Raw genomic sequence first — 57143 nt, forward strand, 5'->3', positions numbered from 1 at the left:
TGAACGAAAGGAGCAGTGACGACGACAGCCTCACGTTCAACGAGCCGATCGACGCGGGCAAGGCCTACGCGAACTGAGCGTCGTGCTATTTCCCTCGACAAAAACTGCCGGGGAACACGCATGCGAAGTTTCGACAGCGTAGTGGACGAAGCCAGGCTGGTCGCCACCGTGATTTCAAAGCACCGCTTGTCACGCCTTCCCGGGCGAAGCTCGCTGATGCTCGCCCATCACCCACTCGCCAGGCGGGGTGCCATCAGCTGTATTCTGGTACAGCCAGCTTCCGCAGACCGTGCAATTCCAGTTGCTGCTGATTTTCGTCGTGTGGCCCGACGGCCCGATTGCACTGACACCAGAGGCGGCAAGATCGCCATGTGGGGAAACGCTGGATGGCTTGCCAACTAATTCGCGACAGGCGTTGCAAGGCTGCATAACTGTCTCCAATGATGCCTATGCCGAATTCTCGTCGCACCACTGGATCGCCCAGCGCTGCGCCGCCTCGATAGCGGCTGCGTCGGAGGGATAGTCGCCGAGATCGCCTGACCATTTGACCTCGACGGTGTCGCCGCCCACCGAGGCGCGCCGGTAGATCTTTGCACGGGCGTAGTAATGGCCGCCTTCATCAAGAGGTGACGCGTCGATATGGAAGTCCTTGTAGTCGAACTGCATCGTCACCTCCCAATGAGTGGGGAAATCCTACAGGGCGACACTGCGCACAGCAATCGGTTGGGATACCAATCCGTTGCTGTAGGCTGTGGAATTCAGACGCGTGGAGCCATGCCTGCTTGTTCCAGCATTCTTGATTCTTGATCAGTCGGATCGGAGACGCGATCACCTTGATTCGTGATCGTGTTCGACGAGATGTATACGTCACACACAATAGCGACGAGAGACCGTAGTCGACCTCATCCCGGGCGTTGGATCCTCGGCTATCGAAACGGCGGTTCCTCCCGGTTAAACCGGTCATTGAATGTAAGTAGGCAGATCAAGATCTCCAGAAGCGACAGCACGTACGTTTGCGATGCTTAAGAGAACTTTTTCCCGTTTCTTTTTTGAGTGTCTTCGCAGGCTTCGAATCCTTATTCAGCGGTGCGATCACTGGATTCACTTCCTACATTTGCTTCGACATCCTATGCAAGCTTCGCCTGGAGGAAATGAACCAGCGAGATGGCGCCATCGATGCCTTGGCGCGCAGAGATGCTGCGCGCACAGTGGGCGATGCGTCCCGCGTCCGGCGATTTACACACCGTCGAAGGCGGCACTGCCCCGCGTAACTGCGTCACGATATTAACGTTGTGACTGGCGATACCGGGAATTAGCTGGGGACGAGCTGTGTCGCGAATGTGGCAAGAAGAGGCAAATCATGGACATTTGGCTTGTTGCCACCATATCTGGGCTATAAGCTTTCATTAACGCGGACGAATCCCCGCGTTTTGTGTGTTAAGTAGCCGTGGGCAAGTCCTGCGGCTTCTTTTTATGCGACCGCCGGAAAGAATCCGCAGGGAGCCAGATCAAGAAATGTTCTGGCGCGGCGTTCGATGTTGTCGAGATTCCGGGCGACGCGGACAAGTGCTTCCCGATGGCGTCGGCCGGCCATGGGCCTCAAAGTCGTCCAGTTGAAGCAGCAAACTATCCAGCGCGCAGAGTTGGGCGCGCGTCAGGTGAGTCCGATTCAGAAGCTCGTGGAGCCGTCCGCGCCAGTATTTAGCCGACAGGATTGGTCCGCCGAGGTCTCCTGTCAATGATGGAACCATCACGCGTGCAATATGCGCGATGTCCTGGTCAAAGAACATACCCATGTGCGCCCCCTAATGTGGTTTTGGCCTGCGCCCTATTGTTTTACGTCTGATAAATACTTTAGACCAGTTTTTGCGGCATGCCAAATATTGGGATCGATGGCGGTAAGTCTCAGACGACAGTCTCGCGAGCCGTATTGGTTGTCTGGGAGCGTTGGCCGCCCCTTCAGTGGCCTGGATATTCGCCGTCCATGCTCGTTGCCATGACCTAAGATATAAGTATGATCGCGAGCAAGGAGACGACCATGGTCGAGTCAATTTCGGCAGTGTTTCTTGGGGCGATCGTCCTGATCATGGCTGCTATCCTGATTGCGGAGCACTACAGACGCGAACATCATCGGAATCGGCAACTTCGGTGGCTGGACACGCACCCAATGCGCGACTGGTTACACCGTAGGCCGTGACGCAGGCAGGTACGTAGAGTCCCGCGCGAAGCAGCCAGCGAAAACTGGTTAATGGCAGCGATTTTGCCGGTGGCCGTGTATCTTCACGTTGGAACCGAGGATGGGCATCGTACCAAGGCCGCATAACGCTTCACTGTAGCGACGGTTTCGCAGCTTGCCGCGATCCGTAACGTGAAGTCGTGGTTAGTAGATTGTCGAAGTCACCACCAAGCGCGCGAGCACGTCGCGCGCGAAGTGGTTCGACGTTTGCGCTCGCTGCAAAGGCGTGCGCCGCTGGCATCAATCACGGGACTGCATAGAACACGCCGGACACTCGTGTCCGTTCATTGCGTGCGAATCAGGTCTTGTCCGGTGTTTTCAGCTCGATCAACATCCGCTCACAACCGCCTTGATCCGGCACCATGCAGCCGAGCAAATGTTCACTGCTCGGCATCAGCATTTCGCCACCCGTCTGAATCGCCAACGTCATGCCGGGATTCTTCTGCCATACGATGAGGCCGAAACATGCAAGCGCCAACAGCACGACGAGCGAGAACGCGATCCTCTCCAGCTTCCAATAGATTTTCGGCATACCGACACCTTCAGCATGGCACAGGGTTTGAGATGAGCGCTCGCGCGCGGCCCACAAGTAACGGCTGAGGTAATGTCAACTTAAGCTAATCGGCCTGACCAATATCCCGCTTCAATAGCATTTTTGGCGCACTGACGCCGGCCAGCAATTCCGTTAAGTTGACAGTGCCGGAGTAACTGCAAGCGGAATTCGCCCGATGATGAATCCATGAGGCGACGAAGACTTCGATGTTGTCGATTGCTTGCGGGCTCCTGCTTCGCCCACTACGCCCGTATGTGTCGACTGCCGCACCACCAGAACGGGAATAGCGCTATGGGTCAGTACCTTCTGTGTCTCGCTGCCGATCAACAGGCCACGCACACCGCTGCGTCCGTGGGACGCCATGACAATCAGGTCACAATTTCGCTCGATGGCGGTGCTGATGATCGCTTCATAAGGATGAGCGCGGGTGGTGGCAACCGTTTCGCATATCACGCCCGCTTGGCTTGCGGCCTTCGTGACAGCCACGAGAAAGGCTTCTGCACGCTCCCTGTTGACCTGAACGAATCTCTCCTCGGTATCCGCGAGCATTTCGGTTCCATATGCCAAAACATGGAACTCCGGCATGACATGAAGTCCCGTAACCGAGGCGTCATTTTCGGCGGCGAGCGTCACCGCCATCTGGACTGCGACTTCGGAAAGTGCCGAGCCGTCGGTCGGCACCAGCAGATGCTTGAACATGACATTTCCCCTCGCTCGACGTGCGGGCTGTATCCGACGCGCTCTTAACCGCTCGCGACATCGACATTGACGCCGCTATAAATTACACTTAGCTTTCATTATAGGCACTGGCGTCATTTGCGACGTATTTTCTGCTCGCAGCTCGGTTAGGCGGCAGTGCCGCATCTCGAAGTGGGATTTCAGTCAGGTTGATTTCCTCAATTTGACAGTGTCGTCGTCACACTTAAGCACTTTATGTGGAAAGGTAACAGTCACCACGCGCAAAGATAACAACATTACAATATGCTTTCATATTCTGAAATCATGAGGGCATGCAATGGTTCTATTTCACCGCGGCGCACTGATTCAGGCGTCGACGATAAGGGACGGAAACACGTTCGTAGCCCGCGCCTGCATTTTGAAGGAAGACGGCGAATCCACCTCATTGGGTGATCTTGGTCAGTTCGCAAACCAGACCTGTGCATACGAGTTTGCCGTGCGCTGCGCGAGCGCTTTCGTGGATGGCGTACCGATGCCTCGCTCCCCGTTCCGCAGATCATCAGCCTCGGACGAGGCAGCAAATAGCTAACGACACTCCGCGGCATCCGGCAGACGGCCCTGAGGCAGTGAACGACTGCTTCCTCAGCAAATAGGTCGAATCGGAAGCAGCAAAGCCAAGGAAACATGATGTCCAAACCACTGTTAAGCCGTTTTCAGTACACCCGCAAGCATGGCAAGCAACGCACATACAACGTAACGGTGAACCTAGTGCAAAAGGCTTCCGGTGTTTGCGCTTACGCAGCATGGGTGCATTTCGAAACCGAATTTAAGGGTTCGGGTTTGATGCTCCCACTCGTTGCCAACACACCTGATGCCGCCGTACGGGAGGCACGGATGCGTATCCAGAAGGACATCGACGATCTGGTCGGCATCGTCGAGTAAAGGCGGTAACAAGTGTGATCGTGGTCGGGCTGGAACACCTTTACGACGCTGTACCAAAATCCGCGCTCGCGATGAATGTCTTCTCCTGCCGCTGCAACAGTTGTAGCGGCAGGGCAGCGAACCTCCGCCGCGGCCCGCCCTCGGTACCGATCCCACCGCGAACTTCCGGTTGCGACCCAAGGCGGCCATACAAGCCCATACAGCGGCATGTCCGCTATTCGGTCTTGTGAGAAGTCGGATAAGCCGACCCTCGACCCGCCCTGGAGTGCCGTCATGTTGGCGCGACGAAACCGCCGTCATCAACCAGAAAGGCCGTTGAGCCCGGTCGATCACGGCACCGACTGCAAGGCGTCTAGCTATGCGGCGTCCCCTACGGGTAACGTAAAGTAAAACGTCGCGCCTTGATCCGTATTGTTTTCAGCCCATAGCCGCCCGCCATGCATCTCGATGATGGTACGGCTGATCGACAACCCAAGGCCAAGGCCTTGGGATTTCGAGGTGACAAACGGGTTGAAGATCAGCGCGAGCAGGTCGCCGGGCAGGCCCGCCCCGCGATCGCGCACCGCAACGCGCACTACTTGGGGGCTCTGAAGCGTGATGGACACGGCCACCATACGGTCGCTAGCCGGACGACCGTCCATTGCGTCGAACGCATTGAGCAAGAGATTGAGCATGACCTGCTGCAACTGTACCTTGTCGCCGTGCACTGTGGCCGGAGTGGCATCGTAGTGGACTGACATGCGCATACCGCGCGCGATCGCGTCAAATTGCAACAACTGCACCGCGTCGCGGATTACAGCGACCGGATCGAGCGGCGCGATTTCTCGCTCGCCTTTCTTGAGAAAGGTGCGAATCCGCCGGATTATTTCGCTCGCGCGGTTGGTCTCCTGAACAATGTCTTTCAGTATCTCGAGCACTTCGGCCAGATCGACCGGATCCGTGGCCATAAACCGCTGGGCGGCCTGAGTGTTGCCCAGAATTGAGGTAAGGGGCTGGTTCAGTTCGTGTGCGAGCGACACTGCTAGTTGAGCCATCATCGATACGCGCGTCAGATGGGCCAGTTGCTGCCGGTTTTGGTACAGTTCATATCGCTCTGTTTTGTCGATGATGACCGCGAGCACAGTCTCGTCATCTTCGAATCGAACCGTCTTGAGTCCGGCCTCGACCGGGAACTCCGTTCCGTCCTTGCGCCGTGCGAACAGATCGCAAGGCGCCCCCACTGTCGAAGCGTGTGCAATGCGTAAGGTCTCGGATTGCGGCATAGCCCCGCTATCGCCCAGCAGCTGTGGGACGAGCATAGTCGCAGGCTGTGCAATCAGTTCGTCGCGTTGATACCCGAAGAGCTTTTCGGTCTGCTCGTTGGCCAGCACAATCCGCCCGTGTTGATCAACCATGAGAATTGCAACCGGCAGGAATTCCAGAGCGCTTCGGAATTTTTCTTCAGCCTGCCTGCGGTCGGTGATGTCGACGCATGAACCAACATAGCCGAGAAACGTACCGTCGACGTCCTCCTGCGGCACGCCGGTATCGAGGATCCAGCGATACACGCCATCCCGTCTTCGCAGACGGTATTCCATCGTGAAATCCTTGCGTGCGTCAAACGATGAGACATAAACGTTCAGGCAGCGTTCGAAATCGTCCGGGTGCACGCCCTCTGACCACCCGTTGCCCATTTCCTGCTCCAGCGTGCGCCCCGTAAAATCCAGCCACCGCCTGTTGAAAAACGTACACAGCCGATCCGTATCCGACATCCAGATCATCACAGGAGCCGCGTCCAACATCGTTCGGAAGCGTGTTTCGCTTTCCAGCATCGATTCCTCCACTAGCCTATGCTCAATAATTGTGCAGGGTCCGCAAGCAACAAAGCGGGTCAAAAATTGACTCGGTCGTGGTCGTTTAATAGGCATGGTAAAGGTGGCGCATGCTTACAGCAACGAACCTTGATCAGACGCGGAATAGTGGCCGCCTGGATTCGGCCTATGAGAAGCTTTGCATAAGGCCGAAGAGCGGCCCGTTCACGGCGAGATCGATGACCGTCTCTTCATGGCCAAAGGGCTGCCCAATGCGATGAGCATATGTGTCACGCACATCGCGATGCGACGATCGACGGCAGGCACTTTGTCCGGCGAAACGCTCAAAACGTCCCTCTGGTACCCCTCTCAATCTCGCGTGTCTTGATCGCGTCGGCCAAAGGTCCCATCGACTGGCTGTTTTCTTCGAACGGCCAGTCCCACCAGTTCATCTCAAGCAGTATTTCAATTTCTCCGTCCGAAAACCGCTTTCGAATCGGCTTCGCTGGGTTGCCGCCGATGACCATATAAGGCTCAACATTCTTCGTTACGAGAGCGCGACTTTCGATCACGGCACCATGTGGCCAATGCGGACACCTGGCATGATCATCGCCTCGGAACCGATCCAGACATCGCTTCCGACAATCGTGGCGCCGGCGGGTTCGAATGCATCGCAAGCGTCGGCAAACGCTCTCCAAGCGGCTGGTGCGCCTCGCAGCGCTCAGCAACCCTGGAATGAGAGGCATTGCAACACTGCTCGGCTGTGCAACCCGTTCGAGCGAAGAGGCCATTGTCGCCAAGGCCGAGTGCCTGATTCGCCTTGGCTTGCTCCAGCAGTCAAAAGAAGCCGCGTGAGGCGCCACATCGGGTTTTAGTCGGCTTTGGGCAACTCGTCCCGCTGCTCCGCCCATTTGAGGAGTGCGTCCAAGGCGGGGCAGATTGCCTGTCCCCAGTCGGTCAACCGATATTCCACCTTAGGCGGAACCTGGGGATAGAGCTTCCTCGCCACGATGCCATCGGCCTCCAGCTGGCGTAGCTGCTGCGCCAGCATCTTCTGCGAAATACCGGGGATGAGCTTCTCTAAATCGGAGAAGCGCTGCACCTTGCCATCGAATAGATGGAACAGGATGACCAGCTTCCAGCGCCCCTCCAGCAACTTGAACACTTCTTCGACGCCGGTGGCGGCGGTCGCGGGGGTATAGACCTTTCCCATGGGTACGTAGCTTACTTTTCCGTGCGTTCTTGTTGGGTTGCGAGTTTATGGTGAAAATTACCGTATCGCCCAGCTTGCCACAAAGGCTTCAGACATGAGCATTTCACTACCGGATTCGGTTGCGACCTTTTTTCAGGTGAGCAACGGCGCTGCGCCTTCGGCCCTACGGCGCGCTTTTTCCGAAAAATCGGTCGTCCACGATGAAGGACAGACTTACCAGGGACACGAGGAAATCGAGGCTTGGCTGGCGGAAGCGCAGCGTAAATATGCCTATCGCATCGAACCGTTGACGGCTGTGCAAGACGATGCGGGCGTAACGGTCGTGGCCAGGTATGTCGGTAACTTCCCTGGAACTCCTGCCGATCTCAACCATGTTTTCCGGCTGACCGACAACCAGATAGATTTTCTAAAGATTCACTGATCACCATGAATCTCGAACTCGCCGGCGCGCGCGTGCTCGTCACGGCCGGAACCAAAGGCATTGGCAAGGCCGTCGTCAAACTGCTCGGCGAACTCGGCGCGGACATCCTCACCACGGCCCGAGCCAAGCCGGACTTTATTCCCGAAGCGATGTTCATCGCGGCCGACCTGACCACGCCTGAAGGTTGCGCCACCGTGGCACAGGCTGTCGAGGACAGGCTCGGAGGAGTGGATGCCATCGTCCATGTCCTGGGCGGATCTTCGGGCCCGGCCGGCGGCTTCGCCGCGCTGGATGATACGGAGTGGCAGAGGGAACTGAACCTCAACCTGTTCCCCGCGGTACGACTCGATCGGGCGTTGTTGCCCAAGATGATTGCACAGGGCGCTGGCGTCATCATCCACGTCACGTCCATCCAGCATCGACTGCCGTTGCCCGCATCGACCACAGCTTATGCTGCCGCCAAGGCTGCGCTGTCCACGTACAGCAAGAGCCTGTCGAAGGAGGTAACGCCGAAAGGCGTGCGCATCGTGCGCGTGTCGCCGGGTTGGGTGGAAACCGAAGCGGCCGTCGGCCTGGCGGAACGGCTCGCCAGCCAGGCCGGTACGGATTACGAAGGCGGCAAACAGATCATCATGGATGCACTGGGCGGTATCCCTCTCGGACGTCCGTCGAAACCTGCGGAAGTCGCCAACCTGATCGCCTTTCTGATTTCACCGCGTGCGGCAGCCATCAGCGGAGCGGAATATGTCATCGACGGCGGAACCATTCCCACTGCTTAATGCTTAGACGGCACATCAGCGGGATGCCATAGTCACGCTCGCGAGCTGACGGGAAGCTGACACTTAGTGGAAGTGGATTGTTGGCCGAAACTGGCTGAGAGCCGCAGTGCCCAATTTTCTCCCAATGCGGCCGTCGGGCGAGTCGCGCAGCTCGGTTAACAGCAGCTCTGCGGCGCCATCGCGCACGCGCGGCTGTTGTTAAACGTTGTCCAATGCCTGCCCACACGCGTCGTCGTGCACTCATGGGGCAACGGACAAGGGCAGGCATCGAACAACGCATAACAAACTCAACCGATCGTCTCCAAGCCGAGTACCGCCAGTTTCTGACCTTGGGCAGCAATTGGTCCGTGCCTCGATTGTGTGGCTTCACATTTTTCTGCAGACAAGCATGTTTGAACGACTTGTGGTCAAATCATCCGGTGACTTGTGGCACGTTGTCCAGATCGAGCATATCCGCTACCAGGTTCCCGGGCAGCACTCGGAGTCGACAAGGGATTACAGGGTGACTATCGTATGCCGCCGTGAGACCGGTGGCTGGCGGCAGCGACGGTGGGATTTGAAAGCAGCACAATCTAGTATGGTCATATTCGCATCGGCTCCGACCCACCGGCGCTCGGCAAGTGCGACACGCGGCCTGACCCGGAGGTCCCCATCATGCAGATGATAAAAGTCGTAGTTGGGATAGCAGCCCTCGTCGGCGTAACGGCAGTCCATGCCGACGGCTTCGTCATCACGAGATCAATCGAGAACGGGCGCGAAATGCGCCTCTTCGAACATGCTGCCGAATGTAATGGCGGCCCTGGCGCGGTCATTTACAGGCACGATAAGCGAGTCGATCAGACCTGCAATGTCCGCCTTACTTCGGCAGGCGCGACCGTCGTGATGCCGGCTTTTGAGTCGCGCACGTTCTTCCCGCGCGACACGCTGGACCAAAACTAAAAAGGTTGATTCCGGCAACCGACGAACTCGTGGGCGAAGGTCTTGCCCATCCGCCTCTCGATGCGTCCGTCTGCACGGTGTCCCTCTCGCCTGTTTCTAACCTCGGTTTCGTCGAGACCGGACATTCGCATTTGCTTCGGAACGAAATAAACGGCGATCAAGCTACTGGACGTTTTTTCGCCGCCGCATACCGTCAAACACTGGAATAGCAGCGCTCACCGCAGATTTGGAAGTCCCCCATCGGGCAGCGAGCGGTGAATCCAGCGTACCGGATTATCGGCCCGCGGCCCTTTACAGAGTCCGGCTAAAGTTGCATGCCCGCTAGGTCGTTATACAAGGCGACCTGGTGTTTCAACCATTGATGCAGTCGTGCGAAGGCGAATCGGAAGCAGTCCAGGGAGGTCGGATCAACGCCCACGGGGAATTTGCCATGTTTGCCAGCAGCTACAACAGCCTGCTTGTCCTGTTTTCGCTGCTTGTAGCGATTTTGGCCTCCTATACTGCGCTGGACATGGCCGGTCACATTTCTAGTGCTCAGGGACGCGCAGCCCGTTGGTGGCTGGCTGGCGGTGCATGCGCGATGGGCACAGGGATCTGGTCGATGCATTTTATCGGCATGCTGGCATTCAGCTTGCCGATTCCGCTTGGCTACGATCCCGCGATCACGGTGCTCTCGCTTTTGATCGCCATTGCATCCTCAGCATTCGCGCTGTGGCTTGTGGCTCGAAACGAGTTGCCGTGGTCACGTCTGGTTTGCGGCGCGGTACTAATGGGCGCCGGGGTTTCCGCCATGCACTATACGGGCATGGCGGCAATGCGCATGGCTCCCGAAATCCAGTACGTACCGTCCCTGTTCATTTTGTCCGTCGTCATCGCGATCGTCGCTTCAGGCGCAGCCTTGTGGATCGCATACAACCTGCGCCGCCTTTCACCGCGGGTTCGGCCCTTGCGTGCGGGAGCGGCGATCGTAATGGGCTTTGCCATTGTCGGGATGCATTACACCGGCATGATGGCGGCGCAGTTCCCGCTTGGAAGCGTGTGCCGCGCGGCGCGTGATGGGGGGGACGTCGGGTGGCTGGCGATAGTGATCATCATCGTCACGCTAGCGGTGCTTGCTATCGCGCTGATCATTTCCGTACTCGATCTGCGTCTGGAATCGCGCACCGCCATCCTGGCGATTTCACTCGCCGAGGCCAATCAGGAACTGACCTACCTGGCGCTACACGACAATCTCACCAAACTCCCCAATCGCGTGTTGCTGGAAGACCGGCTCGATCGTGCGATCCAGAGCGCGAATCGGGAAAATAGCCGCTTCGCGCTGATGTTCATGGACCTGGACGGGTTCAAGACGGTCAACGATGCCTACGGCCATCACATCGGCGACCTGTTGCTCGTCGAAGTCGCCCAGCGCATCGGGTTGAACGTCCGGTCACAGGACACGATCGCCCGCGTGGGTGGCGACGAATTCGTGCTACTGGCGGGAGTAGCCGAACCGGCCGACGCGGCGACCCTCGCCGACAAAGTGCTCAGGGTCATTCAGGAGCCCTTTCAGGTGGCCGACCGCCTGCTGCGCATCTCGACCAGCATCGGTATTGCGATCTACCCCGGCGACGGCGCCCGTCAGGACGACCTGCTGACCAATGCCGATGCGGCGATGTATCACGCGAAGGCGTTGGGACGCAACACTTACTGTTTCTTCGAAGCGTCGATGAATGCCAATGTGCATGAGCAGCTACAACTCATGCAGGATCTCCGTTTAGCTCTTGAACGACATGAACTGATTCTCCAATACCAGCCCAAGTTCACCGCGCCCAACGGGCCGGTAGTCGGCGTAGAAGCGCTGGTGCGCTGGTCGCATCCGACTCGCGGGCTCATTGCGCCGGACCAGTTCATCCCCCTGGCGGAGAAAACGGGGTTGATCGTGCCAATCGGTGAATGGGTGCTGGACGAGGCCTGCCGGCAGATCAGCGAGTGGCGCGAAGCGGGCCGGCGTGACTGGACCATGGCGGTCAACCTGTCGGCGCTGCAATTCGGCCATGCAAGTCTGATTCAAACGGTGCGGGACGCCTTGAAGCGTTATGCGCTGGAGCCAGGCTGCCTGACGCTCGAGGTCACCGAGTCGACGGCGATGCGCGATGCCGACGCAAGCTTACGAATCCTGCAGCAGCTTCGCGGCATGGGCGTGAATATTTCAATCGACGATTTTGGTACGGGGTATTCGAGCCTCCTCTATCTCAAGCGGTTACCGGCCAGTGAACTGAAAATCGACCGCGGGTTTATCCGTGATCTCGCCCGCGACACCGAAGACGCAGCGATTGTTTCCGCAATCGTGGCACTGGGCCAGACGCTCAATCTGAACATCGTCGCCGAGGGCGTGGAGACTGCGGCGCAGCAAGAGTTCCTGACCCGGCTTGGTTGCGATTCCCTGCAAGGTTTTCTGCTTGGCCGTCCAATGTCCGCAGAGCAATTGATCGAAACCCTCTCGCATGAGAATGCTCTGAACGACGCGACTTGAGTCAACGCTCTCGAAGTGCGATGCGGAGTGTGTCAAAGTAACAGCTCTTACCGTGAGCGACCCCACATGACCAAGTTACCGATTGCCGACCGATGGTTCGAACTCAAACGCATCAGCGACGACATTACCCTACTTTGGGAACCCCATGTCGTGCCGCTGATGCGCTGCAATATCTGGCATGTGCGCGGCCGCGACCGGGATCTGATGATCGACACGGGAATGGGTATCGTCAGTCTGCAGGAGGCAGCCAGGCACCTGCTGCAGAAGGACGTCACCGCCGTTGCCACGCATACGCACTCGGATCATATCGGTGGACATCATGAGTTCGAGCACACGCTGGTTCACGAGTTGGAGGCAGAGAATCTGCGCTCGCCGCGTGAGCCAGGCACCCTTCTCGCGTCGGTATTGGGCGACGAAGCGATTCGCCGGTATCGCGAAGCAGGTTATCCGTTCGACGGCGATCTGATCACGGCCCTTCCCAGCGCAGATTACTCGATGTCCGACTATCGCGTGCGCGCCGCGACGGTCACGGAAATCGTCAAGGAAGGGAACATCGTCGATCTCGGCAACCGGCATTTTGAGGTCCTGCATCTACCCGGCCACTCGCCGGGTAGCATCGGCCTATGGGAAGCGGCATCCGGCACGCTGTTCTCGGGCGATGCGATCTACGATGGCCCGCTGCTGGACGAGATAGGCGGTGCTGATATTCCGACTTATGTGCGCACGATGAAGCGCTTGCGTGAATTGCCCGTGCAAGTCGTCCATGCTGGACACGACGGGAGCTTCGGGCGGGAACGACTGGTCGAGTTGGTCGATGCCTATCTGGCTAAACGCACCTGATCGTTGGCCGGGTCCGCCGTTCGGTGCGTTGCCGGCCGGACTTCGCGCGCAAAGGAAACCGTTGGCGTATGTCGGCCCAGTTTCGGACAATCGACCGCGGCCTATAGATCGTCGACAATTAACGCTCGCGACATAAGGGATACCGAGAAGGCGATTGACTGCTCAGGGTCTTGAGTGTGCCTTCGAATCAGCCGTGACCCTGACATCCTCACCGGCGGCGTCGCGAGCGACAGGTAAGAGGCGTGCAGCGGCCGCATCACGGTTGACTGTCGAACGGCAGGAAAGGCACCCCATCAGGGACATTCGCGGCAATCCATAGCGGACGCTCAAGTGGTCTTGCTGCGAACTTCGTTGGAAAGCGGCGTCGGGACCACCGCGATTCCAAGAATGGCCGCACTTCAATTTCGAAGCTTGCTGACAGGCACTCCTCCCCCTAGGTGCTCTCGCAGAAATTCAATAAAGCGCTGCGTCTTCGCTGGCAACAACCGTGTCTCGGTGATGGCGTACACGGGAATAGGTGGGGCCTGCCATGCTGGCATCACCCGGCGCAAGAGCCCAGTGGCAACATCATCGGCCGCGATTTCTTCCGACAGCACAACGATGCCCAGATCCAGGGTCGCGAGTCGCCGAACCATGCCGACGCTGTTGAGCAAGAACCGACCACCCACTGTGACCTCTGCCGTTTCACTTTCGCTGTGCAGCGTCCATCCGTTGACCTCTGCCGGACTGAGGCGCACGCACTCATGTCGCAAGAGGTCGGCCGGTTCGGCGGGCTCGCCATACTGTTCGATATAACGCGGCGATGCATAGAGATAACGCGGTAGTCGGGCAAGCTGTCGTGCGATCAGATTCGAACTAGGCGGCTCACCCATGCGGATCGCGACATCGAAGGGCTCAGCTACCAGATCGACGCGGCGCGGCGTCAGATCGAATTCGAAGGTGATGCCGGGATAGCGGCGAGCGAATTCCGCGAGCAGCGGCGCGAGGAAGATATTCGCAAAATCCACCGGCAACGACGCATGTAACACGCCAACTGGCTGGGCTAGCATCTCGCCGAGTTGCTCGTGCGCAAGCCGCGCTTCGTCCACGATGCGCCTCGCGCGCTCGAAATAGAGCTGGCCTGCTTCGGTCAGCTCGATCTTGCGGGTCGTGCGATGCAGAAGGCGCAAGCCGATTGCCTTCTCCAGCGCACTGATCCGGCGCGACAGCGTCGAGTTCGGCACTCCGATCGCCTCGGCCGCGCGGCGGAAACTTTTCGCCTTGACCACCTCCACGAACAACGCCATGTCGTTCAGGAACTCCATCCCACTGCTCCATAAATGGCCCAATGACTTCCATTTTGCCATCTTTATCCCGTCAGTGGTTTGCCGGATGATGACTCCATCTGATGAACACATCACCACTGAGGAGCACAACATGAGTCAGCTTTTCACCCCTGTTCGCATTGGCGGCCTGTCCCTTCCGAACCGGATGATCATGGCCCCGATGACCCGTTCGCGCGCCGATGATGCAGGCGTTCCAGACGACGTTGTCATCACGTACTACGCCCAGCGCAGCAGCGCGGGTCTGATCATTACCGAGGGCGTGTTTCCCTCCGCGACCGGTAAGGGCTATGTGCGTACGCCCGGTATCCACAGCGATGCACAGGTGAGCGTATGGAAGCGGGCCACCGAAGCCGTGCATGCCCGCGGCGGACGTATCTTCATGCAACTGATGCACAGCGGGCGTATCTCGCATCCGTCGCTGCAGCCGGATGGCGCGCTGCCGGTGGCACCGTCGGCCATCAAGCCGACGGGCGAGACCTGGACCGACAACGGCATGGAGAAATTCGTGACGCCGAGAGCGCTGCGCCTGGATGAGATCGCCGGTGTGGTTGATGAGTACCGTAGGGCGACGCGTCGCGCTCTGGAAGCCGGCTTCGATGGCGTCGAGTTGCATGCTGCTTCGGGCTATCTGCCTGAACAGTTCCTCTCGTCCGGCAGCAATCAGCGTGAGGATGAATACGGCGGTTCCGTTGCGAACCGTGCCCGTTTCGTTCTCGAAGTGCTGGAGGCGATGGTGGCAGAGGCCGGTGGTGAGCGGGTCGGCATCAAGATCTCGCCGGAGATGAACTTCAACGACATTTTCGACACTGCGCCGCAGGAAACCTACACGTATCTCGTCGACCATCTGCGCGGCACCAATCTCGCGTACCTGCACGTCGCCATGTTCGGTACGAGCGTCGATTACCACGCACTGTTGCGACCGCGTTTCGATGGCGCCTATCTGGTCGGAGGAGGACTCGACCAGGCCGCGGCTGAAAACCTGCTGGCAGAGGGACGCGCTGACGCCACGGTCTTCGGCGGTGCCTTCCTCGCCAACCCGGACCTGCCGGAGCGGTTTCGTGTGGGTGCGCCGCTCAATGCCCCCGACAAGAACACGTTCTACTCGCCCGGCGCACAGGGCTATATCGACTACCCCGTGCTGAGCCCAGCCGGTAACGCCTGAGGACTGCCGTCATGTCGACAGTCACTGCGCGCATGCAGCGCGCCAACCGGGGAAGCCATTTCCGCGCATACAGCCTGCACGGTTCCGATCCCTCGCAACTCGATCCTTTTATGGGCGTCGACCACGCCTGGATGAGCGCGCCAACGTTCCTACCGCATCCGCACGCCGGCTTCTCCGCGGTGACGTACCTGTTCCTCGACTCGGAGACGGGCATTGCCAACCGCGATTCGCAGGGGAACAGCACACTGATCGAGCCGGGCGGCCTGCATTGGACCGCTGGCGGAAGGGGTGTCGTCCATGAAGAGAATCCCGCGGTGCCGGGAAGTACCACCCACCTGCTGCAGATCTTCATCAACCTTCCTCGGGAACGGCAGAACGCGGCGCCGTTCGCGCTCAGCCTGGCCCCGCAGGACGTACCGGTGGTGCAGCGCCCCGGTGTCCGGGTCCGCGTCCCCCTGGGCAGCTTTGACGGCGTGCGCTCCCCGCTGATGCCGCCAACCGAGGTCACTTTGCTGGACATCACGCTGGAGGAAGGCGCTGAACTGCTGCTATCGGTGGCCGCAGGCAAGCGCGCCTTCTTCATGCCGATCTTCGGCAGCGCGGAGCTCGATGGCGAAAGCTTCGGTCTCGACGACCTTCGTGTCCCGATCCTGCCGACCGCGACTGAAGCGGTGATGCACAAGCTCGCTGCCAAAGCTGGCGGCGCCAAGGTCGCCGTGTTCATCGGCGAACCGTTGCGCCAACCCGTGTTTTCAAATGGACCGATGGCTTTTTCGAGCCGGGAGAGCCTGATCGCGGCAACCGCCGCCTACCAACGTGGCGAGATGGGAAGCCTGTAACAGGCCGCCACACACCCCGGGGCATGCGCCCCATCACCACTTAGGAGCTACCTCATGAAGGTTGAACGATTCACTGCCGACAACACCGCCTTGCTGCTGATCGACCATCAGGTCGGCACGATGCAACTGATCAAGAATATCGACCGCGAACTCGCCGCCAAACAGTCGATTGCGCTAGCCAAGATGGCGAAGATCCTCAATCTGCCGGTCGTGATCACGTCCAGTCAGGAAGATCGCGCACAAGGCCCGATTCTTCCGGAAATCGCCGCGATCCTGCCCGAAGCGCACGCGGCACGAATCAAGCGCCCCGGCGTCGTCAACGCGTGGGCCTATCCCGACTTCCGCGATGCGGTGCTTGCCACGGGGCGCAAGAACCTGATCATGGCGGGCGTGACCACCGACGTTTGCCTGATCTTCCCGGCAATCGACGCTGCGCTCGAAGGTTTTGGCGTGCAGGCAGTGATGGATGCTTCAGGATCGCCCAGCGATCTTTCCGAAGAGTTTTCGCGTCAACGGATGCACGATGCGGGCGTGGTGCTCACCGCCACCAACACGCTCATGGCGGAAATCGCGCAGGACTGGTCCACCCCGGCCGGACAACAATTGATCACTTTGCTGTTTACCGACGTGTTTCCGGCACTCGGCGCCGGCATCGCATAAATCCGGAACCACATCCTGTTATCCGGAGTGCATGGCGCTTCGGATAACAGATCAACTCATGTTTGGAGGCCTCGTGACATCCCGTGTCCGAGGACGGCTTTCGCCACGTATTATCTTTAAGTCACGATTGTTCAACGATTCGTGGATTACCCTCGAACGTCTCAAACTGGACCGATAGTCGACGACCAGCCAAATACAGTTCGGCAAACCGGAATTTCGCGCAATACAGATGTTCGCAGTGGGAACCTGACCAAGTCTGATTGGGCGCGACTCTCGCCGCCATGTTGGCTCGAGAGCGCGACGGGATAAGCCCCCCGCGCTTCGTCTCGATGTTTTTGCTATTCAGTGGCGATGGCACCTGCATCCTCGCAGGGGTAGCCCAGTGCTTCAGCGACCTCGGGACAGGTCACTTTGCCGAACGCGACATTCAGGCCGCTACGCAGATGTTCGTCGTCGGTAAGCGCCTTGCGCCAGCCCTGGTCGGCGATTTTCAGGACAAAGGGAAGCGTCGCGTTATTCAACGCATACGTGGACGTGCGCGGCACACCGCCAGGCATGTTTGCGACACAGTAGTGTACGACTTCGCCAACCTTGTACGTGGGGTCCGCGTGAGTCGTAGGCCTCGCGGTTTCGCAACACCCTCCCTGGTCGATCGCGACATCGACGATGACGGAGCCGGGGCTCATCGCATCGACCATCTTGCGCGTGACGAGTTTGGGCGCAGCGGCGCCGGGCACGAGCACGCCGCCGATCACGAGGTCGGCATCGAGCACTTGTCGTTCGATGTTGTCCTGATTCGAATACACGGTGATCACGCGTGCGCCCAGCAGCCGGTCCATGCGTCGCAGCGCGTCGACATTGCGGTCGATTACGACGACCTGCGCACCCGTGCCGACAGCCATCTGCGCGGCATTGGTGCCGACCACGCCGGCGCCGAGGATCACGATCTTCGCGGGGGGCACGCCCGCCACGCCGCCAAGCAGGATGCCCTTGCCACCGTGCGCGCGTTCCAGGCTGAACGCGCCCGCCTGAATCGACATGCGGCCCGCAACCTCGGACATGGGCGCGAGCAGAGGCAGTCCGCCGCCGCGTTGCGTGACGGTCTCATAGGCGATGCAGACCGCGTTGCTTCGGACGAGATCGGCGCACTGCTCGGGGTCCGGCGCGAGGTGCAAATAGGTGAAAAGAATCTGTCCTGGGCGCAGCATCGCACGCTCGGGCGGCTGGGGCTCTTTCACCTTGACGATCATGTCGGCAGCGGCGAACACCGCTTCTGCGCTGGGCGCAACCTGCGCGCCCGCCGCCCGGTACGCGTCGTCCGCTGCGCCGATGCCTGCGCCAGCGCCTGTCTCGACGTCCACGCTGTGTCCATGCGCGACGATCTCGCGCACGGAAGACGGCGTGAGACCGACACGATACTCGTGGTTCTTGATCTCCTTCGGAACGCCTATGTGCATATTGCCTCCTGTATGGGACTGCCAATCAGCCGCGAAATGATCTGATTCCTCAGACGCCCAGCACGAGCGTCGAGCGTTGGCGAGGGAGGCATTGACGACGCTAACGCACGCACGCGGCATCGCAAGAAACGATCGCCACCGTCGACCCGATTTCACCTGTTGGCGACGCCATTGCCGGGCGCCTGGCCAGTAGCAGGGTGTGACGGGTACATCGGAGCGGGATGCATGCGGGAATCGAGCGTGACGTAGGTGCTATATCCGGCTACGAGTAGTGATTTCCACAATACTATCGGCGGTGTGGTAGATGTTGTTAATGTAATTGTCGCGAATTTTGGTTGAAACACCTGAATTAGGCGACATGCGTCCATCATCCTGCATCGTAGGCGCAAGGGTTTATATCTAGACCCGTCTCCTCCATGTCACCTTCGCTGCCATCGATGTGCAAACGACAGGAAGGTGCCCTGAAGCTGCCCGCCATTCCGCAAAGATGCATAGGTCATATGCACCGATGCACATACCCTTCACAACGCAATTTCTGTGACGTCTGTCATGTTTGCTTCTAATATGCTTGTCCAGTTATCCCAACCTGGGGATTTGCAACGATCAAAGCGACAGGAGAAAACTCATGTTCGACTGGGAGGATTTACGCCACTTCGTCGCGTTCAGTCAGGAACAATCGCTCGCGAAAGCAGCTCGGCATTTGAAGGTCGATCATGCGACCGTCGCGCGCAGAATCGCCTCGCTCGAACAGTCCCTCGAACTGAAGCTGGTTGATCGCCGCCCACGCGCCTATGTGCTGACGGCAGACGGCGAACGCATCGCCGAACGGGGCAAGCGCATGCAGGAAGAGTCGTTTGCCGTGGAGCGGATGTCGGTCGGCGGACAGGAAGTCGTTAGCGGCGAAGTGGTGATCAGCGCGCCGCCGTCGATGTCCAGCAGTGTCATTGCCCCTCACTTAGGCAGGCTGCGCGTGCAGCACCCCGCGCTTCACGTCCGCTTGATCGCCGACACGCGCAATGTGTCGCTGATACGAAGGGAAGCGGATATTGCCGTTCGTCTGAGCAGGCCGACCGAGTCCGATCTCGTCGCGCGCAAGATCGGCGTGGTTGCGTTCGCGTTTTATGCGTCGCCGGAATATCTGGCGTCGCATGCGCCCGAAGACTACGAATTCATCGGATATGACGACAGTCTCGACGGATCCGCTCAACACATCTGGCTGGCCACGCAGGCGAAGTCACGTCCTGTGATTCTGCGCAGCAATAGCCTGGATGTCCAGGCAGCGGCCGCGCGGGCAGGTGTCGGCGTGGCCATCTTGCCCTACTTCCTCGGGGACTGGGACGAGAGTCTCAGCATCGTCGAGGGGCCGGGCCAGCCGTTGCAGCGCGAGATATGGCTCTCCATTCACAACGATCTGCGGCACGCTCCTGCGATCCGCAGCGTCATGCAGTTCATTGCAAGCTGCTTTCCTGGTAACGGCTGACGCGGGCAGCGCGCAGCAACAGCTTGTGCATTTTCTCCTGGACGGTACGCACATTTCGGGAATTGGCGGATAGAAGGCCGGTGGCAATAATGCATTCACCGATCGACGAACAAGCAAACGGCAGATCGCAGATTAGCCGCTTGATCGCCGAACAGCTTCTCATCTATCCGCCAAGGAGCACGAAATGAAACGCTTTCTGATCCCCGTCGTCATTGCCGGCGCCATCGTATCGTCGTCTGTGTTCGCCGAACCTGCCGCCCATGGCAAGACGCGCGAAGAAGTTCGGGCCGAGCTCGTTCAGGCCCGCGAAGCTGGCGTGTTCGACGCGCCCGATGCCACCTACCCCTCCGCTCAACTGCGCGCAGCCGCCGCGCTCCAGAACGCCAACACGAACGCCGGGAGCGCCCGCACCTCTTCCTTCGGCGGCGCCGTGACGGGCCGCTCGCAAAGCGGGCGCCGTACCGTGACCGAGCCGGAAGCACGGGACAGCATCTATTTCGGTCAATGACCGTGGCAAAGCCGTAGCATCGACGCGCTCCTACGGATCGCTTTGCCCGCGGCATCCGCACAGCAAGTGGATGAATGCATGTCGTGGATCGAGATAGGAGCGGAACTGCTCGAACTACAAAATGCTTCGCGCACCTCATGGATTTCGAGCCTCATGCATGACACGCGCGGCTCATTGCGGCAGATGCTGAACCTCACCGCACGCAGCGCGCGGATTGCTGAGATCGCCTCGTTGTTGAAGCACGTTGTCGTGGCGGGAACCATGCCCGCTCATTGAAGCATTCCGAAGGCCGGACAGGGTCAACCAGAAGCGATTTTTTTGTTGTCAATGAACAGGAGATTTGAAATGGCACGGCAGAATTCAATCCAGATCGTCGAGACGTTTTGGCGTGAGGTTTGGCAATTACGCAATCCACACGCAGCGGACCATCTGGTCTCTGACGATTTCACGGTAACCTCGGGCGGAGTGGAGATCAAATCGCGCGAAGCGTTCAAGAAGTGGGTCGCTGCATTTCTCGCCAGCATCGATGAGTTCGAGTTCGATGTGATCGAGACGTTTCAGAACGAAATAGGCGACCGGGTCGTCAGTCGATGGCGGGTTACGGGAAAGAACAACGGCTTTATGGGTTCGGAACCATCGGGCTTACCGATCGATATGACGGGAACTGCTGTCCTGCACGTCGGCGAGGACGGGCTGCTGCGGCATAACTGGGTAGAGCGAAGTGCGCTGGAGGTTCTGCGCAGTTCGGGTGGGCAAAATGGCATCGCCGGACATTTCAAGCCTGCATCAAGCGAGTCTGGCCGATAAGCTTCCGAGCGTTGTGATCATGGGGCGCGTCATTAAGGCCGATAGCGGCAAGGGCATTATCTTATGGCTGCCGTCAGGGCTATCGACAACTAGCCCTTCCTCGACGCGCCTCGTTTCAAAGCGGGTGCCGACCGGTCAGCGCTATGCAGCAGTGGTCGACACGGCCTTGGTCACCAGATAAGCGTCCATGGCTTCCGGGCCACCTTCCGAACCGTAGCCCGAATCCTTCACGCCGCCGAACGGCATTTCCGGCGACGGCGTGGCCGGCTGGTTGATCCACAGCATGCCGACTTCCAGCTGCTGCGACAGCAGATGCACGTTGGTGAACGACTTCGTGAACGCATAACCCGCCAGACCATACGGCAGACGGTTGGCTTCGGCGATCGCTTCCTCGAGCTTGTCGAAGCCGCGAATCGCGGCGATCGGGCCGAACGGCTCGTTGTTGAACACGTCCGATTCGAGCGACACGTTGGTCAGCACGGTCGGCGCAAAGAAGTTGCCTTCCGAGCCCACGCGCTCGCCGCCGGTTTCGACCTTGGCGCCGGTCTTGCGCGCGTCGTCGAGCACCTTGCTCATCGCCGTGAGACGGCGTGCGTTGGCGAGCGGGCCGAGCGTGGTGCCTTCGGCGAGGCCGTCGCCGAGCTTGAGGCCTTCAGCGTGCTTGACCAGCGCCGCGGCAAATTCTTCGCGGATGCTGTTGTGCACGAGAAAGCGCGTCGGCGAGATGCAGACCTGACCGGCATTGCGGAACTTCGCGCCGCCCGCGGCTTTCACGGCGAGCGCCACGTCGGCGTCTTCGGCCACGATGACCGGCGCATGACCGCCCAGTTCCATCGTCGCGCGCTTCATGTGCGCGCCGGCCAGTGCCGCCAGTTGCTTGCCGACCGGCGTCGAGCCGGTGAACGTGACCTTGCGGATCACCGGATGCGGAATCAGGTAGCTCGAAATCTCAGCCGGGTCGCCGAACACGAGGCCGACCGTGCCCGCCGGCACGCCGGCTTCGACGAAAGCCTGCAGCAGCGCGGCCGGCGATGCCGGCGTTTCTTCCGGCGCCTTGACGAGGAACGAGCAGCCGCACGCGAGCGCGGCGCTCAGCTTGCGCACCACCTGGTTGACCGGGAAGTTCCACGGCGTGAAGGCGGCCACCGGGCCGATCGGTTCCTTGAGCACCAGTTGCTGCGCCGCGAGGTTGCGCGACGGCACGATCCGGCCATAGACACGGCGGCCTTCGTCGGCGAACCATTCGATGATGTCCGCCGCCGCCAGCACTTCGACGCGTGCTTCGGCAAACGGCTTGCCCTGTTCCAGCGTCATCAGGCGGCCGATGTCCGAGGCGCGCTCGCGCACCAGCGCGGCGGCCTTGCGCATGGTGGTGGCACGCTCGTTGGCCGGCACTTTGCGCCAGGCTTCGAAGCCGCGCTGCGCGGCGGCCAGTGCCCGGTCCAGATCGGCGATGCCGGCGTGCGCCACTGTGCCGATGGCCTTGCCGGTGGCAGGGTTGATGACGTCGAGAGTCTTGCCGCTGGCGGCGTCGCACCACTCGCCGTTGATCAGAAGTCGGGTATCCGTATAGCCTGATGTGACCATGTTGTGTTCCTGATAGTTGGGGGACCATCTACCGCTATCAGGATGATGGCGGGCGGTCGTGAATGAAGGGCCAAAATGCAGCCCGTCACTTAAGATGACTAATTACATGCACGCGAAGGCGCGCGATCACTACCGAACGCGGCGTCGCCCTGCCCACGGCAAAGCGCGATCAGCGACAACGCGGAGATCAGGCGTCGCGCAGCGACAAGTCGACGTGCTTCAGGCGTCGCACGATACGTTCAACGAACTCCAACGTTACGTGAGGCAGCGCGCGCTGGTTCGGTGTGATGACGCCGACGGTGAGCGCGTTGACGTTCACGTCGTCGAGCGGTCTCCATACCACGTCACCGCGCGCCAGTTCGTCGAGAAAAGCCAGCTTGGAGAAAAACGAAATACCTCGACCGGACGCAATGAGCCGCTTGAGCAGCGTCGTCGAGTTACACGTGACGCTCGGCTGTAGCGACTCCCAGTACTCGGGAAAGTCGGTGGTGACGACGCCCTGGATCGGCGATCGTCCTTCGAGCCGCAGAAACGCATGATTGCGGCATTCGTCGAAGCTGATGCGCTCCGTCTTCGCTAGCGGATGCGACGATGCCATGACCACGCCCGGCGGCAACGATACTTCGGTCACGACATCGAGCCCGGCGGGCAGCTTCGTGATATACGAAATGCCGACGTCATATTCGCCACTGACCAGCCGCGTCGGTACGTCATGGGGCGGCACGGCGGCGATCGAATAAGTCACAGCCGGATAGGCGTCCGAAAACTCCTCGACGGTCGCCGGTAGAAAGTCGACGAAAAGCGAATCCATTGCCACCACTGACACGTGCCCCTTGCGCTCGCCTTTCAGGTCGTCAAGTTCGCTGCGCATCAAATGGAAGTCGTTCAGCGTCGCGCGAATGTGTTGCAGCATGCGCTCGCCGGCCGCGTTCAACCGGATACCGTTCGGCAGCCGGTCGAACAGTTCGGTCCCCATCTCGGCTTCGAGCTTCAGGATCTGCCGGTTGACCGCGCTCGACGCGACATAGAGATTCTGCGCGGCCTTGCGGATCGAACTGCACCGAGCCACTTCGACAAAATATTTCAGGACATTCGCATGCATCGTGTTTTCTCAGTTCATCGGCCGCACCGTCCATGCCGCGACCACGGGATGATCGCAGGCTACCTTGCCTACGTCGCACGCGCCACCCGGGGAACCGAGCGCACTGGCGTCCGGCCCGAAGAAATCCCGGTTCACAGCGGCGAACATGGCCTCCGATTGCGGGAGTTCTTCATCGTGAAAGATCGCCTCGGTCGGACACACTGAGACACACACCCCGCAGTTGATGCATTCCTCAGGGTGGATGTAGAGCGTGCGCCCGCCCTCGTAGATACAGTCAACCGGACAACATTGCACACACGCACCGTCTTTGACGTCGATGCAGGGCGAAGTGATGACATAGGCCATCAGCGTGCGCTCCAAACCGGTTTGCGCTTCTCCTGGAACGCGCGCACGCCTTCGTTCGCGTCTTCGGATTGAAGTGCGGCCACCAGGGCGGGCAGTCGCAACGCCTGAGCGTCCGCCGGCGAGAGTGTGGCCGTGCGCTTGACCACCTGCTTGATCGCCTGCAGCGACAGCGGAGCGCACGCGAGCAGCGCCTGAACCCAGCGCTCGACGGCGGCATCCAGTTCGGCACGCGGCACGACTTCATTGACGAGGCCCATGTCGAGCCCCTCGCGTGCCGAAATCCGGCGACCGGTCATCAGCATCGCCATTGCCTGGCGGTACGGAATCTGGCGTTGCAGCAGGGTCATGCCGCCGTCGAGCGGCATGCGCCCGACGAGCGCCTCGGGCAGCCCGAAGCTCGCCTCGTCACAGGCGACCACCAGATCGCACCCCAGCACCATTTCGAAGCCACCGCCCAAAGCATAACCGTTGACCCGCGCAATCACCGGCACGTTCAGCGTCTCGCGCAGCGCAATGCCGCCGAAGCCGCCCGGGCGCGGCGCCGCCCAATATTCAACACCGCTCACCGACGGGTTCTTCAGGTCCGCGCCGACGCAGAACGCGCGCTCGCCCTCGCCGGTTAGGACCACGACCCGCACGTCGCGGTTATGCTCGAGCTCGGTCCACACGCGTTGCAGTTCTGCTTCAGTGGCAAGGTCCACGGCGTTGAGCGCTTCCGGCCGCGCCAGCGTCACCGTGGCAACGTGCCGGTCGATGACAAGACGTACGCTCATACAGCCTCCGTGGCGACCTTGCCGCGTAATTGTTGCAGGACCTCTTCGGTATGCTGGCCGAGGCGCGGCGGCCCGCGCCGCAGGGCAACCGGCGCGCGCGAAAGCTCGATCGGGCTGCCGATGAAGCGCACCGGCTGGCCTTCGCCCTCGCCTTCCAGAATCAGCTGGTTATGCAGCGTCTGAGGATCGACCAGCGCTTCACGCAGATCACGCACCGGCGCACACAACAGGTCCTGCTCTTCGAGCCGGGCGAGCCAGAAGTCGCGCGTGTTGCTCGCAAAGCGCTCGCGGAAGATCCGCTGCAATTCGGTCTTGTGAACGAACTGCTGGTTGAGATTGCAGAAGCGCGCGTCGAGCGACAGGTCTTCGATCTGCAGTGCGGCGCAGATGTCGCGCAGCGGATTCGGCTTGAACGCACCAACGAGTACCAGCGCACCGTCCTGGGTATCGAAGACACCCGAAAGCGGCATGGCGGCCCAGTTCACTTCCGAGTCGGCCATCATGATCATGGCGGCTTCCTGCATCTGCATCGCGAGCATCGAGTTGTACAGCGACACGTTGACCTTTTGCCCTTCCCCCGTGCGCTCACGATGCAGGAGCGCGAGCAGGATGCCCTGCACCATGTGCATGCCCGCCGAATAGTCGGCGAGCGCTGTCGGGTACACGGAAATCGGCAGCGACTCATCGGCGCGGCGCGCCATCACACCGCTCATCGCCTGGGCAAGTACGTCCTGGCCACCCTTGTGCGCATAGGCTCCGGTTTCGCCGAAGCCCGTGCCCACCGCGTAGATGATCCTCGGGTTCAACCGGCGGCAGTCTTCGTAGCCGACACCCATACGGTCCATCACGCCCGCGCGGAAATTGCTGACGACCACATCCGCGTCCGCGATCAGTGCCTTCAAATCGGCCAGTTGCTGCGCGTCGCGCAGGTCGAGCGCCACGCTGCGCTTGTTGCGATTCAGACTGCAGAAGATCGGATTGTCCGCGCCGGCTACCGGCTCGAACGTCGAGCGGCTCAAATCGCCCGCGCCTTTTCTCTCGACCTTGATCACGTCGGCGCCGTAATCGGCGAGCATCTGCGTGCAGACCGGGCCCATCATGACCTGTGTGAGATCGACGACACGCACGCCGGCAAGCGGCAGGTCAGGTGTCTTGGCAATGTTGTCTGCGACGCTCATGCGGCCTCCCGCTTATTGATGTGCACGGCAAGCGGCGGCACGTCGGCATTACGGCCGGTCTGGTCGCCCGGGTCCGCGCCTTGCGCACGCAAGGTTTTCTGCAGCGCGTGCACATCGACGTCGCGCACCCGCACCCCCGCATCGAGCGCGAGTGCGGCAGCCACACCAGCGGCTTCGCCCATCGCCATGCAAGGCGGGATTTCACGCGACATCTTCTGCGCCTGCGAGGTCGCCGAATAGTGCCGGCCGGCGACCAGCAGGTTGTCGATCTGCTTCGGCAGGAGCACGCGATACGGCATGTAGTAGTCACGGCCACGCGCGATGCTGTCGTCGAAGCGGGTACGCTGCGCGAGGTCATCCTTCGTCATCACGTACTCGCCTTCGAGCAGGCGCGTCTGGCGCACGCCCGTTTGCGGCGCGACATCGATCACGTAACACTGCTCAAAACCAGGGAGCTTGCCGCGCACGAAATCGACCACCGCGTGAATGTGCTGGCGGCCCTGCACTTCCGCGCGTGTCAAGTCCTCAGGCTTGAGGCCATCGAGACCCGCCATATGCGGGCAGTTGCACCAGACCACGCCGGGCAGCGGTGTCTTCAACCACCAGTAGCCCCACGAACCACCCAGAATGCGCTTGATCTGGCGATCCAGCGCCGCAAACGCCTCAGGCTCTTCGGCTTCGAAACGCTCGGCCGCCTCCGTATCGACGCCGCCGAGTCGAAATACGGTCGTTGTGATATAGGTGCCGCCAACATGCGGCACACCCGCCGACGCCGCGACATCCAGGTCTCCCGTCGCATCGATCACCACGTCGGCGAGGATCGCTTCACGGCCGCTCTTTGTCTCGCAGATCACGCCCTTCACCTGACCGTCCTCGACCAGCGTGCGCGAGAACCATGAATGCAGACGCAACTTGATACCGAGCGATTCCACCATCTCCAGCGCGACGCGCTTCATCGCATCCGGATCGAACGCCGCGGCGAAACATACCGGGTGAGGTGTCTTCTGGCTGTGAAAGTCGAAGGTTCCCCAGCGCCCCCACTTGCGATACGCAGCCGGATCCTCGCCCCATTCGTCCGAGCGCGGGAACATCGCCAGCTTGCGCGCCGCCATTCTTTCGATGAAGGTCATGCAGACGCCACGCACCGAAATTTCCTGCAGGTGGTTGTCCCACATGTCGTCGAGTACCAGCACCATGCCGCCGGATGCAAGGCCGCCCAGGTGGTTGTAACGCTCCAGCAGAATCACCTCGGCACCGTTGCGCGCCGCCCCGATCGCTGCCGACAGGCCCGCGGGGCCGCCGCCCACCACCACGACGTTTGCCTTGGCCGCCACGCGCACATCGCGCGCGCTTTCCTGAATCCAATCGCTGATCATGTTCATTTTTCGCCTCTGAGAATTCGGGTGTTTCGTGTTCGGTTCAATGCGTGCTTTCGGGTTGCCATCTGACCACCAGGCGTTCGACAATCGCGATCACCAGAAAAAACAGGCCGGACAGCACGGCGCTCATGATGATCGCCGTATACAGCAAGGCCGAATCGAAGCTGTAGGTCGCCTGAATGATCATTGCGCCGATACCTTGCGTGGCGCCGATCCATTCGCCGACCACCGCGCCAATCACCGACATCGACGCGGCAATGCGCAATGCGGAGAACAGATACGGCAGCGAAGCGTAGAGGCGCAGCTTGAAGAAAATTTCGCGCTTGCTTGCCGAGAGAATCTGCATCAGTTCCATCGCCTGCGGGTTCACCGCCTGCAGTCCGCGGACCATGTTCATGAGCGTCGGAAAAAAACAGACGATCGCCGCGATCGTGATCTTCGGCTCAAGACCGTTACCCATGATGAGAACGAGGATCGGCGCCTTCGCGACCACCGGAATCGAGTTGATCATCACGGCGACGGGATAGAAGATGTCCTGCAGCGTCTTGTTATGCACGAAGACGGTGGCGATCAGGATCGCCGCCAGGTTGCCGAGCAGGAAACCTCCCACTGCCTCGATCGCCGTCGGCACCAGGTTCTGCAGCAGCACATCGCTCTTGCTGAATAGCGTCTCCAGAACCAGGAACGGCGACGGCGCGATAAACGGCTTCACATGAAAGCCCGCCACGACCGCCCACCACGCGAATAGCAAGCCCGCGACGCCGAGTACCGGCAGGAGGCGCGCCCGCCACAGGCGTTGACGGCGACGCGCAAGCCAGGCCTGCGCTTCAGGATCCGCCGCTTGCGACGACAGATTCAATTGCATTTCGGACGTGGTCATTAGCAGGTCTCCAGTACGCGTCGCAGATAGGCAGCGAGTTCGACGAATTCGCGGGTCTCGCGGATATCGAGCGTTCGATCTTCTGGCAGCCCGACCGGGACGATCTCCTTCACACGCCCGGGATTGGCGGCCAGCATCAGCACTCGCTGGCCGAGAAACGCCGCCTCATAGATGCTGTGGGTAACGAAGAGCGTCGTGAGGCCCATCTCTTTCCAGACGCGACGCAATTCTTCGTTCAGACGGTCACGCGTGATTTCATCTAGCGCGCCGAACGGCTCGTCCATCAGCAGGACTTTTGGGTCGCTGACGAGGGCACGCGCAATCGCCACACGCTGGCGCATTCCGCCTGACATCTCGTGCGGGTAAGCGTCCTCGCGACCCTTGAGGCCGACCAGTTCGAGCAGTTCACGCGGTGTCGCCCGGCCCGCGCGGGCCTTGCCGCCCGCGACTTCGAGCGGCAACTGCACGTTCTGGATAGCCGTGCGCCACGGCAGCAGGGCCGCGTCCTGAAACACAAAGCCGATGTCCCGATGCTCACGCGCAATTCGGGGCGCCGCGCCGAGCACGCTGATCTCGCCGCGGCTCGGCTTGATGAGGTCCGCGACGACTCGCAGGAACGTCGACTTCCCACAGCCCGATGGACCGAGGAGCGTGAGGAATTCACCGGCCGCGACATCGAGGCTCAAGCCCTCGATCGCGGTGACACTGCGCCGGTCGGTGAAGAAACGCACGTTGATATTGCGGCAGCTAATAGACAGCGGGGTGTCTTGCAGCGCGGCGACGGACGAACCGACCCCTTCCGCGCGCGGCGGATTGATAGTGGCAGCATGCATGGATTACACCTTGAGGCGAGAGGAACGGGTAGCGTTGAGAACGTCCATCGTCATCACGTCATCGACTTTTGGCTGACTTCCGCGGAACTGGCCCAGTCGACCGTACATCGTGATCTGCTCTTCCCAGACCTTCGCGTCCATCGTGCCCCAGCCCTGCGTCTGCGTGGTTTGATCGAACGCGTAGCCCATCAGCGAATCGATCGCGACACGCTCGTCGGCGCGGTTCAGGTTCGGATATTCCTTGATGAGCAGATCGACGGCCTGGTCGCGATGCGCGTTCGCGTATACCCAGCCACGCGCGGTTGCGCGCAGAAACCGCGCGACGGTGTCGGGATGGTCCTTGAGCGTCGCGGTGTTCGCGTAGTACGGCAGCGCGTAGAGGCGCACGCCGGTGTCCCACAGGCGCAAGTCGACGCGATCTACCCCGAGCGGCTTGAGCGCCGTCGTGTTGGTTTGCCAACCGGTTACCGCGTCGACCTGCCCACTGAGAAGCGGCATCATGTCGGCACCGATCGGCACGATGTTGACCTGACTTTCCGGAATTTTGTTCTTCGCGAGCAGCGCCTTAAGCAGCACCATGCCCGTCGACTGAATTCCGATACGCTTGCCGATCATGTCGTGCGGTGTGCGTACGGGATTTTTCTTGAGCGAAAAGAAACTGTAAGGATGTTGCTGCAACCCGACCGCGATGCACTTGATCGGCAAGCCTTCTGAGACGGCCAGCATGATCGACGGACTCGAGGAAATCTCGCCGGCCTCGGATCGGCCGGAGGCAACAATCGCGACGCCGTCGATGTTCGGTCCACCCGGCTGGATGCGGAAATCGATTCCTTCCTGCTCGTAATATCCAAGCCGCTTTGCCGTCACCTCACCGACCTGGTTGCCACCCGGAATCCAGCCCAGTTGCATGTTGACTGTTGTCCTGTCGCCTGCAAAGGCACGCACCGAAAGCAGTGCGCCCGTTGCAGCCATGCCGCCCGCCGCAAGCGTTATCCGCAGCAAACGCCGACGTCCGGCATTTTCGATTACTGACATCATCTCCTCCGTTGGTCCTTCCTGGATACAAGGGGCAGGTCATCTAACGCTGAGTGCTGCCGGTCAAATCGATTATTAAGAACCAAAAGTGTCCCCGCAAGCATCAATTTTGAAGCTGAGTGATGCCGAAATTAGAGCGGCTATCTGCGCAGGCTTTCTGACAAAGCGCCCAAATGTGTGCGCGATTCGCGCACCAGTTCGGCCTCGACGCGCTAAAAATTCGATCACTGGTAGTCAAATTCAGTGCTAGCTGTCGCGAATTTTGTTCCGCAAGAATCGCCAGCAATCGCACCAAATTCGCATCAGCGCCTGACGAGCGCCGAAAGGCATTTGTAATGACAGGCGATCTCGATGCGGGAACGCGGTGCTGAGTTGCCAATTAACCGGAGAAAGCTGAGACCGTCATCGGTGGAACAAATACTTCGCTTCCCATTGTCTTTGCTTCGTGATCCTAATTACAAACGGCTTCAGGCCAGCTTCAAGCATTCGCTTTCACTTTCCCAAAACAAGCGTTCAAAGGAAATCATGAATCGACGCATCTTTGCTCTCGCCGCCCTGGCTCTGTCCTGTCAGACGGCATCCGCCCAAAGCAGCGTGACCCTGTACGGCCTGATCTCGACGGGTATCGTCTACGCGAATAATCAGAAAGGGGCAGACAAGCAAGGCCACGCGACGTGGCAATTCGCTAGCGGGCCGATGCAGACGCCTCGCTGGGGCATGAAGGGTGTAGAGGATCTGGGCGGGGGCTTGAAAGCCATCTTCACGCTGGAAGGCGGCTATAGTGTGGCGACTGGCGCACTGTCGCAAGGCGGTCGCGAGTTTGGCCGGCAGGCTTTTGTCGGTTTGTCGTCGGATACCCTCGGGACGGTGACGCTAGGACGTCAATACGACGAGGCCGTCACACTGTGTGTCTTCTCGTCGGCCTGTCAGTTCGCGGCATATGGTGCGCACATTGGCGACAGTGATAACGTGTTCGACACGTTCCGGATCAACAACGCGGTCCAGTACAAGAGCATCGACTACAGAGGTCTTCAGTTTGAAGGGCTCTACGGCTTCTCGAACAAGCCGGGCGGCTTCTCCGACAACAATGCCTATAGCGCCGCGGCGCAATATCGCAACGGGCCGCTGTCAGCCGGTGTGGCGTTCCTTCAGGTCAATACGCCGAACGACGCCAACAATACGAACGGCGCGGTGGTGAACGACTATGGCTTCACGTCACCGTTCATCACGAATCCGGCGACCAACGCGGGCGTCAGCAAGCAAAGGATGTTTGGAGCGGGCGGCGCTTACGCGTTCGGACCGGCAAACCTGTCGCTGCTTTATACCAACGCGCGATTCGACTACCTCGACACGTCGCGCCTGACACTTCAGAATTTTGAGGTTTCGCTGACCGACTACGTGACGCCGCAGCTCATTCTTGGCGCCGCGTATATCTTCACCACCGGGCAATACCACCCACAGGACAACAGTCCAAAATGGCATCAGGTGAATACCGGTGTGGACTACCTGCTCAGCAAGCGCACCGATCTCTTTCTCGTCGGCATCTATCAGAAAGCGGCGGGTGACGCGCAGTACGCGCAGATCTATTCGCTTTCCCCCTCCACCACCAAGTCGCAAGTCTCAGCGGTGATCGGACTACGGCATAAGTGGTGAACGGTGGTTGCGAATGACCGGTCTCACCGAGAATTACGAAAGTGCGCTTTCTTGCGGACTGGAGTTAGTCGGCTTCAGTCGTCCTGATGCGCATTCTTCGTTAGCCTCCTGCTAGTGCCTTGGCCGCGAACCCGCAGAACTATCGTCCAGTGAATACAACGGGCTCTGGCTCGACCCCACGCTTCATCGCTTCGACGCGTGCGGTTCGACCCTTACGTGCGTCTTCCGTACCGTGCAGCCCCATTGTGACGTCCAGCAAAACGGAGTCGGCAGCGGGCACGCCGCCCCCCGCCCATGCCTTCAGAAGTGAACGGATGGCCGCATAAGAACGGGTCGGCCCATTGGACAGCCGGGTCGCCAGTAATGCTGCAGTGGTGTCGACGTCCGTCTCGGGATAAACGAAAGCCGCTACGCCAAGTTCGCCGGCCGTCTTGCCGGTCATTGGTTCGCTCAGCATCGTGTAGCGAGCGGCCATCGCACGGCCGGCGCGTTCTGCCAGGCGCTGAACCCCGCCTGCCACCGGCGCAGAACCAACCGACGCTTCGAAGTGGTGAAAGACCGCGTTATCGGCAGCGACGATGAAGTCGCAGGCCAACGCAAGCTCGAACGCTCCACCGAAGCACGCACCGCGAACGGCTGCGACGGTTGGAATCTGCAGCGCCTCGATAGCGCGGTAAGATTGGTTCATCTCAGCGATGAAGGTGCGCCATTCGTTAAAGTCCTTATCGATAAAATCAAGGACGTCTCCGCCATGACTAAAATTCGCGCCTTCCGCGCGTACCAGTAGAGCCCGAATCTCGGAGCTACTCGCCTCGTGTACGGCGTTTTTAAGTGCTTCACAGAACCGGTTATTGATCAGGTTTAATGGGGCATCGGCTAGAACGATGTGTCCAACATTCCCCTGGCGTTCGAATCGGATAACAGACATGTGAAGTCTCCTGAAAGTTGGAGTGAGATGAAGATCGATGGAATAACTGTCTGCAACTACCCGGAGCGAGGCGTCAAAATGCATAGCATGCCTACTGCCTTCGAGACTGCGAACTCAGCGATAAACGATCGCGGACTTTTCCGGGCCGTGCAATTTTGTGTGCGCAGAGATCCGTGAAGCGTTTTTACTTCTGCTAGCGCGTGCTTTTAAATCCCGATCCTGCGGTGGATCACCGTTAGTGACGTTGGGCACCGATTCGTTCTGGAACGGAGTTACTGCGACGAATGAATAAAAACCGTCAACTCGTTCGTGTATCTTGAAGTCTGAAACCGATACTCAGACCTCGAAGGTTTGACGTGGCATCGGGCATCTTGTTGGTCAGCAAATTGGTGGGCATAACATCTCCTTCGCATCTCGCTCGATGCACGAGCCGCAGCCGGTTCTGCGCCGGGTGGACTTGCTCTAGGAGCGGGTTAGGAGAGTGTCGCGCCAAGGCGGACATTCGACAATCCGATTTCACAAATAACACTCTTCCACAAGCCTGATAACCCGAGTCGGGGCGCCACGGAGGCAATCAGTCAGGTACCGGCGTGAACAGTTCTCTGACGAGGCCTCGCAGCCAGCGGTTACCGGGATCATCATGCTGCGAGCGGTGCCAGTGTTGCTTGACGTCAAACTGCGGCATCCGGTATGGGGGTTCCAAAATCGCGAGATCGGCGATGCGCGCAAATATCTCGCCCACATCGCTGGAAACCGTGACTACCAGATCGGTCATTGCAATGGTCATCGGGATGCTTAAAAAATGCGGAGTATGGAGGACCTCTCTGCGCTGGATACCGTGCTCTTTCAGGAATTGTTCAACGATTTCCTGGCGACGGCCCTCTGCCTCAACCACCGCATGTGGCAGTTCGCAAAAAAGCTTCTTTGTCAGCCGGCCCTGTACGGCCGGATGATTCCGCCGCACGAGGCACACGAACGAATGTCGAACCAGGCGCTGCTGAAAAACGTCGACACCATCAAGATCAGGGAAATAACCGATCGCGAGATCGACCTCACTTCGCTGAAGTGCGGACAATAGCTGTCTGGGAGACAAAGACGTTGTCTTCACATTGACGCTGGGAGCGAGACTTGTAACCCGCTGCAGCAATCTCGGCAAGGAGACCATCTCACCGACATCTGACATTGCGATAGTGAACGTGCGCTGAGCTTTGTCCGGCACAAAATTCGGCGCCGTCAACACTCGTTCACGAATATCGGCTAGTACCGACTGAACCACGGGGGCTAGCTGCATCGCGCGTGGCGTCGGTTGCATGCCGGACCTGGTTTTGACGAAGAGCGCATCTCCAAGTTCTTCACGCAAACGCTTTAAGGCGTAGGATGCAGCGGGCTGACTCAGATTCAGTTCCACGGCCGCCTTACCAAGATGTCCGTGACGCTGTAACGCATCAAAGACGCGCAAAAGATTGAGGTCAAAGTTATCCATTTGGCAAATCGACGGGATCGAGGAAATCCATTTGTTTAATCATCTTCCATTTCCGACATTTGTTCCACGTACAGGCGCTTGATCGCGCAGCATAGTGGTCCGGCATTCATACATGCGTTGGCAAAGATCCGTGGTGCCAGAGGGCAACTCTGATACGATAGTGATCGTTAAATCTGGCCGTTTTTTTACATGACTTTTAGAAGTCGAGACGTATAAAAAGATACTTGCGCACCAGTGGCAGCGCGCGCGTGACCAGCGTCAAAACGGACTATGCCGAGATACCTCCCGACTCTGTGTCCTGTGTCGTACCTAAGGCCGTTCAGCGGTGTCGATGAACCTCGTACTCGGACGCCACAATTCGTGCGTTGGTACAACCTCGAACACAAACACAGCGGCCTGAAATTCGTAACAAGAGACCTACCCCCGCCGGCAAGCAATACCGACACATCGAGCCAGCCAATCCAAACAAAGGAGTTTCGCTGATGGCTATCATGTCGCACGACGAGTGGAAGCGCCGCACCAGCCTGGCACTGAAACCGAGAAGCAAGCCGCTCAAGTTTCTCGATGCCTGCCTGAAGGAATATGACAAGAATCGCGGCTCGCGTCCCCATTTCGACGCCATCGTGGTCGCCTATCAGGCGTGGGCGGCAACCAAGGCCAGTGCAGAAGGCAGCGAACGCAATGCAAAGGGGGCGGTCAGCGACCTGCTGGCCCAACTCGTCGAATTCCGCGACCGGCACATGCCATTCGCGCATCGCGGCGGCGCACCGCTGCGGCCCAACGCGCTGCTGCTCGACATCAAGGAGGGCGCCAAGCTGCTTGGCGAGGGCAATCTCAGGCCGCAAATCAAGGTGAACATTCCGGTCGGCATCAAGGATATCGGACGTGGCACGGTGATCTGGGAAGAGTTCGACGACACGCAACTGCCCAAAGCGCGCCAAGGTTGGGCCGATGCCTTCGAATGCGCGGAGAAGGCCGTCGCTGCCATCGCGACGGTAGACGGCAATGCCGCCGAAGAGCAGCGCTTCCAGCGTTGGTTCGGCGCACCGACCCCGCAGGCGGTGGCCACGGTCAAGCAAGGCCTGCAGCAGATGCTGGATGCATTCAGCTCAAGCCCGGTGACGATCGTGCTGCGCGAAGATGTGACCGTCCACATCGTCAACGGCAACGATCCGTTCGACGAGATGGAGCAAGGCTTCAAAGGCGACGGCGTGTATGGCTATGTGTGGAACCATCATGCCGGGAGTGGCTATCGCATCATCATGGGCAAGTGGTTCCTCGCCGACCCGGATCCGCTCGAAGGGGCCGCGCAGACCATCTACCATGAACTCACGCATAAGGTGCTGAAGACCCAGGACCACGTCTACGGCAAGATCAAGTGCCGCGGTCTATCCGCGACAAACCAGGCGCATGCGTTGACCAACGCCGACAGTTGGGCCTTCTACGCGCTCAGTTTCATGAAGAACATCTGAGTGCCCGTTCGAAAAATGCGTCTGAATGGATGCTTTGAAGAAGCGTTGGCTGGACCTGAAGGATTTCATTGCGGATGGCACCGTGACCGACTGACTATCTCTCACGGCCGCGCTGGGCAAGCGCGGCCGCTACTCCAGTTCCAGGTCCAGCATCAACACTATGTCGTGCAGCGTGTACGAAAGTGAATTAGTGGCGTTGGAGAACCGTTGCAATGGCGTTCGACGCGCCATGTCAAAACGATTCACCAACCATCTCTTCGCTTTTGCGCCAAAGCGCGTCAGCGTTGGCGGCATCGAGCGCATAGCGTCGAACACCTTCGCTGACGGGCGTGATGACAACATCGTCGGCGACGGTTTCGCTCACGTGGCAGTTCTCGCAGTACCTGCCTCCGACCTCTTCGGCCGACGCCGCCACTGCGGCCCAGACCGAAGTCGCCGCCCCTTGTGGAACAGTCTTGAACTGAAACGGTCCTTTCCCTTCTGATGCAAGTTGAGTGTTGATCCTTTCGAGCAGCGCCGTCATCTGGCTTTCGTCCATGTGACGGGCGAGTTCCGTGTGAATCCCGCCCGGATGAACCGCGGCTGCGCGCACTCCACGCGCCCGATGTCGCTGATCGAAAGCCACCGCAAAGAGGATATTCGCCGTCTTGGCGCGCCCGTATGCAACGAACGGATCGTAAGGCGTACGCTCGAAGCTCGGGTCGTCGAGATCCACATCCGCGAAACGGTGCCCTGACGACGCGAGCATTACGACCCGGCCGCCAGCCGGAATCAGCGACGCCAGGCGGTTCACCAGCACGAAATGCCCCAGATGATTCGTGCCGAACTGCGTCTCGAATCCGTCCGTTGTCTTGCCAAAGGGAGTCGCCATCACGCCCGCGTTCGCGATGATGACGTCGATGGGTTTGCCGTCCTCTTGCAGCCTGTCGGCGCAAGCCCGAACACTCTCGAGGCTCGCGAGATCGAGCGCAATCAACTCGATGTCGCCGCCTGCGGCACCGGCCTCGCGCCGCGCGCCGGCAATCGCCTGCTTTGCCTTTTCCAGGTCTCTGGCTGCGCCGATAACGGTGGCCCCGCGTGCTGCGAGCGCCCGCGCAGTCTCCACGCCCAGTCCCGCGGACACGCCCGTCACAAGAATTCGCTTGCCATGAAGATCGACGCCCGCGAGCACGTCGTCCGTTGTCGAGGTCGCACCAAATTTCTCAGTCATTTCCGCCGCTCCAGCACAATCAAGGTTGACGTCATTCCCAGCCCGGGATAAAACGGAGCTTGCCTCCGTTTTTACGATACTAAACGGAGTCACCCTCCGTTTGCAAGCCTTCAACGTATAAATGAACGATCCGACGCCAAAAGAACGAAAACCTAGAGCCGACGCGCTGCGCAATCGCGAGCGCATTCTTGACGAAGCGAAAACGGCGTTCACGCGCGCCGCAGGCGAAATCAGCATGGAGGACGTCGCCCGTCAGGCGGGGGTCGGCGTAGGCACGCTCTACCGGCATTTTCCGACGCGCGAGGCACTGCTCGAGAGTGTCTACCGTGCCGAGGTCGCGAAACTCGCGGAAGAAGAGCGCAGACTGTCCGATTCACTGCCCCCACTCGATGCGTTGCGAGCCTGGATGTTGCTCTTCGTCGACTACATCGCCACGAAGAAGATCATCGCGCCAGCATTGAATTCGATCGTCGGAGGGCCGACGAAGCTATTCGAATCGTCCGGCGCGCAGATCAAGGACGCAATCCAGTCGCTCGTCACGCGCGCTATCGCGAGTGGGGATATCCGCCCTGATCTCGAGCCATTGGATCTGCTTCGCGCGCTCGTCGGCGTGTCCAATGTCGCGTCGGCTCCGGACTGGCAGCAAAGTGCAAAGAGGCTGGTCGATATACTTTTGCTTGGATCCAGGCGCCCCGACTAGTTTCAACAGCCAACGCCGCCGCACGGACAGCTCACGGACGACATGCCTGCCCTGAATCTTCGCGATGATCGAATTGAACGCCTGGCCTGCGCTGAATTTGAGTTTCTGCGTCACCGTTTCAGCCTCTCCTCTCAAGGTTGAAATCACGTGACGGGCGGCGCCATGAATCGGCGCCGTCCTCTTCAACTCAGGTCAGGTCAGGTCAGGTCAGCGGGTTATGTGGGTCATTCGTGAGATGCGTCCACGTGCCGCCCTGCCCGAAAATATTGGTGCCGACGCGATGATGTTTCGCACCGTAGCATTTGGTGCCCGCGTGGCGGCAGTTCTGATGACCATCGTCCTCGCGAAGCCATTCCGACACGCTCTGCTCCATCTTTTGCCAGAGGTCGTGTTCTTTTTCGCTCCAGTCGTAGCACTGCTTGCACAGCACATCGACGATACCGACGCAGGGGCCGGCGTAACGGCTCACCTTCTCCATCTGGGCGATGATTTCCGCGGTCTTGGTGGTGAACGCCATGGCGTCGTTGCACGATTTGATTTCCTGCGGCGACTCGTCGAGCGCCTTGAGCGCTTCGGCCGCCTTTTTGAAGTGCAGCATCAGCTTGGGCAACAGTTTTTCGATCCCGGCGCCCGCTTCCCGAATCTCGTTCGTGGCGTGCGCGTCCACCAGTGAGTGATCCAGCAGACTGGAACGGATGGGAATGCCATCCGCGCCCTTCAGCAAATTGAGGCCGATCTTGTCGCCCGCCAGCACCGCCGTGGAGACGCTGCCGGAAACGGCGCTCGCGCCGATCTTGGTCAACGCGCTCGCATCGCCGATGAACGGCATGAAGATCGAGCCCACCGAGAGCATTTCACTCAGCAATGCACCGGCTTTCTCGCTGCCTGTATTGCGGGTGTACCAATGCCCGGCCCGCCGTGTTGCGCGTGAGAAATAACCCGGGCGGTCCACCTGACGCCACACGGTATCGAGCAGCGCATCGAGACGGCGTCTATGCATGTTGTCGACGACCGACACACCGCCGGACCTCGCACGGGTCGTGACGGGCCGCTCCGCGCTGTAGTTCCAGGTCGCGCCGCTGGAAGCATGCATGCCCGCGACGATTTTATCGCGGGCCGCAATCATGCCCTCGAGCAGCGTGCTGATCTGCACCGCGCCCGGCGAGCCGGGCGCCGGCGCGACAGCAGCGAATGCGGCCGGCATGGTGGAACTCGCCTCGGCATGCCGCTTGGCAGGCATCGCCGCCGCGCCGCGTCTAACCGTCAAACCGCTGAACGGCGCGTAGCAAACGTCGTTACGGCCACCGCCCGGACAGCAGCTATGCTCGCCATGTTTTTCGAACCAGGTTTGCAATGCAGCGCTGATCTTCGCCTCGGCCGTACCCCATTGCTCGGTCAACTTCTTGTATTCGCCGAGATAGAAAATCAGCAGGTCGAGCACGGGCAGCGTGTAGTTGCGCACCTTGTCGCTGTGGTGAATGAAACGCGACAACGCCTTGACGTAGTTGATCGCTTCCTCGCAACTGATGAACTCGGGCACCGCCGCCGTCTCCACTTCCTTCACGATGGTGCGCATCATGGTGAAGTGATCGACCGCCCGGCGCAATGAGTCGCTCGCCTCGACCGTCAGGAACGCGCCGAGATCCTTGCCGGCGGCCGCCGTTGCAGCCGGATAGCGTTGCAGCCAATTGCGGTTCACGCGTCGCTCATTCGCGCCGATACTTTCGATGGCGTTCTTGATTGCATAGCTGCCCGCCGCGATACCGATCAACACCGGAATCGCAATGCCGCCGGTCGCGACGCCGGCAATCGCCACGCCCACCGTGATGGCTACGCCCACACCCAAGCTGACCTGGCTTTCGGTCTGCCAGGTCGAGACGAACGTTCTGGCCTGGTTGGACAGATAGTGCTTGGTGAGGCCCGTATGCGCCTTGGAAACAGATTCGAAGGCGTCGTGCATCATCATCCTCGCCGATCGCGTGGCGACTTCTGTTGAGTGAGGCATGACAATTCCTGAATAAACGGCGTATTGAATGAAGAAGAATGAAAACCCGTCCGCAACCGGCGACCTGCCCGGCGGGATTCACGCGACAAGGCGCGCCTTGCTCAACCGACCAATGTCACGGCAACCCAAGCATGGCGAGATAGCGGCTCAGATCGCCTTCCTGATGCACGACCTCGCGCAGCAGATCGGGCAACGGCATGCCGCCCCACGCCACGGCGCGACGCAGCAGATAAGGCGTCGGACTGTGCGGCTCATGCCTGGACAGATAGTCCGCGACGTCCTGCAACAGCCGGTAGGCGTGAACGCGATCGCGGATCGGACCGTGCGCAACGGCAGACGCCGCCGAAGCGAGCCGGGCATCGTCCCCGGACGCGTGCGAGGTGTGAAGATCGCCATCATGCGTATCGCTGAAGCCGGACGCGCTCTGAGCCGATTGATCTTCACCCGCCTGCGCGGCGTCGACGAAATGAGCCGACCCGGTTTGACGATCGCCTCGCAGCGACCGCGCCGCCCGTTGTAAGTCCATGAGTGCCTCCATGACACGCGAAAAACCCGGAGCGTCGGGACCCAGACGCTCGTCGAGGCCGCGCTCCAGCGTCGCGGTGATGTCGAGCGCCGCGCCGACGCACTCCTCCAGCCGCAGCAGATCGGCGAGGTTGCTGCCTTTATCGACCTCGCCATCCAGGAACTCGCGCGTGAGACCCTCGTCGCGCTCCGAAGGACGTCCCGTGATACGCGACCAGTCGTCCAGATTGATCGACGACGGCTCGATGCTCAGACTCAGAAGCGGGATTTGCAGCCGCAACACCAGCGCGAGCGTGTGGTTGATCCACACGAACGGCGCAACCCGCGCGTCGGCATCGCCGTCTTCGAGTTGCGGATAGCCGTGCTCCCAGAACTGCCCGGCGAGCGCATGCATAAGCCGCATGCCGTCCACGAAACCGTCCATGCGGCGTTGATGCGTCCACGCCTCGCACAGCCACGCCGCGAGCTGGAAGTCCTTGCTACGCGTGCGCAGCGCATCGCTCGTGAGCGTCGCCACGGTTTTCCAGTCGGCTTTGGTTAGCGGACGCTCCCACTCGCGCATCGGCAGCGTGGGATCGTCCTGACGCCGCGCGTCGCGGATCTGCTGGTACACGGGATCGTTGCGCAGCGAAGTGCCCACGCCGTCGCCATGGTCGAGCGGCGCGAGCAAGGCGTCGAAGCCGGCGCTGGCCGGCGCGCGTTCCAACACAAGGGATGCGTTCATAGCGAGGTCCATTCAGGCGCACGGGTCGGAAAACTGGCGGGCCACGGCAGCGCGGTTTTCTTACCTGTCGGGCTCAGCACGAGCCGCACGAAAACCTGGCCGCGCGCCTGCTTCGGCAGCAGGGCTTCGTCGGCGACATTCACCACGCCGAGAGGAAACTCGAACTTCAGCAGTTGCGAGGTGTTGCCGCCGCGCGCGCCCGCATCGGCCATCCGCTGCCGGGCGATGAAAGACATCAGCGCCCACGGATCGCTGAACTGCCAGGTCAGCGTGCGGCCGTCAGTCGAATACGCGCGCTGCTGCGGATCGCTAGCCGCCTGCAGCGGCGAATCCTTCGCGAAGCGCAGCGAGAGCGAGACCGGCATGCCGTATTCCCAATGCAGCGGATGCTGCGCGTCATGCAGGGAAACGCTCTGGTCGCCCACCTTCAAAGTCCAGTCGATCACCTGATTCGCGGCGATTTCCCCGCTGCGGTTGGCGCGAAAATCGACACTGACGTCCAGTCCCGCCGGCGCACCATCGGTGGCCGGATACAGCGGCGAGAGCAAGGCATCGACCTGGTCGAAGTTGTCGACGAACTGGCGGATTGGCGTGTTGCCGCCCATCACCCGCTCGCCCGCGCCGTTGCGCGCCTGCTGGAACACATGCGAGACGCGCTCGTAATGGCGCAGCGCCTGGCCCACTTCGTTGAAGTCGGCGGTGCCGACGTCAGCCGTCGTGCCGCGCGTCGGCACGCCAAACGGCGCATGTCCGCCCACGCCCTGGTTGAACGCGCTGGCAAAGCCGGCCCATTGCTGACTCAGGTCCGCGACATAGCCCTGACCGCAGCGCGCGAGCAGCGCATCGTACAAACGCGCATGCAGCGTGCTGAAGTAGTCGCCGGACGCGAGCCCGGACGGCCGTGCCGGGAAACGCCCGAGACAGTCGCCCGCGCCCGGATCGGCCGCCACTGTCTGCACGAACTGCTCGAGTGCGAACAGGCTGCTATTCGGGTTCTTCAACTGATAACGATCCAGGTCGCGCACGATCGCCTGCCAGCGCATCGCGAGCGGCGAGCCGGTATCGCCCGGCCCGAGCGCCGCGAGATACACTGAGGCCTGACGGCCGAGCGCAATGGCGCGCGTCGCCTGTTGATCGAGATACGCGCCGAGCGAGCCCGCGTCGTTGATGCCGAACGCCGCCAGCATCGTCGTGCGCGCACCGCTCACGGCGAGCGGCGCGGGCCGCGTCGAATACAGTTCCGAGCGCGCCAACGCATCGTCGACGAGCCGCAGATGCGCGAGCGCGTCGCGCGACACGAGCGTGTCGAGTTCGTCGAGTTGCGTGCTGGCGCCCATGTCGGCGAGCGCGGCGCGAATCTTGACGAGCCGCAGGCGCGCGGCCTCGAACGCGGCACTGTCGCCTTCGCCCTGCGCGGGCGCCACCGCGGCCGCCGCGGCGACCTGATCCGAGATCAGCCGCGCGAACTGCGCGTCGAGCGCCTGCTCGACGGCCGGCTGCACCGCTTCGGGCAAGCTCGCGAGACCGTCGGCGAGGAAACGCTTGCGCACGTCGCCGAGTGCCAACGCCTGATCGAGTTGCGCGCGATCCCACACGACGATTGAACCGTCCGGCACTTCCGGTAGATTCAGGTTACGCGGCGCGACCATGAACGGCTGATTGAGCAGCTTGCCGAGTCCGTCGCGCAGTGCGATACGCTCGGGCGCGACTTCGTAGCGCGCGCCTTTATCGGCCCACACGATGCCGCTATCCGGGCCGCCGAAGCTCAACACCATCTGGCTTCGGAATGCCTGGAACCCGCTGGCCGAGCGTTCGCGCGTACGGCCGACGAGGTCCGGGCCGAGCAGACGGTTCTGTGCCGCGCGTGCAAAAGTACGGTCGTAGACCGAGCCCGGCGCGAACTGCGTCTGGCGCATCCATGCACCCTCGCCGGTGGCGAGCAGATCCTGCTCCGTACCGATGCCCGCGGCGATCGCGCGGTAATTGCCGGTGACCTTGGCAAAATCCGCCGTGCCCGCGTCCGCCACGGAGAGCGTGTTCAGATGCGAACTCACCGATTGCTCGGCGGCCAGCAGCGGATTGGACGTGAACAGCGCGTCGTCGACCTGTTGCGCGCCCTTATCGAAAGAACAACGCAACGCTTGCTGCACGGTCGGCAGACTGATGCCGCCGGTGCCGTCGGTGGCATACGCGCCGCCGTGACGTGCGTTGCGATAGAAATACGGCAGGCTCGCCGCCACGTTGCCTTGCAGTTCGGCGCCGAACGCGTAGCGCACCGCGAGCCGCAATGCGTCGGCGTTCTCCGGCGAAGGCTGCTGCAAGCGCTCCATCGCCTGCAGCGCGGCATCGAGCTGATCTACCGAGCCGACATAGCGCTGCAGCGCCCGCATCGACGGCTGGTCTTCGGGCGCGAGGCTCGCCGCCAACGGCGTGTCCGCGCCAAGCATCTGCGGGGCCGCGCAATCGTCGCCGACAATCAGTTGTCCCGTGCCGGGATCGCGCGCGACGTCGGTCAACTGCCCGACATGCGCGAGTATTTCGCGCTCGAGCGCCGTCACCGCGATGCCGCCGAATTCACGCTCGAAGCGTTCGCGCACGCGCTCGTTCAGATCGTCGACGATGCTCCACGAGCCGGGCATGAACACCGTCCACGCGGTGCCGGTTTGCAGCCGGTCGTTCAGACCGATCAGCGCCAGCGCCTTGCGGCGATACCAGTCAGCCGGCAATTGCACGCCGCCCTGCTCGGCCGCCGCGCGCTCCTGACCATCCTTGCTCAATTCGCCGAGCGCCGTGACCAGCGCGACATTGCGATGACTGAGCTGAACCGTCGCGACCACCAGACCGAGCCCCCAGCCGCCGAGCAGCACGATGCCGCCCCAGCGCAACGCGCGATGCAGCACCGGGCGCGTGAGATGCTGCGAGCGCGAAGGACGCGTCAGCCCGTATTCGAGGAAAATCTTCTTGTCGAATAGATCCCGCAGGAAGGCCGGGCGCAGCATCAGATCGTTCACGCTGCGGCCGGCGTCGTAGCCCTGTGTGCCGCCGTCGGCAGACGCCTCGCGAGCGACCACCAGCGCCGTGCCGCTGTCACCGTCGGCAGTTGCGTCCGATCCGACGAGCGCGGGTTCCGCGCCACGCCCATAGGCGTCCGGTTCGCCGTTCAGATAATCGAGTGCCGGCGCGGCGACGCTGCGCTGCGCAAGCTCGCTGCTGTCGCCGGTCAGATAAATGCCGCGGAAGAAGAACGGCTCGTGATAGGCGCTCGGGCGCAGCAACTCGTCGATATAGAGCTGCAATTGCGCGCGCATCGCGTCGATGCGTGCGGGCAGCAGCAGACATTCACGCGCGTCGAGATCGCCGGTGTCGAGCGTAAACAGTTCGGCACTGGCGTCGGAGACTGCCCGTTCGATATTGCCCAGCGCCGTATCCACCCAGTCCGACTGGTAGGTAACCGAAAGATCGAACGGCGAGGACCAGCCGAGCATGCTGGCGCGCAACGGCTCCGGCAATGCGCGGGCAAAACTCGCGAAACCGGTGAGCGCTTCGCAGCCGGTCACGACGACATACACCGCGAAGCGCATCGCAAAGCGGTTCTGCGCGAGCCACAGCCGGCGATGCGCGAGCTTCGCGTGGCGCACGAGTTCGAGCTGCGCGTCGGTATTGTCGGCGAGCAGCATGGCGGCCGGCACTGTGATCACAACCGAATCGAACGGCCGCTGCGGCCGGTAGTTGCGGCACAGGCTGAGAAATTCGTCCCACGGCTTTTCGTCGCCCTCTTCATCCGGCGAGCCAAGGTAGGCCGCCTTGATGTCGACGACAATGCCGCGATCGAAGAACTGCCACGAGATGCCTTGCGTCGCCGCGGGACTCGCGGCTTCGGCACTCAGCACGCTCGCCACGCCCGACTGCGCGATCGGCAAAGGCCGTGGGTCTTCGCCTTCGTTGAGCACCAGCACCCAGGGAATGTTGTAGCGCTCGGCGCGCGACGCGATGTTGCCCTCGACCAGTTCGACCGCCTGACGAAACGCGTTGCGCAGCGAGTCGGCCCGCAGACGCACGATCTTGCGTTCTGCCTGCGGCTTGGCCTGCGCGCCATGCAACGCGAAATACACCACCACGCCGAGCACCGTGCACACCACGATGATCAACAGCGCGAGCGACAATAAAAACAGATTGCTGGTCAGCATGCGCACACTCCCGCCGACAACGAACGATTCGCGCGCGTCATGAACTCACTCCCGTCACCGCGTCGCCGCGCAGCGCCGCGCGCACCGGCCACGACTGCCACAGCCACAGCATCTCCGAAATCGCCAGCAGCGCGGCGAGCGCTAGCAGGCCGATCACGGTCCAGCGGCTCACCGACGGCAGCTTGCGCGGCGCGATGTGCGAGATCGTATTGCCGTAGGCGGCGTCCGCCAGCACGCGGTCGCGGCCGCCGAGATCGGCGCGCCGTTGATAGACGAACTCGTACAACTCTTCGCGGTAGCTGCGCAACCGCGCAGCGCCGTCCGCGCCACGAAAACGGCCCTGAAAACCCATGGCGAGCGCGAATAGGCAGATCCGCGCGACATCGCGGCGCGACGGTTCGCGATCGGACAGCAGTTGCTCGATCTTGCGAAACACGAGGTCCCCCGCCATGTTGGTGCGAAACAGCGTCGATTCGAGCAGATAGGCCGTCCACCGATCGCGACCCGTCCACGGCGTGTTGAGCAGGATCTCATCGGCGAGCACTGCTTTCAGGTAACGCGCGTCCGCGAGATTCTCCATGTCGAAGCGCGTGCTGTCGCGATGCGACTGCAAGGTCTGCACTTCCAGCAGATTCAGCAAATGCCGGCTCATGCCTTGCGCGGCGAGTTCCCCATCTGCCTCGGGCGCTTCCGAGAAGCGCTTCTGCGCTTTCGCGAGCTCGTCGAGAAAGACGCGAAACTGCGTGACCACCAGGTCGTTTTCTTCAGATTCGATTCGATTGCGTGCCATGCCCGCCTACCTTTATTCCCCGACCATCAGCCTTTGACGAACAGCAGCATTTCCTGCGGCCGCTGCGCGCTCGCGCCTTCATTCGGATTGCTGATGACAAGTGTTTCGCTGGCGACCACGAGAGCCGGGTCGGCCTGAATCTCGAACAACAGATAACCGGAGCCGGAGCGGATGCCCAACTCTTCCGCGTAGTCGACCGCACGCCGCGTCGCGCCCAGCACACGGCGGCTGCGCAGCGACGCATAGACCGACTGCGAACCGACCACGGCACCTTCCATCCACGCGAGTAAATCGCGGTCGGACTGCCCGCGCAGGCCGACCACCACGCGCTCGCCCAGCCATTCCGGGTTCAGTGCGATCTCGAATGCGTCGTGACGGAATTCGAACTTGTGCTCGCGATACCCTTCCGCGACTTCGGAAACCGCATCGCGCAAGGTGCGTAGCAACGGCGTGAAGACCGTCAGCGGATCACCGTGGTCGTAGTCGGGCGGCACCGGCGGCAGGCCACCCGGCACCAGCATGCTCAGCGTGCCGCTCAGCGACGCGAGCGCGTGATAGAGCGCCAGCGGATGCAGATGCGGCGTGCGCAACACCGCTTCGGCAAACGGCAGCGCGGCGAGCAGGCTGCGCAGCCGGTCTTTCAGTTCGAGCTGCGTCAGCCGGTCGTCGACCTTCGACGAAGGATTCGCCGTCTGGCGCGCGACGAAAGCCGCCTTGCCGCGCAACTGGCCGAGCAGCGCGGACACGTTGGCCCATAGCGGCGTGTCGCGCGAGACTTCGATCAGCGGCGGCAAACGCTCGGCCAGACGCACCACTTCGTTGTCGCGGTACACGGTGCCAAGGCGCAGCGACACCATCCGCGCCGGCGGCAACTCGCCCGCGCTCAGCACGAGGTTCGGCAGCAGGCGCGGCACGTCGGCGGGCGGCGCCTCCGAGATTTCATCTTCCACGGGCGCGCCGAGCGTCGAGCGGAAGCGGCGAGCTTCGCCGTCGCGCCGCATCGACGCCGTAACCGGCAACGTTACGTAGAAATCGACCGGCCCTTTGGCCAGTGCTTCGATATACGGTTCGAGCGACAGATCGAGGCGTCCGTGCTGGCTTGCATCGGCGGAGTACGAAACGGCCGTGCCGTCGGGCATGATCGCGTCGAGCGCGAGCACGCGCACCATGCCGGCGGGAAGCAACCCCGTGTCCAGCACAAGGCGCCGCACGCCCCAGCTGAACGGCGCCGCGGCCAGTGTCTGCCACGCGACCAGCGAATCGACCCGCGCGCTCATCAACTGGAAGTGCTGCGGCGAGAGCAGCATGCCCTCATGCCACTCGACACGGTCGACAACCGGCATCACACGATCGGACATCATGCCTGCTCCGGTGCTGTGCCGCGGGCATACGCCGGCGCGGATTGGATTGAATTCATGGCGAGTCCAGACGCTGTCATTTCACAGCCGATACGGAAAATGTGTGGTTATCCAGTTGCACGGCGACGACGCCGTTCAACGGTTCGATCCGCACGCGATGCGCGCCCGGATCCGCATAATTGGCAAACAGAAACGCGGCGAGCACCCGCGGCCGGCCGAAGACATCGCTCGGCACGTCGATCCGCTGACCGGGCACCAGCTCCCAACTCTTGTACTGGACCGATTTCGGGAACGTGCTCGCCAGATCGGCGCGCGCCGCGAACCATTTCGAAGCCGGCAATTCGGCGATCCTCGCGAGCAAGGCGTCGTCGGTGACGAACACCACGTCGACCGCGACGGGGCTGTTGTTGTTGACGTCGTCAGTTGCGACGAGGCTCAGGCGATCCCAGCTCACCTTGTCGCCCTTGCCGCCGAACATCGTGCAGCCGCTCATGAGACCCATCACGCAGCACGCGAGCAACGCGAAGCGCAGGCGCCGTGCGATGCGGCGAATGCCGGCCAGCCATGCGAATTGCGCCACGCGCTTTGCCGCCATGCCTGCCGCCTCGCCCAGCCCGCGTGCGTTGCCGTTCAGAACCGCTCGCCCCTTCGTCATTTCGCTCCTACTCCCACGCCCATCAGGACAATCAGCGACGCCGCGAGCAACACGCAGCCCGTCGCCAGCGCGAGTTGCCCGCGCGTGAATGCAAAGCGCAGCACCGCCGCGCCTTCCTGCTGCACGCCGATTTCGACGAACGGCGTGCGCTCGGCCGGCAAACCCGCCGACACCAGCGCGACCACCGTGCAAACCGACAGCAGGCTCAACAGATTGCGCGGCCCCTCGCAGATCAGATCGACGGCGATCAGCAACACGCCCGCCGCCTCGACCGGCAATTGCAGCATCGACAACACCATGCCGACGTAACCAATCCCCGCCACCCCGCTGCGTCCCGCCGACACGAACGCGGCCACCGTGGCCGCCGCGCCGGTCAGCACCAGTTCGCCAACCCCGAGCGGCCGCTCGTACAGGTTCGCGATGAAGACGGTGGCGAGCGCGAAATACAGCGCCGAGCCTGCGCGCACGAACACGCTGCCGAACGGCACCACGAGTTCCGCGACGCCGCGGCTGAAACCCAGCCGCGTGCTCATCGCTTCGATCGCGTGCGGAATCGGCGCGGTGGCGCTGCCCGACATCAGACCCACGAGTACCGACGGCTTGAGCGCCGAAATCACCCGGCCAAGCGGCTCGCGCGTGCGCGACGCGATCACGAGCACGGCGGCGCCGCACAGCAGCACCGCGCATAGAACAAAACTGAGCAGGAAACCGCTCATCGCATCGAGCGTCGCGTGCTCGGTCTGCGCGGCGATATGCGCGGCGGTGCCGAATGCAAGCACCGGCAGCAGCAGGTTGGCGTATTCGATCAGATTCTCGAGGGTCCGGTAGATGCCCTCGAATACGCTGTGCAGCACCCGTGTCTGCTCGCTCGACAGTGCGGCGAACGCCATGCCGAACAGGATCGTGCCGGTGAGAATGCCAAGCGCGTGCCCGCCGGCCAGCACGCGATAGAAGTTGTCCGGAATCACGTCACGCAGCGCGAGCGCGCCCGCCGCGACGCTTGCGGGATCGCTGCCGAACAGTTTCATGCGCATGTCTTCGGCGTCGCTCGCGCTTTGCAGCACGAGCTGACCGAGCTGCCGGTGCGCCGCGTCGGACAGATGCAGACCGGGCGCGGCCACCAGACCCGCCAGCGCGCCGCCCGCCGCGCACACGACGACGATGCCCACCGCGAGCGCCAGCATCGTGCCGATCCGCCAGCCCGGATGCGATAGCAGCATCAACTGGCGCAAGCCGAAGAACATCGCCACCATCAGGAGCGGCACGGCCGCCATGTTGACCAGCGCGAGATAGATTTGCCCGACAAAAAACGCAAAGCCACCGACCGGCGCCACGAATGCGCCCGCCAGGCCGCCGAGCACGAGGCACAGCAGCAGCATTAGCGTGCTGTTCGAAAGACGCTTGAGCGTACGCATCATGAGCGCATGTTCCAGCCGCGCGTCATCCCGTACGACACCGTGACGCGCGCCAGTTCGAGCGTGCTGTCGATCAGCATCATCGGGGGCGTTGCGATGCGGCGGGCGGCAAGCGGAATTTCCGTGCAGCCCATCACCGCGGCTTCGGCGCCACGCGCGGCGAACTCGGCGAGTGCCGCCGCAAGTTCGGCCGCCGACGCGTCGAGGTCGCCCGCCTTGACGGCGTCGATACAGGCGTCGATATGTTGCTGGGTTGGTCCGCTGGGCACGAGTGGCTCGATGTCATGGCGCTCGAGGATCTTCTGATACAGACCGGCTGCCAGCGTGCCGCCCGTCGCCAGCACGGCGGCGCGGCGCGTGCCGCGTGCGATCGCGGCGACGCAGGCTTCGGCGATGTGCAGGATCGGCGCGCGGCTGCGTGCCCGCATCGCGTCGTACCAGTAGTGGGCCGAATTGCAAGGAATGGCGATCAGATCGACTTCGTTGCGATTGAGCATGTCGATGCCGGCCAGCAGCGCGGGCAACGGGTCCGCGCCACTCTTCAGCATGGCCTTCGAGCGATCGGGAATGTGCGGCAGATTCGCGACCAGCAGCGGCAAGTGTTCCTGGTCGCACGTCGCGCCCGCCGCACTGGTGAGCTGGATCACACGGTCGAAGAAGTCGACCGTTGCAAGTGGGCCCATGCCCCCGAGAATGCCAATCAGCCCCATTTGGGATTCCTAGATCTTCAGCGGACGCGGACAGATCACCGTCACCGCGGCCGTATTGCCGATCACGAGAATCAGCGTGCGCAGCATGTCGCACAACGGATCGACGGCGAGGAACAGAATGAAGGCTGCTTCGAACGGCAGGCTGAGATAGACGCAGGTCATGCCGACCAGCGACACGGTCACGAGACCCGTCATGCCCGCCGATGCAAAACCGGCCAGCACCGAGGCCAGCAGCACCGTGCACACCTCGGCGACGCCGAGCGGGTGGCCGTACAGTTGCGCGATGAAGAGCGTCGCGCACACGTAATACACCATCGGCCCGACCCGCAGCAGCGAGACGGTCAGCGGCACCATCAGCTCGACCCGCGAGCGGGCGAAGCCGAGCCCGTCCACGAGGCTTTCGATCATGCTCGGCATGCAGGCCGCGCTGTTGCGCGTGGCCAGCGCCAGCGCGAACGGCGCGCGCAAGGCGTCGAGCGTCGTGCCGAGCGAGTGGCTGGAGCGCTTCCAGATCACGACGGCGGCGAGCGAGATCAGCAACAGCGAGACCACGAAGAACGCGATCACGAATTGCAGCATCGCGTGCAGCGGCCCGACGCCTGATTTGCCGAGCTGCGCGGCGCTCATGCAAAAGAGAATCAGTGGCAGCGGATAGCTCAGCCAGTGCATCAGTTTCTGGCACGCGTGATAAACGGTTTCAAGCGCCTGGCTCAGGCCGACCGAGATCCGCTCCGGCACGCGGCCCACCGCGAGACCGAACAGCAGCGCGAACACCAGCGCCTTGAGCGCGTCGCCGTTGGCGAGCGCGGCGAAGATATTGGTCGGCACGAGGCTGGTCAGCACGTCGTAGAGGCTCACGCCTTTCTCCGCCGCGTCTGTGCCGTACAGGTTCATCACCGTTTCGTTCGAGGTCGATTCGTTGCCGACCATCAACCCGAACGTATGCATGGTCGCGGTGGAAAGATTCACGCCGGGCCGCATCACCAGCAACACCAGCGCGCCCACCACGGCGACCGTCAGCGAGGCGCCGATAAACACCGTGACCACGCGCAGCAGCAGCTTCGAGGTGCCGCCGTCGCGGAACAGCCGCTGCAGACTGAAGATCACCGCCGACACCATGAACGGCAGCGTCGTCATCTTCAGCAAGTTCACATAGATGTCGCCGACAATCGCGAACTTCTGCGACAGTTCCGGCAGCAGCAAGCCGAACGTGCCGCCGAGCGCGAGGCTGCCGATCACCGCCCACGGGTTCACAGCCAGCGCGTAAATCCTGTTTGTATTGATCATGTCTGTGTGAATCCCGGTTAATCGTTGGACGCTTGCAGCAGCGTCATCACGTCGATCTTGTTGGTCCGCTCGGCAAGGAACTGATTGACGAACGCGAGCAACGCCGGGTTGCAGACATTCACGCCGATCGAGATGGTGTCGTCCAGATCTTCGAGCGTCACCACACGCAAGCGCAGCGAAGCGGTCGGATCGACCTTGAGCACATGCTTGACTTCGAATTCGTCGCGATAGGCGGCCGTGACCTCGCCCGCGTCGAGCGCCTTGAGGAGCGCATCCCAGCTCGGGTAGCTGATCACCTTGGCATGCGGGAAATTGCTCACCACATAGGTCGCATACGACGAGTTCGTCACCACGCCGATCGTGCCGTCATAGACGCGCACCACGTCAGGCACGGCGCGGCCGCGCGCGAGCTGCGCGAACTTCACGCGGTTGAGCAGCAAGGCGCGATGCAAACGGATGTACGGCGTGCTGAAGCTGACCACTTGCGCGCGTGAAAGCGTGCGCGAGAGTTTGCTGATCGCCATGTCGGCGTCGCCGTTCGCGAGCAGGCTGACCACGCTGTCGAAGGTTTTGGCGTCGCGATTGAAGCGCACTTTCACGCCGAGCTTCGCGGCGATTTCCTTGGCCATATCGATATCGATGCCGACCAGTTGACCGTGCTGCTGTTCGAAAAACGGCGGCTGATCGACGCCGAGCACCGCAACCACGAGTTCGCCGCGCGTCACGATGCGTGCGAATTCCGGCGCGAGCACCCGGCCGTCGGGCATCCGCACGAGTCCGGTCGAGGTGGTCGGCAAGGCCGCGACTCCGCTCACCGCCACCTGAGGCGGCTGAGCGGCGGCGGACGCCGTGGACGCCGCCCAGGCCGGCGCGGCAACCAGCGTCAAACCGGCCGCGAGCGCCGAACTCCAGCGGGACAGCCCGCGTAGCGCACGCGTTACGCGCGAACCGCACGACGGCTGCGAAGAAGCAAAGAAAGACGGAAACGACATCTCGTGTACCGGGATTAATTGGTGGAGGAATCGGAGGCGGGCGATGCAGCACTCATCTGGTTATCGGCCGGCGCGGCGAATGGCGTAGGGGGCGGCGCAGGTATCGCAGCCGGTACGGCGCTCATGGCAACCGCCGCAGGCGCCGCAGGCGGTGCCACGAAACGCGCGCCGATCTCGAAACCAAGCGCGAACAGCAGCAGGCACAACAGCAGCGCGCAGCCGAGTGCGATGGTCACCATCCGCGAGGTCATCGAAAAAACGTATTGCATGCTGTGTCGTCCTCAGGGAACCAAGGTTGTGAACTGCGCCGGCGCGACGATCGAAATCACCCCGCCCCATGCGCACATCAATTTGGAAGAATTCTGCAAGGCCGGCATGTTGCCGATCAGGACGGTCGGCGAGCCTGGCACCCACGGCGCCACCGTCATCGGCACACAGGGCATCGGGGTCAACGCACCGAGCGCGGCCGCGGTCGCGGCGGCCACCACCGGATTGCCCATGCACGTGCAGGTGCCAAATGGCATCACGTTGACCATCGGCGCGTGATCCATCACGGTGGCGGCCGGCGCGCCGGCCAGCACGCCCGTGGTCGGCAGCACGTTCAGCGTCCCGGGCGCGGCGCCGAAACTGCACTGGATCGTCGTGCCCATGGTGACCAGAATGCCCATGCGTCAGCCTCTCATCCATTTTTCGAGCTGCTTGACCATGCGTGGCGGACCATCGGCGCGCGTGGCCGCCGAGGCTGCCGGACTCTGCCAGGCGCCGAGCGGCTTGCCGTCCGCATAGCGGCGCTCGGCGCTCACCTGGCCGTCCGGCGCAAAGCGGCGCACCGTGCCGTGCAGCAGGTCGAGGCGATACGGCGAGCTTTGCACCAGCGTGCCGTCGGCGGCGTAATCGCGCGTCTCGCCTTCGAGCAGACCGTTGCGGTAGCTGGCGCGCCGCACCACTACGCCGTCGTGCAGAAACACCGCTTCGCGCGAGAGCTTGCCGGCCTCGTAGTTCAGACGCGAGGTCACGAGACCGGACGGCGCATAGGTCACGCTCTCACCCTGCAGCACGCCCATCGCGTATTGACGGCGCGCGCTGGCCCGGCCGTTCGCGTAAAGCGTCGTGGGGCCGTGCAGCACGCCCGCCTCATAGGCCGAATCCTGAATCAGCACGCCTTGCTCGTCGAACACGCGCAGCGGGCCGCACAGCTTGCCGGCCACGTAATGCGCCTGAAACACGCGCACGCCGCCCGCACCGTAGCGCAGCGCTTCGCCATGCGGCACGCCGTCCAGCAGCGAGGTGCGGGCGATGCACTGGCCCACCGCGTCGTGCTCGTCCACGATCGTGGGCACACTCGCAGCCGCGCCCGCGCTCACGCCGTCGGCTTGAGGCGCGGCGGAGAGTGGCGCGAGTGGGGAGAGTTCGGTCATGGCGGGCATCGATGGAAGTGGGTCGGTCAGTTCGCCTTGATCAGGCCGCCCTTGAGCGTCAGCATCGCGCCGCCGTCCACGGTCTGCATGGCCGATGCCTTGCTCTGGATTTCCACGCCTTCATTGCTGAGCGTGGTGCCGGCCTTGTTGCCGAGCGTCGTGCCCGCCTGGTTGGTCAGCGACGTCCCAGCCTGACTGCCCAGCGAGGTGCCCGCCTTGATGCTGATGGAACCGCTCACGTCGATCACCAGATTGCCGCTGATCTTCAGCGTGTAGTCGCCCGTGGTGGTGTGCTTGAAGGTGGTGTGGCTGGTGTGCGTCTCGTCGCCGGTGACATCCACGGCGCGGGTGCCCTTGACGGTATGCGTCTCGTTGCCGGTCTCCACTGTGAGCGAGCGGTTGCCCTTCTTGACGAGGTGCGTCTCGTCGCCCGCGATGACGGTCGTGCTCAGCGCGTTTTCGATCGCGACATTCATGTCCTTCTGCGCGTGGAAGTACAGCTCCTCGCTGTTGAGCTTGTCCTCCATGCGGATTTCGTTGCCCGCCGTGCCGCTTTTGGACGAACGCGAACGCATCACGCTTTGCGTCTGCGAAGCCGGCAAGCCGACCGGCGGCGACATCTGGCCGTTGTAGACGCTGCCGGTCACGAGCGGCCGGTCGGGATCACCGTCGACGTAGCTGACCACCACTTCCTGGCCGACTCGCGGCAGGAACAAATGCCCCCAGCCCGCCCCCGCCGATGCCTGCGCGACACGCACCCAGCACGAACTGTTCTGGTCGGCGGCGCTCACGCGATCCCAATGGAATTTCACCTTGATGCGGCCGAGCGAATCGGTCCAGATTTCCTCGCCCGACGAGCCGGTGACGATCGCCGTATGGGTGCCCGCCACCACCGGCCGCGGCGTGACGCGCGGCGCCCGGAACGCGACCGCTGCGGGGAACACGTCGGCATCGTTGTCGTACTGTCCGTCCGACGCGCGATGCTCCACGCGGCGCACCACGTAGGACACATTGAATGCGCTGTTTGCGTGGCCCGCGAGGCTCACCTGGGTGCCGGCCACGAGCGCGTAGCAGGCGCTCGTGGCCCGCCCGGTCTGCTGGTCCATCTGCTGCGCGGCGAGCTGCAGCGTGGCCGCGCGCTCGCCGTCCGCGGCCGCCGCATAGCGGCCAGGAAAGGCATAGCGGATGCCGCTCGCGCCATGCGTTTCCGCGGAGGTCTGCGCGCTCAGCGTGCTCGCGCTTTTGTAGTCGTAATCGCCGACCACATAGGTTGCCGCTACGAGCCCCGTCGACATCTCGAAGCTGCTCACGCGCTCGCTCGCGTCATGTCCGACAGAATCGCCGGAAAACCGCAGCGTCGGGACAGCGCCGGGCTGGTGTGCCGACGGACTATCCGCGAGCACCATGGTGTGCGCGCCGTTCGCGAAGGTGAAGAAGTAAAAGATGCCCTCCTCTTCCATCAGCCGCGAGATGAATTGCAACGCGCTTTCGTCGTATTGCACGCAATATTCGCGCTCCGTATAGCTGCCGGTCACGCGCGATTGGACCGCGATGTTGAACGTGGACAACACCTGCTGAACGATGGCGAGCGCGGTCATGTTCTGAAAGATCGCGCGGTCGCTGCCGAGCGAGAGCAACCAGAGCCGCGGCGCGAGTTCCGCCGAGTAATAGCCGTACTGCGCGTTCGCGCCGACCTGCGCGAAGCGCGTGACGATGCCGTTGAAATAGCGCGGCGCCGCGGCCGGCCCCTCGATCGTCACCGTCGCGTTCTGCCCGATGATGGTCTGCGCATCGAGCGCCGGGTTCGCCGAGCGCATGCGCAGGTTGAAGCGAAACGGCGCCGAGATCGCCTCGTGTCCGCCGAAGCCGTCGAGCAATAGCACGTCGGCGCCGAACGGCGAAGTAATCGAGAGCAGGCAGCCGGTTTGCGTCACAGCCACGTTACTGGTCTCCCCGCGGCGCGAACCGGAATGTCACGCCGCCGGCCGGGTCGAAACCGAGATGCACACCGCCGAACGGTTCAGCGACGGAAATGCGCTCGAGCACCTCGCGCGCCAGTTCCGGCAATACGGATTGCGTGAGGATGTGATCGACGTTGCGCGCGCCGCTGTCGACTTCCTTGCAGCGCTCGGTGATCGTGCTGCCGAACGCATCGTCCCAGGTCAGCGGCGCGTGATGATTGTGCTCGAAGCGGGCGGCGAGCCGCGCGAGCTTCAGGTTGACGATCGAGGTGATCTGCGCGTCGCCGAGGTGGTAGTACGGCACCAGCACGAGACGGCCCAGAAACGCCGGACTGAACTGCCTGAGCAGAGCCGGGCGCAGACGCTCGATCAACTCGGCCGGCGGCGGGCGGCGGCCGCCCTGGCTGGCTTCGGTGATCACGTCCTGCGCGGCATTCGAAGTCAGCAGGATCAGCGTGTTGCGGAAGTCGATCGGCACGCCTTCGCCGTCTTCCATCACGCCTTTGTCGAACACCTGGAAGAACAGCTCCAGCACGTCCGGATGCGCCTTTTCCATTTCATCGAGCAGCACGACGCTATACGGGCGGCGCCGCACGGCTTCGGTCAGCACGCCGCCGCGCCCATAGCCGATATAACCCGGCGGCGCGCCCTTGAGTCCCGAAACGCTATGCGCTTCCTGGAACTCCGACATGTTCACGGTAATCATGTTGCGCTCGCCGCCATACAGCGTGTCGGCCAGCGCCGCGGCGGTCTCGGTCTTGCCGACCCCGCTCGGTCCGATCAGCAGGAACACGCCGACCGGTTTGCCCGGATCGTCGAGATCCGCGCGGAAGGTGCGCACACGCCGCGCAATCGCATCGAGCGCTTCGTCCTGGCCGACCACGCGCTCCGCGAGCTTGTCGTGCAGATACAGCACCGTGTGCAATTCGTCGGCGAGCATGCTGCCGACCGGGATGCCGGTCCAGCCGGAGATGACCTTGGCGACCATTTCCGAGTCTACGCACACCGGCACCATCGGCTCATCGCTGCGCACGGCTTCGAGGCCTTTTTCCAGTCTGCCGAGATTCGCGGCGAGCGAGGCGCTGTCATCTTCGTCCATGGACAGTTCGGTGCCCGCCACATGCTGTGCGATCTTGGCGCGCCACGCGAGAATCTCGCCGACCGCGTGCCGTTCCGTCGCCAGCTTGTCACTCATGCGCGCGTGCTGCGTGCGCTGGTCTTCGAGCTGGCGTGCGAGCGTGGCGATCGCTTCGGCGCGCTCGGCGCCCGTCGCCGCTTCGTGACGCAGAATGCGCAACTGGTTTTCGGCGGCGTCGATGGCCCGTCCCAGTGACTCGATCTCTTCGGGCACACCGTTCTGCCCGATCGCGACTCGGGCGCAGGCCGTGTCGAGCACGCTGATTGCCTTGTCCGG

At 61.8% G+C, this 57143-nt stretch carries 52 protein-coding genes and 1 pseudogene (1 of these 53 only partly in view); 17 read left to right on the plus strand and 36 right to left on the minus strand.

What is annotated here, in order from left to right:
• Positions 1–447: 447 nt before the first annotated feature.
• The 4 genes from P0D96_RS23705 to P0D96_RS23720 form a co-directional block, all read right to left on the minus strand.
• Positions 448–666, minus strand: coding sequence for a hypothetical protein (locus P0D96_RS23705; RefSeq protein ID WP_132381047.1), 219 nt, complete (start codon positions 664–666; stop codon positions 448–450).
• A gap of 842 nt (positions 667–1508) precedes the next feature.
• On the minus strand, positions 1509–1796 hold the full coding sequence (locus P0D96_RS23710; RefSeq protein ID WP_408315558.1) for a hypothetical protein: 288 nt from the start codon (positions 1794–1796) through the stop codon (positions 1509–1511).
• 738 nt (positions 1797–2534) lie between these two features.
• Positions 2535–2768 (minus strand): hypothetical protein, encoded by a 234-nt coding sequence (locus tag P0D96_RS23715; protein ID WP_408180880.1) that lies wholly within the window; start codon positions 2766–2768, stop codon positions 2535–2537.
• A gap of 153 nt (positions 2769–2921) precedes the next feature.
• Positions 2922–3488 (minus strand): universal stress protein, encoded by a 567-nt coding sequence (locus tag P0D96_RS23720; protein ID WP_132381051.1) that lies wholly within the window; start codon positions 3486–3488, stop codon positions 2922–2924.
• Between the two features lie 663 nt (positions 3489–4151).
• On the opposite strand from P0D96_RS23720, the gene P0D96_RS23725 reads away from it, so the two are divergent.
• Positions 4152–4409, plus strand: coding sequence for a hypothetical protein (locus P0D96_RS23725; RefSeq protein WP_342960157.1), 258 nt, complete (start codon positions 4152–4154; stop codon positions 4407–4409).
• A gap of 356 nt (positions 4410–4765) precedes the next feature.
• Here P0D96_RS23725 and P0D96_RS23730 read toward each other — a convergent pair whose 3' ends face one another.
• The gene (locus tag P0D96_RS23730; protein WP_408315561.1) at positions 4766–6220 is read right to left on the minus strand and encodes a PAS domain-containing sensor histidine kinase; all 1455 of its coding nucleotides are present in this window, start codon (positions 6218–6220) and stop codon (positions 4766–4768) included.
• 323 nt (positions 6221–6543) lie between these two features.
• A pseudogene (locus P0D96_RS23735) lies at positions 6544–6890 on the minus strand (CatB-related O-acetyltransferase); the annotation flags it as partial.
• On the opposite strand from P0D96_RS23735, the gene P0D96_RS23740 reads away from it, so the two are divergent.
• Positions 6866–7054: a hypothetical protein gene (locus P0D96_RS23740; protein WP_408315563.1), complete on the plus strand. Its 189-nt coding sequence runs from the start codon at positions 6866–6868 to the stop codon at positions 7052–7054. The pseudogene P0D96_RS23735 and the gene P0D96_RS23740 overlap by 25 nt on opposite strands.
• 16 nt (positions 7055–7070) lie before the next feature.
• Here the strand turns inward: P0D96_RS23740 and P0D96_RS23745 are convergent, their stop codons facing one another.
• Positions 7071–7412, minus strand: a complete 342-nt coding sequence (locus P0D96_RS23745; RefSeq protein ID WP_132381059.1) for a winged helix-turn-helix transcriptional regulator — start codon at positions 7410–7412, stop codon at positions 7071–7073.
• 94 nt (positions 7413–7506) lie between these two features.
• On the opposite strand from P0D96_RS23745, the gene P0D96_RS23750 reads away from it, so the two are divergent.
• The 5 genes from P0D96_RS23750 (at position 7507) to P0D96_RS23770 (ending at position 12906) form a co-directional block, all read left to right on the plus strand.
• On the plus strand, positions 7507–7833 hold the full coding sequence (locus P0D96_RS23750) for a nuclear transport factor 2 family protein (RefSeq protein ID WP_408315565.1): 327 nt from the start codon (positions 7507–7509) through the stop codon (positions 7831–7833).
• Positions 7833–8612, plus strand: a complete 780-nt coding sequence (locus tag P0D96_RS23755) for an SDR family oxidoreductase (protein ID WP_408315675.1) — start codon at positions 7833–7835, stop codon at positions 8610–8612. Before P0D96_RS23750 ends, P0D96_RS23755 begins: the two co-directional genes overlap by 1 nt.
• Positions 8613–9266: 654 nt before the next feature.
• A complete protein-coding gene (locus P0D96_RS23760; protein ID WP_132381065.1) occupies positions 9267–9551 on the plus strand; it encodes a hypothetical protein in 285 nt (94 codons plus the stop codon).
• Between the two features lie 430 nt (positions 9552–9981).
• Positions 9982–12066: a putative bifunctional diguanylate cyclase/phosphodiesterase gene (locus P0D96_RS23765; RefSeq protein ID WP_408315567.1), complete on the plus strand. Its 2085-nt coding sequence runs from the start codon at positions 9982–9984 to the stop codon at positions 12064–12066.
• A gap of 66 nt (positions 12067–12132) precedes the next feature.
• Positions 12133–12906, plus strand: a complete 774-nt coding sequence (locus tag P0D96_RS23770; protein ID WP_132381370.1) for an MBL fold metallo-hydrolase — start codon at positions 12133–12135, stop codon at positions 12904–12906.
• A gap of 398 nt (positions 12907–13304) precedes the next feature.
• Here P0D96_RS23770 and P0D96_RS23775 read toward each other — a convergent pair whose 3' ends face one another.
• Positions 13305–14210, minus strand: a complete 906-nt coding sequence (locus P0D96_RS23775) for a LysR family transcriptional regulator (protein WP_408315569.1) — start codon at positions 14208–14210, stop codon at positions 13305–13307.
• A 112-nt stretch (positions 14211–14322) separates the two neighbouring features.
• Between P0D96_RS23775 and P0D96_RS23780 the strand changes: the two genes are divergently transcribed.
• From P0D96_RS23780 to P0D96_RS23790, 3 genes are read left to right on the plus strand one after another with little or no spacing between them, the layout of a single operon-like run.
• Positions 14323–15393, plus strand: a complete 1071-nt coding sequence (locus tag P0D96_RS23780) for an alkene reductase (protein ID WP_408315677.1) — start codon at positions 14323–14325, stop codon at positions 15391–15393.
• An 11-nt stretch (positions 15394–15404) separates the two neighbouring features.
• Entirely contained in the window at positions 15405–16232 is an 828-nt protein-coding gene (locus tag P0D96_RS23785; protein ID WP_408315571.1) for a pirin family protein, read from the plus strand.
• 54 nt (positions 16233–16286) lie between these two features.
• On the plus strand, positions 16287–16892 hold the full coding sequence (locus P0D96_RS23790; protein ID WP_211701399.1) for an isochorismatase family protein: 606 nt from the start codon (positions 16287–16289) through the stop codon (positions 16890–16892).
• A gap of 338 nt (positions 16893–17230) precedes the next feature.
• Here the strand turns inward: P0D96_RS23790 and ald are convergent, their stop codons facing one another.
• Positions 17231–18349, minus strand: coding sequence for an alanine dehydrogenase (ald, locus tag P0D96_RS23795; protein WP_408294429.1), 1119 nt, complete (start codon positions 18347–18349; stop codon positions 17231–17233).
• A 625-nt stretch (positions 18350–18974) separates the two neighbouring features.
• On the opposite strand from ald, the gene P0D96_RS23800 reads away from it, so the two are divergent.
• The 4 genes from P0D96_RS23800 (at position 18975) to P0D96_RS23815 (ending at position 21144) form a co-directional block, all read left to right on the plus strand.
• The gene (locus P0D96_RS23800) at positions 18975–19829 is read left to right on the plus strand and encodes a LysR family transcriptional regulator (RefSeq protein WP_132381075.1); all 855 of its coding nucleotides are present in this window, start codon (positions 18975–18977) and stop codon (positions 19827–19829) included.
• A 184-nt stretch (positions 19830–20013) separates the two neighbouring features.
• Positions 20014–20337: a DUF4148 domain-containing protein gene (locus P0D96_RS23805; RefSeq protein ID WP_408294433.1), complete on the plus strand. Its 324-nt coding sequence runs from the start codon at positions 20014–20016 to the stop codon at positions 20335–20337.
• Positions 20338–20415: 78 nt separating this feature from the next.
• A complete protein-coding gene (locus P0D96_RS23810) occupies positions 20416–20613 on the plus strand; it encodes a hypothetical protein (RefSeq protein WP_408294436.1) in 198 nt (65 codons plus the stop codon).
• 69 nt (positions 20614–20682) lie between these two features.
• On the plus strand, positions 20683–21144 hold the full coding sequence (locus P0D96_RS23815) for an ester cyclase (RefSeq protein ID WP_408294438.1): 462 nt from the start codon (positions 20683–20685) through the stop codon (positions 21142–21144).
• Between the two features lie 141 nt (positions 21145–21285).
• On the opposite strand, the gene P0D96_RS23820 is transcribed toward P0D96_RS23815, so the two are convergent.
• The 9 genes from P0D96_RS23820 to P0D96_RS23860 form a co-directional block, all read right to left on the minus strand.
• On the minus strand, positions 21286–22731 hold the full coding sequence (locus P0D96_RS23820) for an NAD-dependent succinate-semialdehyde dehydrogenase (RefSeq protein ID WP_408315574.1): 1446 nt from the start codon (positions 22729–22731) through the stop codon (positions 21286–21288).
• A 187-nt stretch (positions 22732–22918) separates the two neighbouring features.
• A complete protein-coding gene (locus P0D96_RS23825) occupies positions 22919–23833 on the minus strand; it encodes a LysR family transcriptional regulator (RefSeq protein WP_408178227.1) in 915 nt (304 codons plus the stop codon).
• A 9-nt stretch (positions 23834–23842) separates the two neighbouring features.
• Positions 23843–24178 carry a ferredoxin gene (gene fdxA / locus P0D96_RS23830; protein WP_132381083.1) on the minus strand — a complete coding sequence of 112 codons (336 nt, stop codon included), beginning with the start codon at positions 24176–24178 and terminating at the stop codon, positions 23843–23845.
• Positions 24178–24951: an enoyl-CoA hydratase-related protein gene (locus tag P0D96_RS23835; RefSeq protein WP_408315576.1), complete on the minus strand. Its 774-nt coding sequence runs from the start codon at positions 24949–24951 to the stop codon at positions 24178–24180. The genes fdxA and P0D96_RS23835 overlap by 1 nt, the downstream gene beginning before the upstream one ends.
• Positions 24948–26129 carry a CaiB/BaiF CoA transferase family protein gene (locus P0D96_RS23840; RefSeq protein WP_408315578.1) on the minus strand — a complete coding sequence of 394 codons (1182 nt, stop codon included), beginning with the start codon at positions 26127–26129 and terminating at the stop codon, positions 24948–24950. Before P0D96_RS23840 ends, P0D96_RS23835 begins: the two co-directional genes overlap by 4 nt.
• A complete protein-coding gene (locus P0D96_RS23845) occupies positions 26126–27511 on the minus strand; it encodes an FAD-dependent oxidoreductase (RefSeq protein ID WP_408293525.1) in 1386 nt (461 codons plus the stop codon). Before P0D96_RS23845 ends, P0D96_RS23840 begins: the two co-directional genes overlap by 4 nt.
• Positions 27512–27548: 37 nt before the next feature.
• Entirely contained in the window at positions 27549–28388 is an 840-nt protein-coding gene (locus P0D96_RS23850; RefSeq protein WP_408315580.1) for an ABC transporter permease, read from the minus strand.
• On the minus strand, positions 28388–29221 hold the full coding sequence (locus P0D96_RS23855) for an ABC transporter ATP-binding protein (RefSeq protein WP_132381093.1): 834 nt from the start codon (positions 29219–29221) through the stop codon (positions 28388–28390). The genes P0D96_RS23850 and P0D96_RS23855 overlap by 1 nt, the downstream gene beginning before the upstream one ends.
• Before the next feature lie 3 nt (positions 29222–29224).
• Positions 29225–30256: an ABC transporter substrate-binding protein gene (locus P0D96_RS23860; RefSeq protein WP_408315679.1), complete on the minus strand. Its 1032-nt coding sequence runs from the start codon at positions 30254–30256 to the stop codon at positions 29225–29227.
• 525 nt (positions 30257–30781) lie between these two features.
• Here P0D96_RS23860 and P0D96_RS23865 point away from each other — a divergent pair.
• Entirely contained in the window at positions 30782–31909 is a 1128-nt protein-coding gene (locus P0D96_RS23865; RefSeq protein WP_408293535.1) for a porin, read from the plus strand.
• A gap of 139 nt (positions 31910–32048) precedes the next feature.
• Here P0D96_RS23865 and P0D96_RS23870 read toward each other — a convergent pair whose 3' ends face one another.
• Positions 32049–32837 carry an enoyl-CoA hydratase/isomerase family protein gene (locus tag P0D96_RS23870; RefSeq protein WP_408315582.1) on the minus strand — a complete coding sequence of 263 codons (789 nt, stop codon included), beginning with the start codon at positions 32835–32837 and terminating at the stop codon, positions 32049–32051.
• A 574-nt stretch (positions 32838–33411) separates the two neighbouring features.
• Positions 33412–34320 (minus strand): LysR family transcriptional regulator, encoded by a 909-nt coding sequence (locus tag P0D96_RS23875; RefSeq protein WP_408178233.1) that lies wholly within the window; start codon positions 34318–34320, stop codon positions 33412–33414.
• 482 nt (positions 34321–34802) lie between these two features.
• Between P0D96_RS23875 and P0D96_RS23880 the strand changes: the two genes are divergently transcribed.
• Positions 34803–35792, plus strand: coding sequence for a M35 family metallo-endopeptidase (locus P0D96_RS23880; RefSeq protein WP_408315584.1), 990 nt, complete (start codon positions 34803–34805; stop codon positions 35790–35792).
• Between the two features lie 232 nt (positions 35793–36024).
• Here P0D96_RS23880 and P0D96_RS23885 read toward each other — a convergent pair whose 3' ends face one another.
• Complete coding sequence (locus tag P0D96_RS23885; RefSeq protein WP_408315586.1) at positions 36025–37002, minus strand: SDR family NAD(P)-dependent oxidoreductase; 978 nt, start codon at positions 37000–37002, stop codon at positions 36025–36027.
• 121 nt (positions 37003–37123) lie between these two features.
• On the opposite strand from P0D96_RS23885, the gene P0D96_RS23890 reads away from it, so the two are divergent.
• The gene (locus P0D96_RS23890) at positions 37124–37702 is read left to right on the plus strand and encodes a TetR/AcrR family transcriptional regulator (protein ID WP_408293504.1); all 579 of its coding nucleotides are present in this window, start codon (positions 37124–37126) and stop codon (positions 37700–37702) included.
• A 202-nt stretch (positions 37703–37904) separates the two neighbouring features.
• Here the strand turns inward: P0D96_RS23890 and P0D96_RS23895 are convergent, their stop codons facing one another.
• The 15 genes from P0D96_RS23895 to tssH all read right to left on the minus strand — a co-directional run.
• A complete protein-coding gene (locus P0D96_RS23895; RefSeq protein WP_408178236.1) occupies positions 37905–39707 on the minus strand; it encodes a hypothetical protein in 1803 nt (600 codons plus the stop codon).
• A 115-nt stretch (positions 39708–39822) separates the two neighbouring features.
• Complete coding sequence (gene tssA / locus P0D96_RS23900) at positions 39823–40956, minus strand: type VI secretion system protein TssA (RefSeq protein ID WP_408315588.1); 1134 nt, start codon at positions 40954–40956, stop codon at positions 39823–39825.
• On the minus strand, positions 40953–45143 hold the full coding sequence (locus P0D96_RS23905) for a type VI secretion protein IcmF/TssM N-terminal domain-containing protein (protein ID WP_408315590.1): 4191 nt from the start codon (positions 45141–45143) through the stop codon (positions 40953–40955). The genes tssA and P0D96_RS23905 overlap by 4 nt, the downstream gene beginning before the upstream one ends.
• A gap of 37 nt (positions 45144–45180) precedes the next feature.
• Positions 45181–45933 carry a DotU family type IV/VI secretion system protein gene (locus P0D96_RS23910; protein WP_408315591.1) on the minus strand — a complete coding sequence of 251 codons (753 nt, stop codon included), beginning with the start codon at positions 45931–45933 and terminating at the stop codon, positions 45181–45183.
• A gap of 26 nt (positions 45934–45959) precedes the next feature.
• Positions 45960–47294, minus strand: coding sequence for a type VI secretion system baseplate subunit TssK (tssK, locus tag P0D96_RS23915; RefSeq protein WP_408293490.1), 1335 nt, complete (start codon positions 47292–47294; stop codon positions 45960–45962).
• 73 nt (positions 47295–47367) lie between these two features.
• A complete protein-coding gene (locus P0D96_RS23920) occupies positions 47368–47946 on the minus strand; it encodes a hypothetical protein (RefSeq protein WP_408315593.1) in 579 nt (192 codons plus the stop codon).
• A complete protein-coding gene (locus P0D96_RS23925) occupies positions 47943–49364 on the minus strand; it encodes a dicarboxylate/amino acid:cation symporter (RefSeq protein WP_408315595.1) in 1422 nt (473 codons plus the stop codon). The genes P0D96_RS23920 and P0D96_RS23925 overlap by 4 nt, the downstream gene beginning before the upstream one ends.
• Entirely contained in the window at positions 49361–50071 is a 711-nt protein-coding gene (gene cuyB, locus P0D96_RS23930; RefSeq protein ID WP_408315597.1) for a cysteate racemase, read from the minus strand. Before cuyB ends, P0D96_RS23925 begins: the two co-directional genes overlap by 4 nt.
• A gap of 9 nt (positions 50072–50080) precedes the next feature.
• A complete protein-coding gene (locus P0D96_RS23935) occupies positions 50081–51355 on the minus strand; it encodes a dicarboxylate/amino acid:cation symporter (RefSeq protein ID WP_408178342.1) in 1275 nt (424 codons plus the stop codon).
• Between the two features lie 20 nt (positions 51356–51375).
• Positions 51376–52350: an ABC transporter substrate-binding protein gene (locus P0D96_RS23940; RefSeq protein ID WP_408293480.1), complete on the minus strand. Its 975-nt coding sequence runs from the start codon at positions 52348–52350 to the stop codon at positions 51376–51378.
• A 14-nt stretch (positions 52351–52364) separates the two neighbouring features.
• The gene (locus tag P0D96_RS23945; RefSeq protein ID WP_408293477.1) at positions 52365–52619 is read right to left on the minus strand and encodes a hypothetical protein; all 255 of its coding nucleotides are present in this window, start codon (positions 52617–52619) and stop codon (positions 52365–52367) included.
• A 12-nt stretch (positions 52620–52631) separates the two neighbouring features.
• Positions 52632–53018 carry a DUF4280 domain-containing protein gene (locus P0D96_RS23950; RefSeq protein WP_408293474.1) on the minus strand — a complete coding sequence of 129 codons (387 nt, stop codon included), beginning with the start codon at positions 53016–53018 and terminating at the stop codon, positions 52632–52634.
• A 3-nt stretch (positions 53019–53021) separates the two neighbouring features.
• Positions 53022–53768 (minus strand): toxin-antitoxin system YwqK family antitoxin, encoded by a 747-nt coding sequence (locus tag P0D96_RS23955; RefSeq protein WP_408315599.1) that lies wholly within the window; start codon positions 53766–53768, stop codon positions 53022–53024.
• A gap of 26 nt (positions 53769–53794) precedes the next feature.
• The gene (tssI, locus tag P0D96_RS23960; protein ID WP_408315601.1) at positions 53795–55708 is read right to left on the minus strand and encodes a type VI secretion system tip protein TssI/VgrG; all 1914 of its coding nucleotides are present in this window, start codon (positions 55706–55708) and stop codon (positions 53795–53797) included.
• Position 55709: 1 nt separating this feature from the next.
• Positions 55710–57143: the 3' portion of a type VI secretion system ATPase TssH gene (gene tssH / locus P0D96_RS23965; RefSeq protein WP_408315603.1), read on the minus strand. Its footprint extends 1257 nt past the window's final position; 1434 of the gene's 2691 nt are visible here — the last part of the coding sequence; its start codon lies off the right edge, out of view; its stop codon occupies positions 55710–55712.

This window comes from Paraburkholderia sp. RL17-347-BIC-D, from assembly GCF_046027915.1.
Taxonomy (GTDB): Bacteria; Pseudomonadota; Gammaproteobacteria; order Burkholderiales; family Burkholderiaceae; genus Paraburkholderia.

What these genes read in the sequence shown, in the direction of transcription:
- P0D96_RS23745 (WP_132381059.1), bottom strand. Translation starts at nt 7,412, where the DNA reads ATGGGAAAGGTCTATACCCCCGCGACCGCCGCCACCGGCGTCGAAGAA.
- P0D96_RS23825 (WP_408178227.1), bottom strand. Translation starts at nt 23,833, where the DNA reads ATGCATGCGAATGTCCTGAAATATTTTGTCGAAGTGGCTCGGTGCAGT.
- P0D96_RS23835 (WP_408315576.1), bottom strand. Translation starts at nt 24,951, where the DNA reads ATGAGCGTACGTCTTGTCATCGACCGGCACGTTGCCACGGTGACGCTG.
- P0D96_RS23850 (WP_408315580.1), bottom strand. Translation starts at nt 28,388, where the DNA reads ATGACCACGTCCGAAATGCAATTGAATCTGTCGTCGCAAGCGGCGGAT.
- P0D96_RS23785 (WP_408315571.1), top strand. Translation starts at nt 15,405, where the DNA reads ATGTCGACAGTCACTGCGCGCATGCAGCGCGCCAACCGGGGAAGCCAT.
- P0D96_RS23855 (WP_132381093.1), bottom strand. Translation starts at nt 29,221, where the DNA reads ATGCATGCTGCCACTATCAATCCGCCGCGCGCGGAAGGGGTCGGTTCG.
- P0D96_RS23750 (WP_408315565.1), top strand. Translation starts at nt 7,507, where the DNA reads ATGAGCATTTCACTACCGGATTCGGTTGCGACCTTTTTTCAGGTGAGC.
- P0D96_RS23865 (WP_408293535.1), top strand. Translation starts at nt 30,782, where the DNA reads ATGAATCGACGCATCTTTGCTCTCGCCGCCCTGGCTCTGTCCTGTCAG.
- P0D96_RS23720 (WP_132381051.1), bottom strand. Translation starts at nt 3,488, where the DNA reads ATGTTCAAGCATCTGCTGGTGCCGACCGACGGCTCGGCACTTTCCGAA.
- P0D96_RS23895 (WP_408178236.1), bottom strand. Translation starts at nt 39,707, where the DNA reads ATGCCTCACTCAACAGAAGTCGCCACGCGATCGGCGAGGATGATGATG.
- P0D96_RS23775 (WP_408315569.1), bottom strand. Translation starts at nt 14,210, where the DNA reads ATGGAGTTCCTGAACGACATGGCGTTGTTCGTGGAGGTGGTCAAGGCG.
- P0D96_RS23950 (WP_408293474.1), bottom strand. Translation starts at nt 53,018, where the DNA reads ATGGGCATTCTGGTCACCATGGGCACGACGATCCAGTGCAGTTTCGGC.
- tssK (WP_408293490.1), bottom strand. Translation starts at nt 47,294, where the DNA reads ATGATGTCCGATCGTGTGATGCCGGTTGTCGACCGTGTCGAGTGGCAT.
- P0D96_RS23890 (WP_408293504.1), top strand. Translation starts at nt 37,124, where the DNA reads ATGAACGATCCGACGCCAAAAGAACGAAAACCTAGAGCCGACGCGCTG.
- P0D96_RS23715 (WP_408180880.1), bottom strand. Translation starts at nt 2,768, where the DNA reads ATGCCGAAAATCTATTGGAAGCTGGAGAGGATCGCGTTCTCGCTCGTC.
- P0D96_RS23845 (WP_408293525.1), bottom strand. Translation starts at nt 27,511, where the DNA reads ATGAACATGATCAGCGATTGGATTCAGGAAAGCGCGCGCGATGTGCGC.
- P0D96_RS23945 (WP_408293477.1), bottom strand. Translation starts at nt 52,619, where the DNA reads ATGCAATACGTTTTTTCGATGACCTCGCGGATGGTGACCATCGCACTC.
- P0D96_RS23800 (WP_132381075.1), top strand. Translation starts at nt 18,975, where the DNA reads ATGTTCGACTGGGAGGATTTACGCCACTTCGTCGCGTTCAGTCAGGAA.
- P0D96_RS23905 (WP_408315590.1), bottom strand. Translation starts at nt 45,143, where the DNA reads ATGCTGACCAGCAATCTGTTTTTATTGTCGCTCGCGCTGTTGATCATC.
- P0D96_RS23910 (WP_408315591.1), bottom strand. Translation starts at nt 45,933, where the DNA reads ATGGCACGCAATCGAATCGAATCTGAAGAAAACGACCTGGTGGTCACG.
- P0D96_RS23860 (WP_408315679.1), bottom strand. Translation starts at nt 30,256, where the DNA reads ATGTCAGTAATCGAAAATGCCGGACGTCGGCGTTTGCTGCGGATAACG.
- P0D96_RS23760 (WP_132381065.1), top strand. Translation starts at nt 9,267, where the DNA reads ATGCAGATGATAAAAGTCGTAGTTGGGATAGCAGCCCTCGTCGGCGTA.
- cuyB (WP_408315597.1), bottom strand. Translation starts at nt 50,071, where the DNA reads ATGGGGCTGATTGGCATTCTCGGGGGCATGGGCCCACTTGCAACGGTC.
- P0D96_RS23730 (WP_408315561.1), bottom strand. Translation starts at nt 6,220, where the DNA reads ATGCTGGAAAGCGAAACACGCTTCCGAACGATGTTGGACGCGGCTCCT.
- P0D96_RS23725 (WP_342960157.1), top strand. Translation starts at nt 4,152, where the DNA reads ATGATGTCCAAACCACTGTTAAGCCGTTTTCAGTACACCCGCAAGCAT.
- P0D96_RS23925 (WP_408315595.1), bottom strand. Translation starts at nt 49,364, where the DNA reads ATGATGCGTACGCTCAAGCGTCTTTCGAACAGCACGCTAATGCTGCTG.
- fdxA (WP_132381083.1), bottom strand. Translation starts at nt 24,178, where the DNA reads ATGGCCTATGTCATCACTTCGCCCTGCATCGACGTCAAAGACGGTGCG.
- P0D96_RS23780 (WP_408315677.1), top strand. Translation starts at nt 14,323, where the DNA reads ATGAGTCAGCTTTTCACCCCTGTTCGCATTGGCGGCCTGTCCCTTCCG.
- P0D96_RS23820 (WP_408315574.1), bottom strand. Translation starts at nt 22,731, where the DNA reads ATGGTCACATCAGGCTATACGGATACCCGACTTCTGATCAACGGCGAG.
- tssA (WP_408315588.1), bottom strand. Translation starts at nt 40,956, where the DNA reads ATGAACGCATCCCTTGTGTTGGAACGCGCGCCGGCCAGCGCCGGCTTC.
- P0D96_RS23710 (WP_408315558.1), bottom strand. Translation starts at nt 1,796, where the DNA reads ATGGGTATGTTCTTTGACCAGGACATCGCGCATATTGCACGCGTGATG.
- P0D96_RS23870 (WP_408315582.1), bottom strand. Translation starts at nt 32,837, where the DNA reads ATGTCTGTTATCCGATTCGAACGCCAGGGGAATGTTGGACACATCGTT.
- P0D96_RS23765 (WP_408315567.1), top strand. Translation starts at nt 9,982, where the DNA reads ATGTTTGCCAGCAGCTACAACAGCCTGCTTGTCCTGTTTTCGCTGCTT.
- P0D96_RS23880 (WP_408315584.1), top strand. Translation starts at nt 34,803, where the DNA reads ATGGCTATCATGTCGCACGACGAGTGGAAGCGCCGCACCAGCCTGGCA.
- P0D96_RS23815 (WP_408294438.1), top strand. Translation starts at nt 20,683, where the DNA reads ATGGCACGGCAGAATTCAATCCAGATCGTCGAGACGTTTTGGCGTGAG.
- P0D96_RS23810 (WP_408294436.1), top strand. Translation starts at nt 20,416, where the DNA reads ATGTCGTGGATCGAGATAGGAGCGGAACTGCTCGAACTACAAAATGCT.
- P0D96_RS23740 (WP_408315563.1), top strand. Translation starts at nt 6,866, where the DNA reads ATGCATCGCAAGCGTCGGCAAACGCTCTCCAAGCGGCTGGTGCGCCTC.
- P0D96_RS23705 (WP_132381047.1), bottom strand. Translation starts at nt 666, where the DNA reads ATGCAGTTCGACTACAAGGACTTCCATATCGACGCGTCACCTCTTGAT.
- P0D96_RS23955 (WP_408315599.1), bottom strand. Translation starts at nt 53,768, where the DNA reads ATGACCGAACTCTCCCCACTCGCGCCACTCTCCGCCGCGCCTCAAGCC.
- ald (WP_408294429.1), bottom strand. Translation starts at nt 18,349, where the DNA reads ATGCACATAGGCGTTCCGAAGGAGATCAAGAACCACGAGTATCGTGTC.
- P0D96_RS23770 (WP_132381370.1), top strand. Translation starts at nt 12,133, where the DNA reads ATGACCAAGTTACCGATTGCCGACCGATGGTTCGAACTCAAACGCATC.
- P0D96_RS23790 (WP_211701399.1), top strand. Translation starts at nt 16,287, where the DNA reads ATGAAGGTTGAACGATTCACTGCCGACAACACCGCCTTGCTGCTGATC.
- P0D96_RS23805 (WP_408294433.1), top strand. Translation starts at nt 20,014, where the DNA reads ATGAAACGCTTTCTGATCCCCGTCGTCATTGCCGGCGCCATCGTATCG.
- P0D96_RS23840 (WP_408315578.1), bottom strand. Translation starts at nt 26,129, where the DNA reads ATGAGCGTCGCAGACAACATTGCCAAGACACCTGACCTGCCGCTTGCC.
- P0D96_RS23920 (WP_408315593.1), bottom strand. Translation starts at nt 47,946, where the DNA reads ATGACGAAGGGGCGAGCGGTTCTGAACGGCAACGCACGCGGGCTGGGC.
- P0D96_RS23875 (WP_408178233.1), bottom strand. Translation starts at nt 34,320, where the DNA reads ATGGATAACTTTGACCTCAATCTTTTGCGCGTCTTTGATGCGTTACAG.
- P0D96_RS23885 (WP_408315586.1), bottom strand. Translation starts at nt 37,002, where the DNA reads ATGACTGAGAAATTTGGTGCGACCTCGACAACGGACGACGTGCTCGCG.
- P0D96_RS23940 (WP_408293480.1), bottom strand. Translation starts at nt 52,350, where the DNA reads ATGTCGTTTCCGTCTTTCTTTGCTTCTTCGCAGCCGTCGTGCGGTTCG.